Annotated in this window: 55 protein-coding genes and 1 pseudogene (1 of these 56 running past the window's edge); 24 read left to right on the top strand and 32 right to left on the bottom strand. The window is 66.3% G+C overall.

Annotated elements, in window-relative coordinates; translation table 11 throughout:
• The 4 genes in view from E1832_RS10420 to E1832_RS10405 are tightly spaced (at most 53 nt apart) and all read right to left on the bottom strand, a layout consistent with a single transcriptional unit that may run on beyond the window.
• Nucleotides 1-454: the 5' portion of a TRAP transporter small permease gene (locus tag E1832_RS10420; protein ID WP_133359691.1), read on the bottom strand. 104 nt of this gene lie to the left of the window's left edge; the window shows 454 of its 558 coding nt (coding positions 1-454); its start codon is at nt 452-454; its stop codon lies off the left edge, out of view.
• A 4-nt stretch (nt 455-458) separates the two neighbouring features.
• Nucleotides 459-1,439: a TRAP transporter substrate-binding protein gene (locus tag E1832_RS10415; protein ID WP_133359690.1), complete on the bottom strand. Its 981-nt coding sequence runs from the start codon at nt 1,437-1,439 to the stop codon at nt 459-461.
• Between the two features lie 53 nt (nt 1,440-1,492).
• Nucleotides 1,493-2,782 (bottom strand): TRAP transporter large permease, encoded by a 1,290-nt coding sequence (locus tag E1832_RS10410; protein ID WP_342635565.1) that lies wholly within the window; start codon nt 2,780-2,782, stop codon nt 1,493-1,495.
• Nucleotides 2,779-3,915 carry an NAD(P)/FAD-dependent oxidoreductase gene (locus tag E1832_RS10405; protein ID WP_133359689.1) on the bottom strand — a complete coding sequence of 379 codons (1,137 nt, stop codon included), beginning with the start codon at nt 3,913-3,915 and terminating at the stop codon, nt 2,779-2,781. Before E1832_RS10405 ends, E1832_RS10410 begins: the two co-directional genes overlap by 4 nt.
• A 127-nt stretch (nt 3,916-4,042) precedes the next feature.
• Here E1832_RS10405 and E1832_RS10400 point away from each other — a divergent pair, with 127 nt between their 5' ends.
• Nucleotides 4,043-4,636, top strand: coding sequence for a helix-turn-helix domain-containing protein (locus E1832_RS10400; protein ID WP_133359688.1), 594 nt, complete (start codon nt 4,043-4,045; stop codon nt 4,634-4,636).
• A 4-nt stretch (nt 4,637-4,640) separates the two neighbouring features.
• Here the strand turns inward: E1832_RS10400 and E1832_RS10395 are convergent, their stop codons facing one another.
• From E1832_RS10395 to coxB, 11 genes are all read right to left on the bottom strand, one after another.
• Nucleotides 4,641-6,056, bottom strand: coding sequence for an FAD-binding oxidoreductase (locus E1832_RS10395; RefSeq protein WP_133359687.1), 1,416 nt, complete (start codon nt 6,054-6,056; stop codon nt 4,641-4,643).
• A 41-nt stretch (nt 6,057-6,097) separates the two neighbouring features.
• Entirely contained in the window at nt 6,098-6,916 is an 819-nt protein-coding gene (locus E1832_RS10390; RefSeq protein ID WP_245513937.1) for an MBL fold metallo-hydrolase, read from the bottom strand.
• Between the two features lie 226 nt (nt 6,917-7,142).
• Nucleotides 7,143-7,727, bottom strand: a complete 585-nt coding sequence (locus E1832_RS10385; protein ID WP_133359685.1) for a GNAT family N-acetyltransferase — start codon at nt 7,725-7,727, stop codon at nt 7,143-7,145.
• 21 nt (nt 7,728-7,748) lie between these two features.
• A complete protein-coding gene (locus E1832_RS10380; protein ID WP_133359684.1) occupies nt 7,749-9,011 on the bottom strand; it encodes a M16 family metallopeptidase in 1,263 nt (420 codons plus the stop codon).
• Entirely contained in the window at nt 9,008-10,396 is a 1,389-nt protein-coding gene (gene thrC / locus E1832_RS10375; protein WP_133359683.1) for a threonine synthase, read from the bottom strand. Before thrC ends, E1832_RS10380 begins: the two co-directional genes overlap by 4 nt.
• On the bottom strand, nt 10,393-11,073 hold the full coding sequence (locus E1832_RS10370) for an SURF1 family protein (RefSeq protein ID WP_133359682.1): 681 nt from the start codon (nt 11,071-11,073) through the stop codon (nt 10,393-10,395). Before E1832_RS10370 ends, thrC begins: the two co-directional genes overlap by 4 nt.
• 95 nt (nt 11,074-11,168) lie before the next feature.
• Entirely contained in the window at nt 11,169-11,978 is an 810-nt protein-coding gene (locus E1832_RS10365; RefSeq protein ID WP_133359681.1) for a cytochrome c oxidase subunit 3, read from the bottom strand.
• A 22-nt stretch (nt 11,979-12,000) separates the two neighbouring features.
• Nucleotides 12,001-12,576: a cytochrome c oxidase assembly protein gene (locus tag E1832_RS10360; RefSeq protein ID WP_133359680.1), complete on the bottom strand. Its 576-nt coding sequence runs from the start codon at nt 12,574-12,576 to the stop codon at nt 12,001-12,003.
• Nucleotides 12,576-12,743: a hypothetical protein gene (locus E1832_RS22520; protein ID WP_165978854.1), complete on the bottom strand. Its 168-nt coding sequence runs from the start codon at nt 12,741-12,743 to the stop codon at nt 12,576-12,578. Before E1832_RS22520 ends, E1832_RS10360 begins: the two co-directional genes overlap by 1 nt.
• Nucleotide 12,744: 1 nt before the next feature.
• The gene (gene cyoE / locus E1832_RS10355; protein WP_133359679.1) at nt 12,745-13,686 is read right to left on the bottom strand and encodes a heme o synthase; all 942 of its coding nucleotides are present in this window, start codon (nt 13,684-13,686) and stop codon (nt 12,745-12,747) included.
• 46 nt (nt 13,687-13,732) lie between these two features.
• Nucleotides 13,733-14,620, bottom strand: a complete 888-nt coding sequence (coxB, locus tag E1832_RS10350) for a cytochrome c oxidase subunit II (RefSeq protein ID WP_133359678.1) — start codon at nt 14,618-14,620, stop codon at nt 13,733-13,735.
• Nucleotides 14,621-14,799: 179 nt separating this feature from the next.
• On the opposite strand from coxB, the gene tldD reads away from it, so the two are divergent.
• Nucleotides 14,800-16,221 (top strand): metalloprotease TldD, encoded by a 1,422-nt coding sequence (gene tldD / locus E1832_RS10345; protein ID WP_133359677.1) that lies wholly within the window; start codon nt 14,800-14,802, stop codon nt 16,219-16,221.
• Between the two features lie 156 nt (nt 16,222-16,377).
• Nucleotides 16,378-17,547 carry a DNA-processing protein DprA gene (gene dprA / locus E1832_RS10340; protein WP_133359676.1) on the top strand — a complete coding sequence of 390 codons (1,170 nt, stop codon included), beginning with the start codon at nt 16,378-16,380 and terminating at the stop codon, nt 17,545-17,547.
• Between the two features lie 14 nt (nt 17,548-17,561).
• Here the strand turns inward: dprA and E1832_RS10335 are convergent, their stop codons facing one another.
• Nucleotides 17,562-18,005, bottom strand: coding sequence for a hypothetical protein (locus tag E1832_RS10335; RefSeq protein ID WP_133359675.1), 444 nt, complete (start codon nt 18,003-18,005; stop codon nt 17,562-17,564).
• A gap of 152 nt (nt 18,006-18,157) precedes the next feature.
• Here E1832_RS10335 and topA point away from each other — a divergent pair, with 152 nt between their 5' ends.
• The 3 genes from topA (at nt 18,158) to E1832_RS10320 (ending at nt 22,409) form a co-directional block, all read left to right on the top strand.
• Nucleotides 18,158-20,734: a type I DNA topoisomerase gene (topA, locus tag E1832_RS10330; protein WP_133359674.1), complete on the top strand. Its 2,577-nt coding sequence runs from the start codon at nt 18,158-18,160 to the stop codon at nt 20,732-20,734.
• 343 nt (nt 20,735-21,077) lie between these two features.
• On the top strand, nt 21,078-21,782 hold the full coding sequence (locus tag E1832_RS10325) for a CoA transferase subunit A (protein WP_133359673.1): 705 nt from the start codon (nt 21,078-21,080) through the stop codon (nt 21,780-21,782).
• A gap of 3 nt (nt 21,783-21,785) precedes the next feature.
• Nucleotides 21,786-22,409, top strand: a complete 624-nt coding sequence (locus tag E1832_RS10320) for a CoA transferase subunit B (RefSeq protein ID WP_133359672.1) — start codon at nt 21,786-21,788, stop codon at nt 22,407-22,409.
• Nucleotides 22,410-22,483: 74 nt separating this feature from the next.
• Here the strand turns inward: E1832_RS10320 and E1832_RS10315 are convergent, their stop codons facing one another.
• On the bottom strand, nt 22,484-23,323 hold the full coding sequence (locus tag E1832_RS10315) for a lytic transglycosylase domain-containing protein (protein WP_133359671.1): 840 nt from the start codon (nt 23,321-23,323) through the stop codon (nt 22,484-22,486).
• Nucleotides 23,324-23,677: 354 nt separating this feature from the next.
• On the opposite strand from E1832_RS10315, the gene E1832_RS10310 reads away from it, so the two are divergent.
• The 13 genes from E1832_RS10310 (at nt 23,678) to E1832_RS10250 (ending at nt 35,861) form a co-directional block, all read left to right on the top strand.
• Nucleotides 23,678-23,860, top strand: a complete 183-nt coding sequence (locus tag E1832_RS10310) for a hypothetical protein (protein WP_133359670.1) — start codon at nt 23,678-23,680, stop codon at nt 23,858-23,860.
• Between the two features lie 247 nt (nt 23,861-24,107).
• Nucleotides 24,108-24,287 (top strand): hypothetical protein, encoded by a 180-nt coding sequence (locus E1832_RS10305; protein ID WP_133359669.1) that lies wholly within the window; start codon nt 24,108-24,110, stop codon nt 24,285-24,287.
• A gap of 140 nt (nt 24,288-24,427) precedes the next feature.
• Nucleotides 24,428-25,288, top strand: a complete 861-nt coding sequence (gene cpaB, locus E1832_RS10300) for a Flp pilus assembly protein CpaB (protein ID WP_133359668.1) — start codon at nt 24,428-24,430, stop codon at nt 25,286-25,288.
• 188 nt (nt 25,289-25,476) lie between these two features.
• Nucleotides 25,477-26,895, top strand: a complete 1,419-nt coding sequence (locus E1832_RS10295; RefSeq protein WP_133359667.1) for a type II and III secretion system protein family protein — start codon at nt 25,477-25,479, stop codon at nt 26,893-26,895.
• Nucleotides 26,896-26,911: 16 nt separating this feature from the next.
• The gene (locus E1832_RS10290; protein ID WP_133359666.1) at nt 26,912-27,571 is read left to right on the top strand and encodes an OmpA family protein; all 660 of its coding nucleotides are present in this window, start codon (nt 26,912-26,914) and stop codon (nt 27,569-27,571) included.
• Nucleotides 27,572-27,769: 198 nt separating this feature from the next.
• Nucleotides 27,770-29,014 carry a CpaE/TadZ family protein gene (locus E1832_RS10285; RefSeq protein ID WP_133359665.1) on the top strand — a complete coding sequence of 415 codons (1,245 nt, stop codon included), beginning with the start codon at nt 27,770-27,772 and terminating at the stop codon, nt 29,012-29,014.
• Between the two features lie 23 nt (nt 29,015-29,037).
• Nucleotides 29,038-30,492, top strand: coding sequence for a TadA family conjugal transfer-associated ATPase (locus E1832_RS10280; RefSeq protein ID WP_133359664.1), 1,455 nt, complete (start codon nt 29,038-29,040; stop codon nt 30,490-30,492).
• Nucleotides 30,492-31,460, top strand: a complete 969-nt coding sequence (locus tag E1832_RS10275) for a type II secretion system F family protein (protein ID WP_133359663.1) — start codon at nt 30,492-30,494, stop codon at nt 31,458-31,460. The genes E1832_RS10280 and E1832_RS10275 overlap by 1 nt, the downstream gene beginning before the upstream one ends.
• 9 nt (nt 31,461-31,469) lie before the next feature.
• The gene (locus E1832_RS10270) at nt 31,470-32,450 is read left to right on the top strand and encodes a type II secretion system F family protein (protein ID WP_133359662.1); all 981 of its coding nucleotides are present in this window, start codon (nt 31,470-31,472) and stop codon (nt 32,448-32,450) included.
• 4 nt (nt 32,451-32,454) lie between these two features.
• Nucleotides 32,455-33,045, top strand: a complete 591-nt coding sequence (locus E1832_RS10265; RefSeq protein WP_133359661.1) for a tetratricopeptide repeat protein — start codon at nt 32,455-32,457, stop codon at nt 33,043-33,045.
• 31 nt (nt 33,046-33,076) lie between these two features.
• Nucleotides 33,077-33,925, top strand: coding sequence for a tetratricopeptide repeat protein (locus E1832_RS10260; RefSeq protein WP_133359660.1), 849 nt, complete (start codon nt 33,077-33,079; stop codon nt 33,923-33,925).
• 4 nt (nt 33,926-33,929) lie between these two features.
• Nucleotides 33,930-34,424, top strand: a complete 495-nt coding sequence (locus E1832_RS10255; RefSeq protein WP_133359659.1) for a prepilin peptidase — start codon at nt 33,930-33,932, stop codon at nt 34,422-34,424.
• 129 nt (nt 34,425-34,553) lie between these two features.
• Nucleotides 34,554-35,861, top strand: coding sequence for a P-loop NTPase family protein (locus tag E1832_RS10250; RefSeq protein ID WP_133359658.1), 1,308 nt, complete (start codon nt 34,554-34,556; stop codon nt 35,859-35,861).
• Nucleotides 35,862-36,006: 145 nt separating this feature from the next.
• Here the strand turns inward: E1832_RS10250 and E1832_RS10245 are convergent, their stop codons facing one another.
• Nucleotides 36,007-37,521, bottom strand: a complete 1,515-nt coding sequence (locus E1832_RS10245) for an MDR family MFS transporter (RefSeq protein ID WP_133359657.1) — start codon at nt 37,519-37,521, stop codon at nt 36,007-36,009.
• A gap of 256 nt (nt 37,522-37,777) precedes the next feature.
• Here E1832_RS10245 and E1832_RS10240 point away from each other — a divergent pair, with 256 nt between their 5' ends.
• Complete coding sequence (locus E1832_RS10240) at nt 37,778-38,386, top strand: MarR family winged helix-turn-helix transcriptional regulator (protein WP_133359656.1); 609 nt, start codon at nt 37,778-37,780, stop codon at nt 38,384-38,386.
• Nucleotides 38,387-38,393: 7 nt separating this feature from the next.
• Nucleotides 38,394-39,227, top strand: coding sequence for an NAD(P)-dependent oxidoreductase (locus E1832_RS10235; protein WP_133359655.1), 834 nt, complete (start codon nt 38,394-38,396; stop codon nt 39,225-39,227).
• Nucleotides 39,228-39,301: 74 nt separating this feature from the next.
• Here the strand turns inward: E1832_RS10235 and E1832_RS10230 are convergent, their stop codons facing one another.
• Both E1832_RS10230 and E1832_RS10225 read right to left on the bottom strand, forming a co-directional pair.
• Complete coding sequence (locus E1832_RS10230; protein ID WP_133359654.1) at nt 39,302-39,643, bottom strand: hypothetical protein; 342 nt, start codon at nt 39,641-39,643, stop codon at nt 39,302-39,304.
• Between the two features lie 171 nt (nt 39,644-39,814).
• On the bottom strand, nt 39,815-40,297 hold the full coding sequence (locus tag E1832_RS10225) for a DUF4405 domain-containing protein (protein WP_133359653.1): 483 nt from the start codon (nt 40,295-40,297) through the stop codon (nt 39,815-39,817).
• A 134-nt stretch (nt 40,298-40,431) separates the two neighbouring features.
• Here E1832_RS10225 and E1832_RS10220 point away from each other — a divergent pair, with 134 nt between their 5' ends.
• Nucleotides 40,432-42,852 carry a ligase-associated DNA damage response DEXH box helicase gene (locus tag E1832_RS10220; RefSeq protein WP_133359652.1) on the top strand — a complete coding sequence of 807 codons (2,421 nt, stop codon included), beginning with the start codon at nt 40,432-40,434 and terminating at the stop codon, nt 42,850-42,852.
• Between the two features lie 384 nt (nt 42,853-43,236).
• The gene (gene pdeM / locus E1832_RS10215) at nt 43,237-43,899 is read left to right on the top strand and encodes a ligase-associated DNA damage response endonuclease PdeM (protein WP_133359760.1); all 663 of its coding nucleotides are present in this window, start codon (nt 43,237-43,239) and stop codon (nt 43,897-43,899) included.
• A gap of 4 nt (nt 43,900-43,903) precedes the next feature.
• On the opposite strand, the gene E1832_RS10210 is transcribed toward pdeM, so the two are convergent.
• Nucleotides 43,904-44,740, bottom strand: a complete 837-nt coding sequence (locus tag E1832_RS10210) for a LytTR family DNA-binding domain-containing protein (protein WP_133359651.1) — start codon at nt 44,738-44,740, stop codon at nt 43,904-43,906.
• Nucleotides 44,741-44,919: 179 nt separating this feature from the next.
• On the opposite strand from E1832_RS10210, the gene E1832_RS10205 reads away from it, so the two are divergent.
• On the top strand, nt 44,920-45,339 hold the full coding sequence (locus E1832_RS10205) for a PaaI family thioesterase (RefSeq protein WP_133359650.1): 420 nt from the start codon (nt 44,920-44,922) through the stop codon (nt 45,337-45,339).
• 1 nt (nt 45,340) lies between these two features.
• Here the strand turns inward: E1832_RS10205 and folD are convergent, their stop codons facing one another.
• The 11 genes and pseudogenes from folD to E1832_RS10150 form a co-directional block, all read right to left on the bottom strand.
• Nucleotides 45,341-46,258, bottom strand: a complete 918-nt coding sequence (gene folD / locus E1832_RS10200; RefSeq protein WP_133359649.1) for a bifunctional methylenetetrahydrofolate dehydrogenase/methenyltetrahydrofolate cyclohydrolase FolD — start codon at nt 46,256-46,258, stop codon at nt 45,341-45,343.
• A gap of 17 nt (nt 46,259-46,275) precedes the next feature.
• The gene (locus tag E1832_RS10195; protein ID WP_133359648.1) at nt 46,276-46,824 is read right to left on the bottom strand and encodes an invasion associated locus B family protein; all 549 of its coding nucleotides are present in this window, start codon (nt 46,822-46,824) and stop codon (nt 46,276-46,278) included.
• The gene (locus E1832_RS10190) at nt 46,824-48,500 is read right to left on the bottom strand and encodes a formate--tetrahydrofolate ligase (protein ID WP_133359647.1); all 1,677 of its coding nucleotides are present in this window, start codon (nt 48,498-48,500) and stop codon (nt 46,824-46,826) included. The genes E1832_RS10195 and E1832_RS10190 overlap by 1 nt, the downstream gene beginning before the upstream one ends.
• Before the next feature lie 167 nt (nt 48,501-48,667).
• Complete coding sequence (locus E1832_RS10185; RefSeq protein WP_133359646.1) at nt 48,668-49,243, bottom strand: MOSC domain-containing protein; 576 nt, start codon at nt 49,241-49,243, stop codon at nt 48,668-48,670.
• 39 nt (nt 49,244-49,282) lie between these two features.
• Entirely contained in the window at nt 49,283-50,065 is a 783-nt protein-coding gene (locus E1832_RS10180; RefSeq protein ID WP_133359645.1) for a methyltransferase domain-containing protein, read from the bottom strand.
• Nucleotides 50,066-50,187: 122 nt separating this feature from the next.
• On the bottom strand, nt 50,188-52,104 hold the full coding sequence (gene ftsH / locus E1832_RS10175) for an ATP-dependent zinc metalloprotease FtsH (protein ID WP_133359644.1): 1,917 nt from the start codon (nt 52,102-52,104) through the stop codon (nt 50,188-50,190).
• A 76-nt stretch (nt 52,105-52,180) separates the two neighbouring features.
• Entirely contained in the window at nt 52,181-53,434 is a 1,254-nt protein-coding gene (tilS, locus tag E1832_RS10170) for a tRNA lysidine(34) synthetase TilS (protein WP_133359643.1), read from the bottom strand.
• Nucleotides 53,431-54,267, bottom strand: a complete 837-nt coding sequence (ybgF, locus tag E1832_RS10165; RefSeq protein WP_133359759.1) for a tol-pal system protein YbgF — start codon at nt 54,265-54,267, stop codon at nt 53,431-53,433. The genes tilS and ybgF overlap by 4 nt, the downstream gene beginning before the upstream one ends.
• 16 nt (nt 54,268-54,283) lie before the next feature.
• A complete protein-coding gene (pal, locus tag E1832_RS10160) occupies nt 54,284-54,787 on the bottom strand; it encodes a peptidoglycan-associated lipoprotein Pal (RefSeq protein WP_133359642.1) in 504 nt (167 codons plus the stop codon).
• Nucleotides 54,788-54,857: 70 nt separating this feature from the next.
• The gene (gene tolB / locus E1832_RS10155) at nt 54,858-56,180 is read right to left on the bottom strand and encodes a Tol-Pal system beta propeller repeat protein TolB (RefSeq protein WP_133359641.1); all 1,323 of its coding nucleotides are present in this window, start codon (nt 56,178-56,180) and stop codon (nt 54,858-54,860) included.
• Nucleotides 56,177-56,609: pseudogene (locus E1832_RS10150) on the bottom strand (energy transducer TonB); the annotation flags it as partial. The pseudogene E1832_RS10150 and the gene tolB, both read right to left, overlap by 4 nt.

The raw sequence follows: 56,609 nt of genomic DNA, 5'->3' as shown, positions 1-56,609 counted from the left end.
AGGCGAGCGGTACGGCGCCGGTGAACCAGATCATCGGAATGTCCAGCATCTCGGCCTGCCGACCCAGGCTGCGGCCGAGAAAGCCGCGCGCCATGTCCATCCGCGCGTTGAACAGCGAATACCAGATCACCGGGGCGGCAAAGGCGATAACACCCGCCGCCCGGATCAGCGCCAGAGCCATGCCCGGCGTGCCGCGGATGGTCTGCATGTTGGGAAAGAGCGTCGGATCCGAGGCGGCACGGAAGGCGCAGGAGGCCCCCAGCATGCCGGCCCAGACCATGGCGCGGCGGGCCAGTTCCTCGGTCCAGATCGGCGGGGCGTTCAGTACATAGCGCGCCAGCACCTGCCAGCCGGCGGCGAAAACCATGGCCAGCACCGCCAGCACCGCCCCCCAGAGGGCGATGCTGTTGAGCGTTGCCGACAGCCGGTCGAGGATGCGGGCCATGGGTTTCATCGGCTCAGTTGCCCTTGGCCGCTTCCCAGGCCGCGATCTGGTCCTGGCTCAGCAGGCCGCTTTCGTAGGCGGGGGCGGAGGCGGCGCGGAATTCGTTGCGCGCGGCCTGGTCCAGCTTGACCACGGCGACGCCGGCCTCTTCCAGCTTGCCCAGGACGGCGTCCTGGGTGCCGAGCCAAGCGCGGTTGGCCGCGGTGGCGGCGGCGGCGGCGGCGTCAACCGTGGCGCGATCCGCGTCGCTCAGGCCCTGATACCAGTCCTCGGATACGATGGTGATGCGCAGCGAGGGGGCGACACGGGCATCGGTGAAATGCTTGAGAAAATCGGTATGCCCGAACAGCAGCGGCACGAAGGCCGGGTTCATGTAGCCGTCGGCGACGCCGGTTTGCAGCGCGTTGGGAACCTCGGCCCAGCTGACGATCGTGCCGGCGGCGCCCCAGGCCTCGTAAAGTTCAATCTGGCTTTCGTCCAGCGCGCGCATCCGCAGCCCCGCCATGTCGGCGACCGAGTTCACCGGCTTTTTGGTGTTGAAGATGCCGGTGGCCTGGCCGACCGTGTTGACGGCGATCACCCGCACGCCCTCGGGCGCGGTGGCCGCGTTGATCCGGGCCAGCATGCCGCCGGCGTTCAGCGCGCGGTCGACCTCTTCCATGTCGGCAAAGAAATAGGGCAGGCGCAGACCATAGATCAGCTTGTCGATGGAGCCGACGATGTTGAGCGGCGACATCGAGACCTCCAGCAGACCCTGGCTGACCTGATCGAACAGCTCGTCATCGCCGCCGAGCGCGCCGCGCTGGAATTCCTCGGACGCCATCCCATGCTCGTTGAGATAGCTGGAGAAGGTATGCGCCCAGACATAGGTGCCCGAACCGTTGAGATCCGGCGGGCTGTCTAGGGCGATCTTGATCTGGGCCGAGGCCGCATTTGCGCCCAGCGCGAGCGTCGCGGCGAGCAGTCCGCCGGTCAGGAATTTCGAGAGTTTCATGTCAGGTCCTCCTATTGGGTTTTTGGTATTTTCTTTTGGGTATTAATGTCGTCTCAGGGTCCGATGCCCAGCCCGAAGGCGTGTGGCAGCCAAAGGCTGAGCCCCGGCAGTTTCACCAGCAGTGCCAGCACGGCGATCTGGGTCAACACAAACGGGAGCACGGCGCGCGCCAGCTTCCAGTAGCTCACGCCAGTCACCGTCGAGACCACCAGAAGGCAGCCTCCCATCGGCGGCGAGACCAGCCCGATACAAAGGTTGAAACACAGCACGATGCCAAGGTGCACCGGGTCCGCGCCCTGCGCCAGTGCGACCGGGGCCAGCAGCGGCACCAGCAGTGCCAGCGCCACGGGAATGTCGAGCACCATGCCGGCGAGCAGGAAGATCACGTTCATTGCCAGCATGTAGCCGGCGGGGCCGAGACCCAGCCGCGCGACCATGTCCGAGATCGCCTCGGGCACGCGTTCAAGCGCCCCCAGATGGCCCAGCGCCGAGACGGCGCAGATGATGATGAAGATCGAGCCGGACAGGATGGCGGTGCGGCGCAGCGCCTCCAGCACCTCGCCGCCCGAGATCCCGGCATAGAACCAGCCCGCCCCCAGCGCGGCAAAGACGGCGACGGCGGCGGCCTCGGTGGGCGTCATCCAGCCGAAGACGATGCCGCCGAGGATGATGATCGGCAGCGACATCGCAGGCAACGAATGGATCAGCGTCGGCAGAATGGGCGGCATGTCCTCCTTCTCCACCCGTGGGTGGTTCTGGCGCACGGCAAAGGCGCCGTTGACCACCAGCAGGGCCGCGGCCAGCACCAGTCCGGGTATGATCCCGGCGAGAAACAGCGCGGTGACCGAGGTGCCCATCAATGCGCCGTAGAAGATCAGGATGATCGAGGGCGGTACGATGGGGCCGATGATCGAGGAGGCGGCGGTGACCGCACTGGCGTAAGTCAGGCTGTAGCCCCGCCGCGTCATCTCGGGCACCAGCGTGTTGGAGAGGGCGGCAGCATCGGCCACGGCCGAGCCGGAGATGCCGGCGAAGAACACCGAGGTGAGGATATTGACATGCCCCAGCCCGCCGCGCACCCGGCCCACCAGCGCCATCGAAAGGTTGATCAGCGCACCGGTGATGCCGCCCCGGTTCATCAGCTCGCCCGCGAGGATGAAAAGCGGCATCGCCATCAGCGCGAAGACATCGATCTTGGAAAAGATCTGCTGCGGCAGGATCGCAAGGTAGCGGGAATTGTCGGTGACGATGAAGGCCAGCACCGCCGCACCGCCGATCACATAGGCAATGGCCAGCCCCGAGGCCAGGAAGGCCGCAGCGGCGAGGCCGACCCAGACCATCATGCCGCCAGCTCCGTCCGGGCGGGAGAGAGCAGGTCCGGCGTGACCCCCTCGGCCTCGATGTCCCCGGGCAGCGGCTCGCCCAGCGCCAGCGCGGCGGCGGCGCGGGCCATCGCCGGGGCGGTCTGGATACCGTACCCGCCCTGCCCCGCCAGCCAGAAAAAACCGGCCGCCGCGGGGTCGTAGCCGACCGCGGGGCCGCCATCGGGCAGAAAGCTGCGCAGACCGGCCCATTTGTGTTCGATGCTGCGCACCTGAAGGTCGAAGGCGGTCTCGATCCGGTCGACACAGATCGCCACGTCGAGTTCTTCGGGCTGGGCGTCGCAGGGGGGCGAGGGGGTTTCGTCGGCAGGCGACAGCAGCAGCTTGCCGGCGTCAGGCTTGAGATAGAAATCCTCGGCCACGTCTACCACCATCGGCCAGGCGTCCGGCACCACGCCGGCGGGCGGCGCGACCAGCAGCGCGGTTCGGCGCAGCGGGCGCAGGCCCAATGGGCGCAGACCCGCCATTTCGGCCACCACATCGGCCCAGGCCCCGGCGGCATTTATCACGACGGGCGCGCGCAGGGTACCTGCCGGGGTCTCCACGGCCCAATCGCGGCCCTCGCGCGCGATGCCCAGAACCTCGGCTTTCAGATGCAGCGCGCCGTCGCGGGCGCGGAAGGATTTCAGGTAATGCTGGTGCAATCCGTGCACCTCAATATCCGCAGCGGAGCCGTCGAGCAGCGCCGCAGCGGCATAGCCGGGGCGAAGCAGCGGCACCAGATCGCGGGCCTCGGCGCCGGACAGGGGCATGACCGCCTCGCCCAGTTCGCCGTGCAACGCGTCGAGGTCGGCGGCCTGATCGGAGCGCCCGACGAAGAGCGCGCCGCGCGGGCGGATCAGGCCGGGCGGCGGGTTACCGGGCCCCTCGCCGCGATAAAAGGCATGGCTGGCGCGCGACAGCGCCCGGATCACCGGCGGGCCATAGGCCACGGTGAACAGCGCGGCGGAGCGCCCGGTGGTGTGATAGCCGGGCTGGGGTTCACGTTCGAGCAGCACCACGCGGCCCGTACGCGCCAGTTCGGCAGCCACCGAGGCGCCGGCCATGCCCGCTCCGATCACGATAAAATCGGCCGTCCCGCCACCCTGCGCCATACACCCTGTCCCTGTTGCCGTCGAGTTGTCGGAAAAAGCGTAACATCGATTTTCCAATTGGAAAACAGATTTTTTCCTATCGGAAAATTTCTTGGCGTCACAGGGATTTGCGTCTAGACTGACCATTATGACAGACGTGAAACACGCCCCGAATCCGCGCGCCGATTTTGGCCGCCGCCTGCGCCAATTACGCCGCGACCGGGGATGGACCCTGGCCGAGGTCGCGGACCGTTCGGGGCTGGCGATCTCTACGATTTCCAAGGCCGAGCGCGGGGTGATCTCGCTGACCTATGACCGGCTGTCGCAGCTGGCGCGCGGGCTGGAGGTGGACCTTGCCGCCTTTTTCAACGCCGAGGGGCAGAGTTTCGAGCCGGGCAGTTTCGCTGTGGCGCGCAAGGGCGATTTCAAGCGGCAGGAAACCCCGAACTACGTCTACGAAATGCTGTTCCCGGATCTGTGGAACAAGGCGATGACGCCGATGATGGGCTCGCTCAAGGCGCGCGAGTTCATGGATTTCGAGGATTTCGTGCGCCATCCGGGACAGGAATTCCTGGTGGTGCTGGAGGGCGCGGTGACGGTCTTTGCCGAGGGGCGCGAGCCGGTGCATCTGGAGGCCGGCGACAGCCTCTATTTCGACAGCGCGGTGGGGCACCTCTATGCCTCCGACAGCGACCAGGACGCGCGGATTCTGGTGGTCTGCGTGCCCGGGGCGGGGACCTGAGCGGTCAGGCCCGGAGAACCGCGCCGGGGTTCATGATGCCCAGAGGATCGAGCGCGGCCTTGATCGCGCGCATGGCGTCGAGTTTCACCGGGTCGCCGTAGCGTTCCAGATCCTCGACCTTGAGCCGTCCGATGCCATGTTCGGCACTGACCGAGCCGCCCATGGAATGCACCAGATCATGCACCGCGTATTTGACCGCGTCGCGCTGGTTGACATGATCCGCTTTGCTGCGGCCGGGCGCGGGAAAGACGTTATAGTGCAGGTTGCCGTCGCCCAGGTGGCCGAAACAGTTGACGCGGAAATCGCCCAGACCGGCGACGATCCTGTCGCCCTCGGCGATGAATTCGGGAATGCGGCTGATCGGCACCGAGATGTCATGGCTGGAGACCGCGCCGATGCGGCGGTTGGCCGCCGGGATCTGTTCGCGCACCGCCCAGAATGCCGCGCGTTGCCCTTCGGACTGTGCGATGAGCCCGCCCGAGGTGAGGTCGCGCTCCAGCGCCGCTTCGAACAACCCGGCCAGCGCCTCCTCAGGGTCGAGCCCGCGGGAAAGGCCCAGCTCGATCAGCACGCACCAGTCGGGCGGGGTGGCGAAGGGCTGGCGGATGTCCGGCAGCTCATCGGCGAGAAAGCGCAGCCCCTGCCCTGCGATCAGTTCGAAGGCGCTGACCCCCTCGCCCAGCCGGTCGCGCGCCAGCGACAACAGGTCGATCGCCGCCTGCGGGTCCGGCACCACGAAAAGCGCGGTGCCCTCGCCCGCCGGGCGCGAAAACAGCTTGAGCGTGGCGGCGGTGATGATGCCCAGCGTCCCCTCGGCCCCGATCAGCAGATCGCGCAGGTCATAACCTGTGTTGTCCTTTCTCAGCCGCGACAGCCCGTGCCAGATACGCCCGTCGGGCAGTACCGCCTCGAGCCCCAGGCACAGATCGCGCGCATTGCCGTAGCGCAGCACGCCGGTGCCGCCGGCGTTGGTCGAGAGGTTCCCCCCGATCCGCGCGGTGCCCTCGGCGGCCAGCGACAGGGGAAACAGGCGCCCGGCCTCCGCCGCCGCCGCCTGCACCTCGGCCAGAATCGCGCCGGCCTCGGCGATCAGCACGTTCTCGGTCGGATAGACGCCCCGGATCGCCGCCACCCGCTCCAGCGAAACGATGAGCGGCGCGGGGCCGTCAGACATGATCTGGCCGCCGACCAACCCGGTGCCGCCGCCATAGGGCAACACCGGCACCCGGACCTCGGCCGCCGCGCGCACCAGCGCCGCGACCTCATCGACATTGCGCGGCAGGGCGAGCAGGCCGCATTGCCCCGACCAGCGGCCGCGCGGCTCTTCGAGATAGCGGGGCTCGGCGGGGCGGAACACCGCCTCGGGCAGCGTCTGGCGCAGCCGGGCTGCGAAGGTGTCATCGGCGGGGTTCAGTGTCATGGCCTAGTCCTGCCCAAACGCCGGCCCTTGCGCAAGCGCGATCAGTCGATCAGATAGCGCGGCTTCAGCACGACGACGGTGGGGCGGGACGGCAGATCGCGCAGCGACAGGGTGAGCGAGGAGGTCCCCGGCCGCTCCACCGCGAAGCTGCCGGCGATATCCTCAAGAAAGCGGTTCAGGCTGTAGCCGCTGAACCAGTGCATCGGGATCACCACCGAGGAGCGCAGCCGCTCGATCACCCGCACCATCTCGGGCAGCGGCAGCGTCAGGCCGCCGTCGACCGGCGCCATCACCACGTCGAGCCGTCCGAGGGCGGCGAACTGTTCGTCGGTCGGGATGTGATGCAGATGGCCCAGATGTCCGATGCAGAGCCCGGCCGCCTCGAACACGAAGATCGAGTTGCCGCGCGCCTCGGCCCCGGTGAAGGCAGAGCGGATATCGGTCGAGACGTTGCGCACCAGCATCTCGCCCAGATCGAGGTGATGTTCGATCCCCTCACCGTAGTTGCCCCAGCCCTTGAGCACATGGGGGATCGCCGGATCGGGGGTGGCGGTCCAATGGGTGTCATGGGCGTGGTTCATCGTCACCACGTCGGGGACCAGGCCGGCGGTGCCGAGAAAACCGGTGTAGTCGGTGACCGCGTTCAGCCCGCCCGGCGTCTGGATCAGGAAACTGGCATGGGCGATGTAATGCAGGCGCACCGAATGCTCGGGCAGCGGATCGCGCCAGGACGCCTTGGACAGATAGGCAATTCCCGGCGCGGCATCGGCGATGGCGATGCAATGGCTCGGGCGGCGGTCCTGCGCCCAGGCCGCCCCGGCCAGACAGACGAAAAGCAACGAGATGAAGACCCGTGCCACCGGCCCCTCCCTTTCGGAATGCGTTGTTGCTGGGGATGGTAGCGCGTGGGTCGGGAAGGTCCAGCAAACGCGGTCTATCCGCCGCTCTCCGTCCGCTCTGCCGGGGGAGCGGATCAGGGAGCGGGCACCGCGAGAGAGGGGGCAAGGGGGAACAGACGTCGGGCGCCCTGGGGGCTCCGCCCGTTCGCGCCTGAAACGCTCCACCGGAGCGTTTCCGAGACAGCGCTTACCCCGCGTCGGTCTTGCCGCGGCGGTCGCTGCGCAGCGAGGCATAGAGCACATGGGTGCGCCAGCGCCCATCGATTTGCAGATAGCTCTGCGCGACACCCTCGTATTTGAATCCGGCGCTTTCCAGCAGCCCGCGCGAGGCGGCGTTTTCCGGCAGGCAGGCGGCCTCGATGCGGGACAGGTCGAGCCGGGTAAAGGCGTGGTGGACCACCGCGGCGATCGCCTCGCGCATGTAGCCCTGGCGGGCAAAGGGTTCGCCGGTCCAGTATCCCAGCACGCCCGACTGCGCCGGGCCGCGGCGGATGTTGTCCAGCGTGATCGCCCCCAGCAGCACCTCGTCGGCGCGGCGGAACAGGAACAGCGGCAGCGCCGAGCCATTGGCGACCGACCGCTGCGCCCAGTAGACCCGGTTGGTGAAGGCCTTGCGCGAGAGGTGGTCGGCGGCCCAAGAGGGCTCCCACGGGATGAGATAATCGCGGCTTTGCTGTCGCAGCGCGCTCCAAGGGCGAAAATCCGCATGCACCGGCGGACGCAGCGTGAGACGCTCGGTCTCGATCCTCAGCTTGCGTTTGGCCAGAAGCATCGTCGCTGTTCCCGGGGCGCGTCAGGCGGCGCGCCGCTCCTGCAATTGGGCAAGGCTGGGGGCGGATTTGACCGGACCGTAAAGGGCCATGGCCGCAGGCGCGGTGGCGGCCATCTGCTCGGCGAAACTGCGCAGATCCTGCATGCCGACGGCGTCGATACGGGCGACGGTATCCTCCAGGGGGGGCACCGTTTCCCAGATCTGCACCAGCCGGGCCAGACGTTCGGCGCGGTTCGAGGGGCTTTCCAGCCCCATCAGCATGCCGGCCTTCATCTGGGCGCGGGCGCGGGCGACCTCTTCCTCGGTCATGTCGGTGACGGCGCGCTTCATCTCGTCGATGGTGATGCCGGCAAGCTCGGCCACCTGACCGGCGGAGGTGCCGGCATAGATGGTGGTGGTGCCGGTATCGGCATAGGCGCCGGCCTGGGCGAAGATCGTATAACAAAGACCCCGCTTTTCGCGGATCTCCTGGAACAGGCGCGAGGACATGCCGCCGCCCAGCACCGAGGCATAGATCTGCGCGGTATAGATCGCGTCGTCGCGGTAGCCCGGACTTTCCAACGCCAGGGCGAAATGGGCCTGTTCAAGTTTCTTCGCCTTGCGGAATTCGCCGCCGGTGAACCGGCCCGGCTCGGCGGTGCTGGACGGGCCCGGCTCGAGATGGCCGAACAGCCGCTCGGCCAGGCGCACCAGCGCGTCGTGATCGACCGCGCCGGCGGCCGACAGGATCATCTGGCCGGGGCGGTAATGCTCGCCCACAAAGGTGGACAGATCCGCACGGGAAAACGCGCTGACCCGCTCGCTGGGGCCGAGGATGGTGCGGCCCAGCGGCTGGTCGCGATAGCTCGCTTCCTGCAACCAGTCGAAGATCACATCATCGGGGGTGTCGTTGGCCTGGCCGATCTCCTGCAGGATGACACCGCGCTCGACCTCGATTTCGCGGGGGTCGAACACCGGGTTCAGCAGGATGTCGGCGATCACGTCCATCGCCAGCGGCACGTCGGCCTCGAGCACCCGGGCGTAATAGGCGGTAACCTCGCGGCTGGTATAGGCATTGATATAGCCGCCGACATCCTCGATCGCCTCGGCGATCTGCAGCGCGCTGCGGGTCTGGGTGCCCTTGAAGGCCATATGCTCCAGGAAATGCGCGATGCCGTTCTGTTCGGCCCGTTCATGCCGTCCGCCGGCGCTGACCCAGATGCCGATGGCGGCCGATTGCAGGCCAGGCATGCGTTCTGTGACGATTCGAAATCCGTTGGCCAGTTGAGCTTGCTGCAAAGTCACGCGGTAATTTGTCCCTTGATATGGGTTTCGATGGCGACGAGATCGTTGTCGATCCGGCACACTCGTTCCGGCCTGTCATACAGATCCGCCATGCGCGGGGGAAGAGGGGGCCGCAGGCCGCTTGCCTTCTCCACCGCATCAGGGAACTTGGCCGGATGGGCGGTGGCCAGCGTGATCATCGGCACCGATGTGTCGCGGGTTTCCTCGGCCACCTTCACGCCTACGGCGGAATGGGGGCAAAGCAACTCCCCGCTGGACTTAAGCGTTGCTGCGATGGTTGCAAGGGTCTCCTCTTCCGAGGCGCGCCCCGAGGAGAAGCTTTCGCGCAGGGCCTCCATCGCGCCCTGACTGACATTGAAGCCGCCGGTCGACAACTCGTCCATCAGCTGCGCCACGGCGTTTCCGTCCTGACCGTAGGCATAGAACAGCGCGCGTTCAAAATTGGAGCTGACCTGAATGTCCATCGAGGGGCTGATCGACGGAATCGTCTCGCCCTTGAAATACCCCTGCCCGGTCAGGCACCGGTGCAGGATGTCGTTCTGGTTGGTGGCCACCACCAGCCGGTCGATCGGCAGGCCCATCCTCTTGGCGATGTAGCCTGCGAAAATGTCGCCGAAATTGCCGGTGGGCACGGTGAAGCTGACCTTGCGCCCGGGCGCGCCCAGCGACACGGCGGAGGAGAAGTAATAGACCACCTGCGCCAGCACACGGGCGAAGTTGATCGAGTTGACACCGGCCAGCCTCACGCCGTCGCGGAACGCGAAGTCGTTGAACATGTCCTTGAGGCGAGCCTGACAATCGTCGAAATCGCCGTCAAGGGCCAGCGCATGCACGTTGGCGTCCGCCGGCGTGGTCATCTGACGGCGCTGCACCTCGGACACGCGGCCATGCGGGAACAGGATGAAAACGTCGACCGCATCCAGTCCCCGGAACGCCTCGATCGCCGCCGACCCGGTATCGCCCGATGTGGCGCCGACGATGGTCACCCGCTCGCCGCGCCGCTTCAGCGCCACCTCGAAGAGCTGGCCGATCAGCTGCATGGCGAAATCCTTGAACGCCAGCGTCGGGCCGTGGAACAGCTCCAGCAGGAAATGCCCCGGCGCCAGCTGGACCAGCGGCGCGCGGGCGGCATGACCGAAGCCGGCATAGGCGCGGGCGATGATGTCGCGGAATTCGTCATCGGTGAAGCTGTCGCCGATGAAGGGGCGCATCACGCGAAAGGCGGTTTCCTCATAGCTGAGGCCGGCCAGCGCGGCGATGTCCGTTGCGCTCATCTGCGGGATGGTTTCGGGCACATAGAGCCCGCCGTCACGCGCCAGCCCGGTCAGCATCGCCTCTTCGAAGGTCAGCGCGGGCGCCTGGCCGCGGGTAGAGATGTATTTCATCGCTCGTCGCTCCGGGGTCGGGCGCGGGTGCGCCACAGGAAGTAGATTGTCATCAGGGCCCAGACCAGGGCCAGGCCGAACCATGTCACCGCATATTGCAGGTGATCGTTGGGAATGCCGGTGGTCGTCACCGGCAGCGGCGTGACGCCCGGGTCGGTCCGCGACCGCGCGATCAGCAGCAGCGGTTCGGTGTCGAGGGTGGCGGCCAGCGCGGGCACGTCGCGGGCGAACCAGATATTCTCGTCACGCTCCGGCTCGGGGGTGAAACCGTCGATCTCGTCGGGCCAGTGCAGGTTGCCGGTCACCTCCATCGCGCCGGTGCCGCGCGCGGCCCCCTTGTCCTCGGTCGGGACAAAGCCGCGGTCGATCAGGATGCGGCGGCCGGCCTCGGTCGTAAAGGGCGCGATGATGCGGTAGCCGGCGCCGAAATCGCGGGTAGAGACCAGCACATGCAGTTCCGTCGCGCCCATGGTTCCGCTGACGCCGACGGGCAGATAGCGGTCGCGCTCCGGATCGGGATCGGCGGGCAGCGCCACCGGATCGGCGCCGATGCGTGCCTCGATCTCGGCCAGCACAGCCTGTTTCCACGCCAGCCGCCGCACCTGCCAGGTGCCCAGCGACAGCAGGATCGCCATCCCGGCAAGGCCGAAGATCAGCAGGAACAGAAAGCGGCGCATGAAACGCTCCGATCGACACGAAAAAGCGCGCGGGCGGGCCGCGCGCTTTGCTTTAAATGCGAGAGGGGCGGTTTTTCAACCGCATTCCGCACCGGTCACAGCCCGGCGGTGCCCCAGATGTAGACGGCGAAGAACAGGAACAGCCAGACCACATCGACGAAGTGCCAGTACCAGGCGGCCGCCTCGAAGCCGACATGCTTCTCCGGGGTGAAGTCGCCTTTCATCGCGCGGATCAGACAGACGGTCAGGAAAATCGTCCCGATGATCACATGCGCGCCATGAAAACCGGTGGCCATGAAGAAGTTCGAATAGAACTCGTCACCGCCGAATTCCCAGCCCGAATGCAGCAGGTGCGCATATTCATAGGCCTGCAGCCCGGTAAAGGCGACGCCCAGCACGATCGAGATGGCCAGGCCCTGCACCAGCGCCTTGCGGTCGTTGTCATGAACCAGCGCGTGGTGCGCCCAGGTCACCGCACAGCCCGACAGCAGCAGCACGACGGTGTTGATCAGCGGCAGGTGGAACGGATCGACCGGAAAGATCTCCGGCTTCACGTATTCGGTGCCGAAATACTCGTTCATCGGGTAGATCGCGTGTTTGAAGAACGACCAGAACCAGGCGAAGAAGAACATCACCTCGGACATGATGAACAGCATGAAGCCATAACGCAGCCCGATCCGAACGACCGGCGTGTGATCGCCGACGCGGCTTTCCGCCACGACCTCGGACCACCAGGCGTACATGGTGTAGAGCACCATCGCGAGCCCGATCAGGAACATGAACGGGGTGACGTCATGCATCCAGAGCACGGCGCCGAACAGCATGACAAACCCGCCCACCGCGCCGAACAGCGGCCAGATCGATGGGCTGAGAATGTGGTAATCGTGATTTTTTGCGTGTGCCATTAAGTGTCCCTCACCTCTCGGCCTAGTTCAGATTGGTGTCTGCCTTCTGATCGAGGGCGGCATATCCCTCGGGCAGATCGATTTCATAGAACGTGTACGACAGCGTGATCGTATGCACGTATTTCGCCTCCGGGTCGTCGACGATCTCGGGATCGACGTAAAAGGTCACCGGCATCTCCACCCGCTCGCCCGGCTGCAGGATCTGCTCGGTAAAGCAGAAACAGGCGATCTTGGTGAAATATCCGCCGGCCGAATAGGGCGCGACGTTGTAGCTTGCCTGACCGGCGATGGGCCGGTCGGTCGGATTGTACGCCTCGTAAAAGGCCAGACCGGTTTCCCCGATGCGCAGCTCGATCTCCTGCTGCATCGGTTTGAAATCCCAGGGCATGCCCCGTTCCTTGGACCCGTCGAAGCGGATCTTGACGGTCTGCTCCAGGATCGTGTCCGATCCGGTCTCGGCCACATTGGTGGCGCCGCCGAAGCCGGTGACCTTGCAGAACCAGTTGTAGGCGGGCACCGCCGCCCAGGCCAGCGCGCCCATGGTGATCACGACGGCGACCAGCTGGATCACGGTTTTCTTCTGGTTCGACGCAGCCATCACTTCTGCCCCGCCAGGTTGGCAGGCCGCATGGTGAAGTCGCCGCTGGTGACCTTGGCGATGGTCAGCCCGAACACGATGGCGACAAACCCCGCCAGCACCAGGCCGACGCCCAGATTGCGGCCAAAGCGGCGTTTGTGCAGCTCGTGCGTTGCCTTGATACTCATCTTACCAGCCTCCCAGACCAAAGGGTTTCAATACGGCCTCGACCAGGATCGCGCCGAAGTGGAGGAAGAGATAGAGTAGCGAGAGCCGGAAAAAAGACCGCTCCACAAGGAAGTTGTCGGCCTCGGAGGCGTCCTCGTCGCGGCGGCTGATGCGCCAGGCGCCGCGCAGGAACAGCGCGTTCAGCACCAGCGAGACCGCCAGATAGACCGGGCCGCCGATGCCGGAGAAGGCCGCACCGACCGCGAGCATCGCCAGCAACACCGTATAGACCAGGATATGGGTCCGGGTCGCGCGGCGGCCGTGGGTCACGGTCAGCATCGGCACGCCGGCATCGTCGTAGTCCGAGCGCATGAACAGCGCCAGCGCCCAGAAATGCGGCGGCGTCCACATGAAGGTCAGCGCGAACATCAGCCAGGGCTCGATCGCCATGTCGCCGGTCGCCGCGATCCAGCCGATGACCGGTGGAAAGGCCCCCGCGGCGCCGCCGATGACGATGTTCTGCGGCGTCGCCCGCTTAAGCCACATGGTATAGATCACCACATAGAAGAAGATGGTGAAGGCCAGGAAGGCGCCGGCGAAGATATTGGCGGCCAGCGCCAGCATGATCACCGCGAACCCCGACAGCGCCAGCCCGAGGTTCAGCGCCTCGCCCGGCTCGATCTTGCCGGCCGGGATCGGACGGCCGCGGGTGCGTTTCATCACCCGGTCGATATCGGCGTCCCACCACATGTTCAGCGCGCCCGAGGCGCCGCCGCCGATGGCGATGAACAGGATGGCGCAAAAGGCGATCATCGGATGCACCGGCACCGGTGCGGCCACCAGGCCGACCAGCGCGGTGAACACGACCAGCGACATCACCCGCGGCTTGAGCAGGGCGAAATAATCGCGGAACCCGGCCTCGTCATCGCGGATCGTGCTGGCGTTGATGCTTGCGTCGCTCATTCAGGGTCTCCGGAGCGGACGGGCCCGCGGCCCGCCCCTGTCCTTGTCACTTCGATGCGACCTGGAAGCTTTTCGGCGTGCCGGCGTCGGCATATTCCTCGATCGCGCCTTTCAGCCACTCTTCGTAGGCCGCTTCGCTGACCACCTTGACGGTGATCGGCATATAGGCGTGATCCTTGCCGCAGAGCTCCGAACACTGGCCGAAATAGATGCCTTCCCGCTCGGCCTTGAACCACAGCTGCGCCAGGCGGCCGGGGACGGCGTCCTGCTTCACGCCAAAGGCGGGCACGGTCCAGGAGTGGATCACGTCGGCACCGGTCACGTTCATGACGATGGTCTTGCCCACGGGCACCACCACGGCGGTGTCCGTGGCCAGCAGGAACTCGTCACGGCTGTAGCCGGCCTCGACAAGGCTTTCCTCGACCTCGGGGGTCAGGACATAGTTGCCGCCGGTGGCGGGCTGGCCGATCATGTAGCTGTCAAAGGCAAAGCCCGCATCCACATATTCATAGCCCCAGTACCACTGATAGCCGGTCACCTTGATGGTGATGTCGGCCTCGGGGATTTCCTGCTGCTTGAACAGCACCGGCAGCGAGAAGGCGCCGATGAAGACCAGGATGATGATCGGCACAACGGTCCAGGCGATTTCGATCGGGGTGTTATGGGTGAAGCTGGCCGGGGTGGGGTTCACACGGCGGTTGTAGCGCAGGATGATCCAGCCGATCAGGGCGATCACGAAAACGCAGATCGCCGTGATAATGATGAGAATCAAATGGTCCAGCGATTGCAGATCGCGGGCCAGCTCGGTCGCCGGCGGTTGAAAGCCCATTTTGCCCTGGGTCGGCTTCCCGACGATTTCGAGGGCCTCCTGCGCATGGGCCGGAAGGCTGGTGAGGGCTGCAAAAAGCCCAGAAAGCATCAAAGCATTCTTCATGTCGTGTCCCGATCGGTTGATCCCGTTTTTCTCCCTGGACAGCGGGTCGGCGCGTATACTTCGACACACACCCGTTGTCTTTGACGTCGGTAAAAACCATATTCCGCGCAACAGATAAAGCGAAATGCTTGCGTCAAAGGGACGCTTTTTTGATCTATGTCAAATTGTGAGGCTGGCCCATGCCATCAGAAACCTACCGCCCGTTCGCATCGGCCCTGCCCGAGGACGAGGCGCTCTCGATCCTGAAATCGGCCACCGACGGGGCCGATGACGGCGAGATATTCGTCGAGCGGCGCAAATCCGAGGCGCTTGTGTTCGACGACGGCAGGCTGCGCACGGCCAGCTATGACGCCTCGGAGGGATTCGGGCTGCGCGCGGTACGCGGCGAGGTGGCCGGCTATGCCCATTCCACCGATGTCTCGATCCCCGCGCTGCGCCGCGCAGCCGAGACCGCGCGGCTGGCGGTCGGAGATGGTGGCGGCACGCTGGCGCCGCCGCCACCGTCCACCAACCGGCATCTTTATACAGACGAGGATCCGATCGGCGGCACCCCCTTTCCGGTCAAGATCGAGACCCTGCGCGAGATCGACGCCTTTTCCCGCGATCTGGACCCGCGGGTGGTGCAGGTCTCGGCGACGCTGGCGGCCTCGCTGCAGGAGGTGGCGATTCTGCGCCCCGACGGGGTGCAGGTGCGCGATGTGCGGCCGATGACCCGGGTCAATGTCTCGGTCATCGTCGAACAGAACGGGCGGCGCGAGACCGGCACCGCGGGCGGCGGCGGCCGCGTCGGCCTCGACGGGCTGATCGACCCGGCCGACTGGCAGGCCAAGGCGCGCGAGGCGCTGCGGATCGCGCTGGTGAACCTCGACGCCATCCCCGCCCCTGCCGGGGTCATGGAGGTGGCGCTGGGGCCGGGCTGGCCCGGCATCCTGCTGCACGAGGCGATCGGCCACGGGCTCGAGGGCGACTTCAACCGAAAGGGCAGCTCGGCCTTTGCCGGGCTGATGGGCAAGCAGGTCGCCGCGCGCGGCGTGACCGTGCTGGACGACGGCACCATACCCGACCGGCGCGGCTCGATCACCGTGGATGACGAGGGCACGCCCTCGCGCCGCAACGTACTGATCGAGGACGGCATCCTTGTCGGCTACATGCAGGACCGGCAGAACGCCCGGCTGATGGGGGTAGATCCGACCGGCAACGGGCGGCGGCAAAGCTATGCCCATGCGCCGATGCCGCGGATGACCAACACCTACATGCTGGGCGGCGAGGCCGATCCCGCGGCGCTGGTCGCCGACATCAAGGACGGCATCTGGGCGGTGGGATTCGGCGGCGGCCAAGTGGACATCACCAACGGCAAGTTCGTGTTCTCCTGCACCGAGGCGTACCGGGTGCAGAACGGCAAGGTGGGCGCCCCGGTCAAGGGCGCGACGCTGATCGGCGACGGGCCGACGTCGCTCCAGCATATCCGGGCCCTGGGCAACGACATGGCGCTGGATCCGGGCATGGGCAATTGCGGCAAGGACGGCCAATGGGTGCCGGTGGGCGTGGGCCAGCCCACGGTTCTGATGGACCGTCTTACGGTGGGCGGCTCGGCGGCGTGAGCCGCCGCCTCCGGGCCGCACCAACGCCGGGACCAAGGCTGGGACCAGAGTGAAATCGGGCGATTTTGCGGCGCAACTGCCACATTTTCGCCACGATTCACCGCCTGTTAACTGTGCGCCCCCTACAAACGTCTCCGTAAGCAGGCGGAGCGTTGGATGACCGAAGCGCAGCAATCTTCCACCCACCCACCACTCCCACCCACCTCGGAAGGTGACCGGTTCGATTGGCTCCGTCTGCTTCGCTCCTACCGGGTGGGAACCTCGACATTCTACCGGATGATGGGTGAACACGGCAGCGCCCGGCGCGCGCTCGAGGCGCTGCCGGAACTCGCTCGCGCCGCCGGTCTGGATCGCTATACCCCCTGCCCCGCCGCGCGCATCGAGGCCGAGTTGACCGCCGCCCGCGCCGCCGGGGCGCAGCTGATCTGCATTGGCGAGGCGGCCTATCCGGCGGCGCTGGCGCGGATTGGCGACGCCCCGCCGATGCTCTGGGCGGTGGGCGATCCGGCGCTGCTCGACCGCCCGTCGGTGGCACTGGTCGGCGCGCGCAATGCCTCCTCTCTCGGCACCCGGATGGCGCGGGCGCTGGCGCGCGAGCTTGGCCACCAGGGCTATGTCGTCGCCTCCGGGCTGGCGCGCGGGGTGGACGCGGCGGCGCATCTGGCCGCGCTCGATACCGGCACCATTGCGGTGCTGGCGGGCGGTGTCGACGTGATCTACCCGCCGGAAAACGCCGGTCTGGCCGCCGACATAGTCCGGCGCGGGCTGCTGTTGTCCGAGCAGCCGATGGGCGTGGCGCCGCAGGCGCGGCATTTCCCGCGCCGCAACCGGATCATTTCCGGGCTGGCCCGCGCGGTGGTGGTGGTCGAGGCCGCCGCCCGTTCGGGCAGCCTGATCACCGCCCGCGATGCGCTGGATCAGGGACGCGAGGTGCTGGCGGTGCCCGGCCACCCGTTCGACGCCCGCGCGGCCGGCTGCAACATGCTGATCCGCGACGGCGCGGTGCTGGTGCGCGGCGGCGCCGATGTCATCGCCGCGCTGCCGCCCGAGGCAACCGAGGCCGCCGGGACCGCCCCGGCACAGCCGGAATTGCGCGATCGCATCCCCACTCCCCCCACTCCGCCGCCCGACAAACGCAGCCTGCGCGAGACCGCGCAGCTCCACCAGAAGATCCTGTCGCGGCTCGGCCCCTCGCCGCTGGCCGAGGATCAGCTGATCCGCGATCTGGCTGCGCCTGCCGGCCAGGTGGCCCCGGCGCTGGTCGATCTGGAACTGGAGGGCAAGATTACGCGTCAGGCCGGCGGGCTGGTGTCACGGTCGCCCTGAACCGCCCTGCGGCGCTACATCCCCTGACAGGCCTCGGGGATCACCCGGCGCCAGATGGCGCAGATCGGACCGTAGGCGTACCAGACGTCCGAGGCGCCCATCGCCCAATGAACCGCCACCCAGGTCTGACCCGACCTGACATAGAGAGCCTGCATCGTCGCGCCGCCCTCCATCCCCTCGGGATGCAGCTCACCGCGCGCATATCCGGGGCTCCGCCAGAGTGATATCTCGCCGCCGCCGGGGCGTTGAGGAGAGACCGAGGCGAAGGCCAGATCGCCACTGACCCGCAGATCGTGGACCACGAACTGCACCGGCGCGCCCAGCAGCCATTCCGCATGCGGGCGCAGCGCGTCCATCAGCGCCGCGCGCAGGGCGGTGCCCCGCTGCGGCTCCTGCCAGCCCTGCGCCGAAAGCGGCCCGGCCAGCAGCAAAACCATTACGAGTGCGGCGCGCAGCATTGCCCATTTTCCCTTGGTAAATGACGGAATCGCCTGTGCTCCGCCCGGGTTATCCTGTGCCGAAACGGCGCGGATTGACAATCTGCTCTTGCACCCCACATGGTGGCCCGCCATAGAAAACGCCGATTTAGTCGCGAGAGGTTTTCCCCTAAATGCCCGTAGTTGTTGTCGAATCCCCAGCCAAAGCAAAAACGATCAACAAATATCTCGGCCCCAACTACACCGTTCTGGCGTCCTACGGGCATGTGCGCGACCTGCCGCCCAAGGACGGATCGGTCGACCCCGAGCACGATTTCGACATGAAATGGGAAATCGCCGCCGACAGCCGAAAACATGTCAAGGCGATCGCGGATGCCCTGAAAGAAGACAACGCGCTGATCCTCGCCACCGACCCCGACCGCGAGGGCGAGGCGATCAGCTGGCACCTGCAGGAGGCGTTGACCAAGCGCAAATCGATCAAGAAGGACACGGCGGTGTCGCGGGTCACTTTCAACGCCATCACCAAGGACGCGGTGACCGAGGCGATGAAGCATCCGCGCGATGTCGATGCGCCGCTGGTCGAGGCCTATCTGGCGCGCCGCGCGCTGGATTACCTGGTCGGCTTCAACCTCTCCCCCGTGCTCTGGCGCAAGCTGCCCGGCGCCAAGTCGGCCGGTCGTGTGCAATCGGTCTGCCTGCGGCTGATCGTCGAGCGCGAGATGGAGATCGAGGCCTTCAATCCGCGTGAATACTGGTCGGTCAAGGCGGTGCTTGTTACCCCGCGCGGTCAGGAGTTCGAGGCCCGGTTGACGATTTTGGCGGGCCGGAAGCTCGACAAATACGACATCGAGAACGGCACCCAGGCGGAGCTGGCGGTACAGGCGATCAGCAGCCGCGATCTGAGCGTGGCCAGCGTCGAGGCCAAACCGGCGAGCCGCAATCCCTCGCCGCCGTTCATGACCTCGACCCTGCAGCAGGAGGCCAGCCGCAAGTTCGGCATGGGCGCGCGCCAGACGATGAGCGCGGCGCAGCGGCTTTATGAGGCGGGCTATATCACCTATATGCGGACCGATGGCATCGACATGGCGCCCGAGGCGGTCACCGCGGCGCGCGAGGCGATCACGGACCGCTATGGCGCCGAATACGTTCCCGGCAGCCCACGCATCTACAAGAACAAGGCCAAGAACGCACAGGAGGCGCACGAGTGCATCCGCCCCACCGAGATGACCCGCGACGCCGAGGCGCTGAAGGTCACGGAGGCGGATCAGCGCAAGCTTTACGACCTGATCTGGAAGCGGACGCTCGCCAGCCAGATGGAGGCTGCCCGGCTGGAGCGCACCACGGTCGAGATCGCCAGCGCAGACGGCCAGGTCGGGCTGCGCGCCACCGGACAGGTGCTTCTGTTCGACGGCTTTCTGCGGGTCTATGAAGAAGGGCGCGACGACGTTACCGACGAGGACGACAAGCGCCTGCCGCAGATCATGCAGGGCGAGCCGGCGGAAAAGCGCGGCGTGACGCCCGAGCAGCATTTCACCCAGCCGCCGCCGCGCTATACCGAAGCGACGCTGGTCAAGAAGATGGAAGAGCTGGGCATCGGCCGCCCCTCGACCTACGCCAGCATCGTTACCACGATCCAGGACCGCGGCTATGTCCGCAAGGACAAGAACCGCCTGATCCCCGAGGACAAGGGGCGGCTGGTGATCGCCTTTTTGCAGAACTATTTCCGCAAGTACGTGGGGTATGACTTCACCGCCCAGCTTGAGGACGAACTGGACCACGTCAGCGCCGGCGAGGCCGACTACAAGGATGTGCTGGCGCGGTTCTGGCGCGATTTCTCCGCCGCGATCGCCGAGACATCGGAGCTGCGGATCACCGATGTTCTGGAAAAGATCAACGAGGTGCTGGAGCCGCATCTGTTCCCGCCGACGGAGGACGGCGGCGACCCGCGCCTGTGCCCCAACTGCGGCAAGGGCCGGCTGAGCATGCGCACCGCGCGCTCCGGCGGCGCCTTCATCGGCTGTTCGAACTATCCCGAGTGCCGCTATACCCGTCCCTTCGGCCCGCCGGGGATGGAGGGCGACGAGATCGGCCCGGACGGCAAGCTGCTGGGCTATGACAACGATGAGGCGATCAGCCTGCGCAAGGGGCGCTTCGGCCCCTATGTGCAGCGCGGCGAAGCCACCGAAGAGGTGCCGAAACCGCCGCGCGCTTCGATCCCCAAAGGGTGGGAGCTGGACCAGGTCGATCTGGACAAGGCACTGATGCTGCTGAACCTGCCGCGCGAGATCGGTCCGCACCCCGAGGATGGCGAGATGATCGAGGCCGCGATCGGCCGCTACGGGCCTTACGTGAAACACGGCAAGACCTATGCCAACCTCAAGGAGGTGGACGACGTCTTTACCATCGGCATCAACCGCGCGGTGGACGAACTGGCCAAGAAGGCCGCGCGCGGCGGGCGCGGCGCGGCGGCGAAACCGCTGAAGGAGCTGGGCGAACATCCCACCGAGACCGGCCCGGTGAACGTGATGGAGGGCCGCTACGGGCCATATGTCAAATGGGGCAAGGTCAACGCCACCCTGCCCAAGGAGACCGAGCCGGCGGACCTGACGATGGAACAGGCGGTCGCGTTGATCGCCGAGAAGACGGCCAAGAAAAAGCCGGCCCGCAAGGCCCCGGCAAAGAAAACCGCCACCAAAAAGACCATCGCCAAAAAGACGGCGGCACCGAAGAAACCGGCGGCGGGCGAATAACAGACCCTGCGCCGGAAATGCTGCGGATTGCGCGTCGCCTTGGCGGCGCGTTTTCCTTTTGGGGGCGGCGCGGGGGCTCTTGAGTCATCTCCGACACCGGCCCCTGGCGCGGCGGGCGACGGGCGCCGGGCGCCGGGCGAATTCACGCCGTGCTCCGGGCCAGGGGACAGCAAGCCCACGCGCCCCCTGCCCCCCCGTATTTCTACGTATTGGCCCGATGGGCCTGCCTGGGCTAAAGCCACGCCAAGCGGGCACGCGAACGGGGGAGGTCCGGGGGCGGATCATTGACTCTTGCGCCGCCCCCCGGCAGTGATTGCCGCAACCTGGGTTTGAGGAGTGATCCATGAATAAAATATACCCCAACGCCGCCGCGGCGCTCGACGGTGTCCTGTTCGACGGCATGCTGATCGCCGCGGGTGGTTTCGGCCTCTGCGGCATTCCCGAACTGCTGATCGCCGCGATCCGCGACGCGGGGACCAGGGATCTGACTGTCGCCTCGAACAATGCCGGTGTCGACGACTTCGGGCTGGGCGTGCTGCTGCAGACCAAGCAGGTCAAAAGAATGATGTCCTCCTACGTGGGCGAGAACGCCGAATTCATGCGCCAGTACCTGTCCGGTGAGCTGGAGCTGGAATTCAACCCGCAGGGCACCCTGGCCGAGCGCATGCGCGCCGGTGGCGCCGGCATCCCCGGGTTCTACACCAAGACAGGGGTCGGCACGGTGATCGCCGAGGGCAAGGAGGTCAAGGAATTCGACGGCCAAGAGTACATCCTTGAGCGCGGGATCTTTGCCGATCTCTCCATCGTCAAGGCATGGAAGGCCGACACCACCGGCAACCTGGTGTTCCGCAAGACCGCCCGCAACTTCAACCCGCCGGCGGCGATGTGCGGCAAGATCTGCGTCGTCGAGGTCGAGGAGATCGTCGAACCCGGCGAGCTGGACCCCGACACCATCCACCTGCCCGGCGTCTATGTGCACCGCATCGTCCAGGGCGAGCACGAAAAGCGTATCGAACAGCGCACCACCCGCAAGCGTGAGGAGGCTTGATCCATGGCATGGGACCGCAACCAAATGGCCGAGCGCGCCGCGCAGGAACTGGAAGACGGCATGTATGTGAACCTCGGCATCGGCATTCCGACGCTGGTGGCGAACTATGTCGGTGACAAGGACATCACGCTTCAATCGGAAAACGGCATGCTGGGCATGGGCCCCTTCCCCTATGAGGGCGAAGAGGATCCCGACCTGATCAACGCCGGCAAGCAGACCATCACCGAGTTGCCGCGCACCGCCTATTTCGACAGCGCCACCTCCTTCGGGATGATCCGCGGCGGCAAGATCGCCGCGGCGATCCTCGGCGCGATGGAAGTCAGCGAAAGGGGCGATCTGGCCAACTGGATGATCCCCGGCAAGCTGGTCAAGGGCATGGGCGGCGCCATGGACCTGGTCGCGGGTGTCGGCCGCGTGATCGTGGTGATGGACCACACCAACAAGGCCGGCGAAAGCAAGGTGCTGAAGGAATGCACGCTGCCGCTGACCGGCAAGGGCGTGGTCGACCGCATCATCACCAACCTCGGTGTGCTGGACGTGGATCACAAGGGGCTGCACATCGTCGAGTTGGCCCCGGGCGTGACCCATGAGGAGATGGTCGCCTCGACCGAGGCCACCATCGTGTGAGCCCTTTCGCCCCGGCCGCCGCGCCGGGGCGTTTTCTTTCGGCCCGCGCACACGGCCGCGGCCCGCGCCGCCGCTCAGTTCAGCGCGGCAAAGACGCACCCGTCCGAGATCAGCTCGGGCGGCGTCAGGCACAGCCCGCGCGCCACCTGGAACGCTGCCAAAACCTTGGGCACATAGTCGCGGGTCTCGGCATAGGGCGGCACCCCGGCGTGATCGCGCACTGCGCCCGCGCCCGCGTTGTAACCGGCCAGCACCAGGATCGGGTCGTTGCCGAATTTTTCCATCAGCCAGTCGAGGTATTTGACGCCGCCGGCGATGTTCTCTTCCGGGGCGAGGCTGTCGGCCACACCGAAGCGGGTGGCGGTGTCGGGCATCAGCTGCATCAGCCCCTGCGCGCCGGCGCCGCTGACCGCATCCGGCCGGCCGCCCGATTCCACCGCGATCACCGCCAGCACCAGCGCCGGGGAAACCCGGGTGCCCACCGTCGCCTTGAGGATCGGGATGCCGCGGGCGCGGGCGATCTCCTGCAACGCCTGCAGACGCGGGGCCGCAACCTTTTGCGCGCCGCTCAGCAAGTGCAGCGCCTCCTGCAGCCGCCCCGGGCTGGACTGCGCCAGGTCGGGCGAGACCGCCTCCCAGAACCAGCTGTAGCGGCCGGGCGCGGCCCCGGCATCAGGCGCGGTCTGCGGCGTGGGTGCGGCGTTTTCCGCGGCCGCCGCCGGCGCGGCGCGCAGGGCCGCCGCCTGCTCCTCCGGGTCGATCTGCACGGTGATCCGGCGCATGGCGCCGGCGCCCGGCGGCCGGACCCGCTTGGCCTGGAAATCCGGAAAAGCCGTCGGCGCTTCCGCCTCGACCCGGGCGGCGAGCCCCCCCAATGCAAGGGTCGCCGCCGCAGCGATGACTCGGAGCCGCATCTGCTCGCCTCGTGACTCTCGTTGTTTGTCCGGGAGTCTCGGGCAAAACCGCCGCCGGGGCCAGAAATTCCGGGCGAATTTTGTCATTTTTGCCCAATTTGGTTCCGATTTGCATCGGCACGGCCAGGCGGACCCGGGCAGGCCTGAATGATCTTCTTATGTTTTCAGTGCATTAAGAGGTAAATAATATCTTAACTACGCTGCACCGAAAAATCCGCCTTTTGGCCCAATTCCTGCCACGACCCTCAGGCTATATGGGCCCATACCACGACGGACGGGGCCGATGAGAGAGCAAGGTTCCATACGACGACGAGGTTAAAGATTAAAACGCGAGATCCTTTGGAGGGACCAACCATGATCAAACTTTTCAAGAAATTCCGCGAGAGCGAAGCCGGTGCTGTGACTGTCGACTGGGTTGTGCTGACCGCCGCGGTCGTCGCCCTGGCCGGCGCCGCCTATACCTCGATCAAAGGCGGCACCGACAAGCTGACCACCTCGACCAGCAGCTACATCGAAGGCAAGGCGCCGACAGACTGATAGGCGCTTCGGCGACTTCACGTGCGAATGCCGTGCTCCGCCTCGGGGCACGGCGTTTTTGTTGACGAGTAAGGACGCCCCCGGCATCGGGGCCATGCGACTTGGATCACGGGTTCCGCCCGCGATTCTCGCGCCGTCCAGCCGGTGGCGCCTCCGGCACCGATTGCCGGCGCAAGTTCCGGCGGCGCGCCGGGAACAGGCGGCAGGCCACCGATGGCACGTTGCCGCCCCATAGGAGTAAGCCATCATGAGGAAGCGCATCGTCAGTTTCCGCAAGGACGAAAGCGGCGCCATCACCGTGGACTGGGTGGTTCTGACTGCCTTGGTCGCCGGTCTGGCCGCTGCGGTCATTATCACGATGAACGAAGTCACGAACGGTCTGGGCTCCTCGGTCGGCGAGACACTGTCCACCACCGATTTCGAGTGATCCGGGAAGGGCCGGAAAATGGCCGCGGGCGGGGCAAGCCGTCTCCCCGATTTTGCCACATTCCCTGACTAGAATGTAACCAGACGACAGAGCGCCCGCCCGGCTGCGACCGGACCGGGCCATCGGTGAAAGGTTTTGTCATGCGCGCAGTTTTCGGTCTCGTTCTGGTCCTTGGCGTCGCCCTGGCGGGCGGTGCGGTGATGATGGCCAGGAACTATATCGCTGATTACCAGCAGGCGCTGGAACAGGAACGTGCCACACGCGAAAAGGTGGTTCCCACCGCCGATGTCTATGTCGCCACCGGCCCGCTGCGCTATGGCGAGCAACTGACAAAGGACAGCGTGCGCAAGGTACGCTGGCCGCAGAACGCGATCCCCGAAGGCGCCTTTACCGAGCTGGAATCGCTTATCCCGGATGATCCCGACAAGTCCCGCGTGGTTCTGCGCGCGATGGAAAAGGACGAGGCGATTCTGGCGGTCAAGGTGACCAAGCCGGGCCAGGGGGCCGGGCTGACGTCTCAGCTGGAGCGCGGCATGCGCGCCTTTGCGATCCGCGTCGACGTGGCCTCGGGCGTGTCAGGCTTCCTGCGGCCGGGCGACCGGGTCGACGTCTACTGGACCGGCTCGATCAGCGACACGGTGGTCGGCGCGCGCGGCGAGGTGACCCGCCTGATCGAATCCGGCGTTCAGCTGATCGCGGTGGACCAGACCACCAGTGAAGACGTGGAAAGCACCACAATCGCACGCACGGTCACCGTCTCGGTGCGCCCCGAACAGGTCGCGGCGCTGGCCCAGGCCCAGACCACAGGACGGCTGTCTCTGGCTCTGGTCGGAATCGAGGACGACGATGCCATCGTCGATCCCATCGAGGTGGACCAGCGCGCCCTGCTCGGCCTGGAGGACGAGGTGCCGGCGCCGATCACCCAAAAGCCCGAGGTCTGCACCATCCGCACCCGTCGGGGCTCCGAGGTGGTGGACATTCCGATCCCTTGCACGAACTGAAACCGGCCCTTTTCCAACGGATCGGGCGGCCCGAATCTCTGGGCCGCCCCCTTCTGTTGCGTCTTATCCACATAAAGCAGCGGGTGGAAATCATTGATTCTTGAAAAAAATTCCCGTATGCCGCAGACTGCATCGAAGGATCGGGCGGCAAGACCCGGGACCGAGGCGTGATCGGAGAGGCAGGTCACATGGCATTGAACCATTGGATGAAGGCCGCCCTGGTGGGGCTGGCGCTGGGCTGTTTGCCCGCCGCCGTTGCTCCGGTGCAGGCCGAGATACTGCGGGTCGTCAAAAAGGGCACCGCGTCGACCCTGGACGTTCCGATGAACCGCGCCGTGGTGGTCGAGAGTGACGTCCCCTTTTCCGAACTGAGTATCGCCAATCCCGGCATCGCCGACATCTCCTCGCTGTCGGACAGCACGATTTATGTGCTGGGCAAGTCACCCGGCATGACCACGCTGACCCTGCTCGACGCAGGCGGACGGCTGATCACCAATGTCGAGGTCAAGGTCGCGGCCGACGTCACAGAATTCAAGGAGCGGCTGCGCCAGATCCTGCCCGGCGAAAAGATCGAGGTGCGCACCGCCAATGACGGCATCGTCCTGTCGGGCACGGTGTCGAGCGCGCAGCGCCTGCAACGGGCGCTGGACCTGGCCGAACGTTATGCGCCCGAACGTGTCTCCAACCTGATGAGCGTCGGCGGCGTGCAGCAGGTGATGCTCAAGGTCCGCTTTGCCGAGATGCAGCGTAACGTCTCGAAATCTCTGAGTTCTTCTCTCGGGATCACCGGCGGCAGCAATTTCGGCGTCACCGGCGGCACCGGCACGCTGGGCAACCAGACCTCGCTGTCCAATTCCCTGGCCGGCAACATTCCGACCGCGAACGACAATGCCGGGGCGGTGGTGTTCGGCTTCAACGCCGGCGCCTTCCAGGTCAATCTGCTGCTTGAGGCGCTGGAACAGAAGGGTGTCGTGCGCACGCTGGCCGAGCCCAACCTCTCGGCCCTCTCCGGGCAGGAGGCGAAATTCCTCGCCGGCGGCGAGTACCCGATCCCGGTGGCGCAGCAGGACGGCGTTTATACAGTCGAATTCAAACCCTTCGGGATCGAGCTGGCCTTTGTCCCGCGGGTGGTAGACGGCGATCTGATCAATCTGGAGCTCAAGGCTGCGGTCTCGGCGATCGACACCGCCAACAGCATCTCCGTCAACGGCTTTGACATCAGCGCCTTTTCGCGCCGCGAAACCTCGACCACGGTGGAGATGCGCGACGGCGAAAGCTTTGCCATCGCCGGGCTGATCCAGGACAACTTCCTGGACAATGCCGCGCAACTGCCCTGGCTGGGCGATGTGCCGGTTCTGGGCACGCTGTTCCGCAGCTCGGACTACCAGCGCAGCCAGACCGAACTTGTGATCATCGTCACCGCGCATCTGGTGACCCCGACCAGGGGCGAGGCGCTTGCGCTGCCCACCGACCGGGTCAAGCCGCCCACCGAAAGCGATCTGTTCCTGTTCGGGCGCACCGGATCGACCGAACGGTTGCCGCGCGGCGCCGCCAGCGAAGTCGCCAAGCAGGACTTCAGCGGCTCCTATGGATATGTGATGGATTGAGCGGGAGAAGACCGGCATGAACAAGCTGATCGCAGGTCTCGGACTGACGCTGGCGCTGGGCGCCTGCGGCCAGACCTGGGGCCCGGTGCCAAACAGTTTCCTGCGCGAAGCGGGCGCACAGACCGATACCGGCCTGTTCGGTAACGCCACCATGCACAACACCATGATCATGAACGGCGAATTGGATTACGTCGTCAGCCTCGCCAACCGCTTTGCCGAGGAGGTGCCCAGCACCATCACGTTCGCCTTTGACAGCGCTCAGCTCGACGCCGCCGCGCGGGCGGTGCTGGACCGCCAGGCCGACTGGATCCGCCAGTTCCCCGAGGTCCGCTTCCGCGTCTATGGCCACACAGATGCGGTCGGCTCGACCGCCTATAACCGCCAGCTGGGCCAGCGCCGCGCCAATGCGGCGGTCGCCTATCTATCCAGCCGCGGCATCAGCCGGGCGCGGCTCGAGGCGGTGGTTTCCTACGGCGAAACCCAGCCGCTGATCGTGACCCAGGGCCGCGAGCGGCGCAATCGCCGCACGGTGACCGAGGTTTCGGGCTTTCTCAAACGCCATCCCACTGTTCTGGATGGGAAATATGCCCAAGTGGTCTACCGCGAATATGTCGCAAGCGCGGTCCCGGCCACGACTCTTTCCGACACCAATTCATTGCTGAGTTCCGGACAATAAGGCAGGGCTCCGAGGGATCGTCCACTGACTCCCTACAATTGGAGTTTTTTGGCCCAAATCTCGCCCAGATTGTCGCCGACATTGCCGAGCATGGGATTTGTGCGACTTGACCGAGTCGCCTGCCGCGGCCTCGGGCGATGACCACCACGATCCGCCCGAACGCATGGCCCGGCAGACACCGAATGAGGGATTGAGGCAATGGGCAGCGCTCAAGTGCAAACGGAATTCGCTCCAATCGTCGCCTGCACGATCAGCCGGGACGTTCAGAATTTCGATCTTCTGATCGAGGACATGGAGGCCGCCCTGGGCGAGAACTGGGGCGACCTGGGATTTGCCGAGGCCCTGGCCTTTTTCGGGCAACCCGAGGCTGACTCGCTGGAATTTGTCGCCCTGGCGATCGACCGCGAGGACGAGGACAACCTGGTCCTGCTCGACGAGATCATCAATCAGGCCAAGACGCGCGGGATCAACGTCATCCTGATCGCCGAGGACGTTACCCCGGCCTCGCTGCACCAGCTTCTGCGCAGGGGCGCGGACGAGTTTGTACCCTATCCCCTGCCCGAGAAGGAATTGCAGGAGGCGATTGACCGGCTCAAGCTCCGGAACGCCGTCCCCGCCACCATGCAGCAGACTCAGACGCAAACCCAGCTCAGCGCCGGGTCCGAGAAAGAGGGCGCGGTGATCGTCGTTCACGGGCTGGCCGGCGGCAGCGGGTCCACCACGATGGCCGTCAACCTCGCCTGGGAGCTGGCGAATGTCGATGCCAAGGATGGCCCCGGCGTCTGCCTGATCGACCTCGATCTGCAGTTTGGCTCGATTGCCACCTATCTCGATCTGCCGCGCCGCGAGGTCGTCTTTGACATGCTGTCCGATACCCAGGGCATGGATGACGACATTTTCGCCCAGGCGCTGCAGACCTACGAGGACAAACTACAGGTGCTGACCGCGCCCGCCGACATGGTGCCGCTGGACCTGATCACGCCCGAGGACGTGCAGCGCGTGATCGACATGGCGCGGCGCCATTTCGACTATGTCGTGATCGACATGCCCAAGACCGTGATCCAATGGTCGGAAACCACCTTGCAGGCGGCGCATGTCTATTTCGCCATGATCGAGCTGGACATGCGCTCGGCGCAGAACACGCTGCGGCTGAAACGCGCCCTGCAATCCGAGGATCTGCCGTTCAACAAGCTGCGCTTCGCACTGAACCGGGCACCCAAGTTCACCGATCTTTCCGGTAAAAGCCGGGTCCGCCGCATGGCCGAGTCGCTGGGAATTTCCATCGACCTGCAAATGCCGGACGGCGGCAAACCGATCACCCAGGCCTGCGACCATGGCCAGCCGCTGGCGATGTCCTGCGGCAAGAACCCGCTCCGCCGGGAAATCACAAAACTGGCCCAGTCGCTTCACGATCTGGGCCGGGAAGAGGCCGAGGCGGCCTGAGTTTTACAAGGGGGCAGTTAAACGTGTTTTCCAAGTTCCGCAAAGATGCCACCGAAGGCGCCGCGTCCGGGCCGGCCGTAACCCAATTGAAAACGCGCGCGCCCAAGGCCGAGCCGGCAGCACAGCCTGTTTCCCGGCTGCGCAAGCCGATGCCCACCGCAGCCGCCACCGCGGCCCCCGAGGACCGCGACCGCAAGCGCAAGGAGCGGCTGGGCGAGATCAAACTGGAGCTGCACCGGGCGCTGCTGGAAAATCTCAACCTCTCCGCGCTCGAACATGCCTCCGAGGCCGATTTGCGCAACGAGATCAGTTCGATCGCCAGCGAGCACCTGGAAGAGAAGAATATCGTTCTCAACCGCGAGGACCGGCAAACGCTCAACAAAGAGCTGTACGACGAGGTGACCGGGCTGGGTCCGCTCGAAACGCTGCTGCGGGACGACACGGTCAGCGATATCCTCGTCAACGGTCCGCGTCAGGTGTTCATCGAACGCAACGGCAAGCTGCAGCTCAGCGACGTCACCTTCAAGGATGAAAAGCATCTGCTGCGGATCATCGACAAGATCGTTTCGGCGGTGGGCCGGCGCGTCGATGAATCAAACCCCTATGTCGACGCCCGCCTGTCCGACGGCTCGCGCTTCAACGCGATGGTGCCGCCGATCGCCGTGGACGGGTCGCTGGTGTCGATCCGGAAATTCAAGAAGGACAAGCTGGCGATCGACGATCTTGTGGGGTTCGGCGCCTTCACCGAAGAGATGGCCGCCTATCTCCAGGCCGCGGTCGCAACCCGGCTGAACATCATCGTCTCGGGCGGAACCGGCTCGGGCAAGACCACGACGCTCAACGCGCTTTCGAGCTTCATCGGCAATTCCGAGCGCATCCTGACCATCGAGGACACGGCGGAACTGCAACTCCAGCAGATCCACGTGGGCCGGATGGAAAGCCGTCCGCCCAATGTCGAAGGCAAGGGTGAGGTCACCGCGCGCGACTGCCTCAAGAACGCGCTCAGGATGCGGCCCGACCGCATCATCGTCGGCGAGACCCGCGGCGACGAGGTGATCGACATGTTGCAGGCGATGAACACCGGCCACGACGGGTCGATGACCACGATCCACGCCAACTCGGCCCGCGACGCGGTCAGCCGGATGGAAAACATGATCGCCATGGCCGGGATCGAGATGCCGATCAAGGCGCTGCGCAGCCAGATCGCCAGCGCCGTCAACCTGGTGGTGCAGGCCAGCCGGCTGCAGGACGGTTCGCGCCGCATGACCTCGATCACCGAGATCACCGGCATGGAGGGCGACGTGATCTCGATGCAGGAGATCTTCCGCTTTCAGCGCGTCGGCATCGGCCCGAACAACAAGATCATCGGCCATTTCACCGCAACCGGCGTGCGCAGCCATTTCTCGGAACGGTTTCGCATGTGGGGCTATGATCTGCCGGCCTCGATCTATGAACCCACCACGATGGAGATGTCGTAATGCAGATGGGCGCAGAGGTCATCATCTATGGCCTGATCTTCATCGCGGTTCTGGCCCTTGTCGAAGGGCTCTACCTGGTGTCCTTCGGCAAGTCGATCAGCCTCAACAGCAAGGTCAACCGCCGGCTCGACATGCTCGACAAGGGCGCCGGGCGCGAACAGGTTCTGGAACAGCTGCGCAAGGAGATGCGCCAGCACCTGAAATCACAGTCGATCCCGCTCTATTCGCTGATCGCGGACAAGGCGCAGAAGGCGGCCATTGCCTTCACCCCGCGCCAGCTTGTCCTGATCATGGCCGGGGTGGCCGGGCTGAGCTTTCTGGTTCTGTCCGTCGGAACCGAGACGACCCCGCTGATCCGCGGCGTGGCCTCGGCGGCGATCGGCGTCGGCGGGGTCTATTTCTGGATCAACCGCAAGGCCAAGAAGCGCATGTCGATGATCGAGGAGCAATTGCCCGACGCGATCGAACTGATGGTGCGCAGCCTGCGGGTGGGGCATCCGTTCTCGTCGGCGATCCAGATCGTGGCGAAAGAGGTCGAAGATCCGCTGGCCACCGAATTCGGCATCATCGCCGACGAGGCCGCCTATGGCCGCGACGTGAGCGAGGCGCTGAAGGAAATGGCCGAGCGGCTGGACATGCAGGACATGCGGTTCCTCGCCGTTGCGGTGACCATCCAGCAACAATCCGGCGGCAACCTGGCCGAGGTTCTGGCCGGTCTGTCCAAGGTGATCCGCGCCCGGTTCCGCCTGTTCCGCCGGGTCAAGGCGATCACCGCCGAGGCACAGTGGTCGGGCAAGTTCCTGTCGGCCTTTCCCCTGCTCTGCCTGATGGGAATCCTGCTCCAGGATCCCGGTTATTACGACGAGGTGATCGATCACCCCTGGTTCATACCCGCCTGTTTCGTCGTTGGCATCCTGCTGGGCGCCAACCTGATCGTGATGCGGGTTCTGACCAATATCAAAGTGTGAGGGCCAGCCATGAGCCTGTTTGACAGAATAAACGATTTCCTGACCGGGCAACTGGGCGAATTCGGGCCGCTGATCGTGGTCGGTGTGCTTGGGATGTTCATGATCCTGCTGGCGGTTCCGCTGCTGCTGAACCAGCCCGAAGATCCGCTGAAAAAGCTGAAGCGCGACACCGAAAAGGCCGCCGCGCCGCCCGCGAAGAAAAAACAGCTTCGTCAGCGCGGGCGCAACGAAAAGCTGGACCGTTTCGCCACCTTCCTCGAACCGCAGGACGCCGAGGAACTCTCGGCCATGCAGCTCAAGCTGCGCCAGGCCGGATACCAGTCCAAGGATGCGGTGCGCTATTTCCACTTCGCCCAGTTCGCGCTGGGAATTCTGGGGCTTCTGCTCGGGTTTTTGTACGTTCTGTCGCTGGGCGGCGGCGAGACGCTGACCACCCAGAAACTGGTCATGTTTGTGATCGGACCGGGCGGGGCGGGGTATCTGCTGCCGAAATACTGGATCACCCGCCGCGTCGAAGAGCGCAAGGAACAGATTACCGGCGGCTTTCCCGATGCACTGGACATGATGCTGGTCTGCGTCGAGGCTGGCCAGTCGCTGGATCAGTCGATCGTTCGGGTCGCCAAGGAGCTGCACGCCTCCTGCCCGTCGCTGGCAGACGAGTTCGAGATCGTCGCCTATGAGATGAAGGCCGGCAAGGACAAGGACCGGGTGCTGCGCGACATGGCCACGCGCTGCGGGGTGCAGGATGTCTCCTCTTTCGTGACCGTGATGATCCAGTCGGCCGCCTTCGGCACCTCGATCGCCGAGGCCCTGCGCGTCTATGCCAGCGAGATGCGTGACAAGCGGGTGATGCGCGCCGAAGAAGCGGCAAACAAGTTGCCAACCAAAATGACGCTTGCCACAATGATGCTGACGGTTCCGCCGCTGCTGATCATCCTGGTCGGCCCTTCGGTCAACGGCATCATGGACCTGGGCAACATGAGCAACTGACACCATGACACCGATCGGTGTGACACGGGCCGCACCACTGTTCAGACTGATCACGGCCATCGCGGCGACCGCCGCGGTGGCCGCCTGTTCGCCCAAGCCCATCGCCGGACCCGAAGGCGGCCCCTATGCGCCGGGCGTCGACCTGCGCGCGGTCCCCGAGGACAACATCGCGATCGCCCACCGCCTGATGACGGCGGGAGAGTACGAACTGGCGCTGGAGGCCTTTACCCGCGCCGCGCTGGACCAGGGCATGACCCCCGACGTGCTGACCGGACTCGGCTCGGCCAATCTGGGGCTGGGCCGACTGGGCCAGGCCGAGACCATGCTGCGCCGCGCGGTCGAGGCGGCGCCGGACTGGCCCGAGGCCTGGAACAATCTGGGCGTCGTGCTGATGGAGCGCGGCAAGCACGCGGAGGCAAGCGAAATTTTCCGACGCGCCTATGCGATGGACAATGGCGAAAGTGACGCAATCCGGGACAATCTGCGCTTAGCCCTCGCAAAATCGGAAAATCCTGCTAATAATGATGAGCAAAAGCAAGACTTCAAACTGGTGCGGCGGGGCAGAAGCGAGTTCCTGATCCGCAAGACACCATGACCGAGGCGAGAGCAGTACAAGGACGCACACCATGCGCCACCTCTTTCTGATTCCGGGCTGTCTGGCAGCCGGGCTGGCGCTGTCGGCCTGCGCAGAGAAAAGCGGCGACACCGTCGAACGGGCCTTTCAGGACGTCAACGTGGTCGACGAAACCAACCTCAATGATGTGATGTTGACCGTCGCCGATCCAAACGAGGCGGTCGATTATTTCAGCCGTGCGGTCAAGACCAAGCCGGAAAAGACCGAGTTGCAGCGCGGGCTGGCCAAATCGCTGGTGCGCGCCAAGCGCAACACCGAGGCGGTGGCGGCCTGGTCCAAGGTGCTGGGGATGGCGGAGGCCACCGACGAGGACAAGGTCGATCTTGCTGACGCGCTGATCCGCAACGGCGAATGGGACCGGGCGAAAAAGACGCTCGACACCGTGCCGCCGACCCATGAGACCTTCAAACGCTACCGGCTGGAGGCGATGGTCGCCGATGCCAGCCGCGAATGGTCGCGCGCGGACAGTTTCTATGAAACCGCCGTGGGTCTGACCACGCGGCCCTCCGGCGTGCTGAACAACTGGGGCTATTCCAAGCTGACCCGCGGCGATTTCTCTGATGCCGAGCGGCTGTTCGGCGATGCCATCCGGCAGGATCCCACCCTGTTCACCGCCAAGAACAATCTGGTTCTGGCCCGCGGCGCACAGCGCAACTACAGCCTGCCGGTGATCCCGATGGATCAGACCGAACGGGCGCAGCTATTGCACACGCTGGCGCTGTCGGCCGTCAAACAGGGCGATGTGACCACCGGCAAGACCCTGTTGCGTGAGGCGATCAGCACCCATCCGCAGCATTTCGAAGAGGCGGTCCGCTCGCTCCGCGCGCTCGAGACCGGCTGAACCGATGACCATCGCCAGCACGGCGGCGCTGTGGTTCCTGCCCTTCGTCCTGCCGATCTGCCTCTACGTCTGTTTCACCGACCTGCGCGAGATGCGCATCACCAACCAGGCGGTTCTGGCGCTGGCGGTGGTGTTCGTGATCGTCGGGCTGATCGCCCTGCCGCTGCCGGTCTACGGTATGCGGCTGGTGCAACTGCTGGCGGTACTGCTGCTCGGCTTCATCCTGACCGTGGCGGGCGCAATGGGCGCGGGCGACGCGAAATTCGCCGCCGTCGCCGCCCCGTTCATCGCTCCGGGCGACCTGCGGCTGCTGCTGGCGCTGTTCGCCGCCAATCTGCTCGCCGCCTTCGTCACTCACCGGCTGATCAAATACACCCCCCTGCGCCGCATCGCGCCCGACTGGAAAAGCTGGCACTCGGGCTGGAAATTTCCGATGGGGCTGTCGCTGGGCGGCACCCTCGCGCTGTATCTGATCCTCGGCGCCGCCTACGGTATCTGAGCCGCGCGCGGAGGGGTGCCCCGTCTTTGCCCATCTGATGCCACAATGCGCGGGCATTCTGCCCCCGAGGGGCCGGATCGACGGCCCCGCACCACATCAGACCGGACCGGGACCTCGAAGGCCACGATCATGAACATGCAGACCAGCCCGGCGCTTGCGCCGCCCACCCCCCGCAGCCTCGACGAGCTGCAGCTGCCCACCGTGATGATGCGGGACATCCTTCTCAAGACCATGTTCCGCAAGACCACCGAGACCGCCAGCGAGACAGCCCAGGCGCTGTGCCTGCCGATCCCGGTCACGCAGGAGCTGCTGGACATGGCGCGCGGTCAGCGCCTGCTCGAGGCGACCGGCACGCTGAACGCCAATTCCGGCGGCGAGATGGGCTATCAGCTGACCGAGGCGGGCAAGGCGCGCGCGCTCGATGCGCTGGCGCAGTCGGAATATTTCGGCGCGATGCCGGTACCGCTGAAGATCTACGGGGAACAGGTCAGGCGGCAGTCGATCCGCAACATCCAGGTGACGCGCGATCAGCTGACCAAGGCGATGGGGCATCTGGTCCTGCCCGACAGCCTGCTCGATCATCTGGGCCCGGCGGTCAGCGCGGGACGCTCGATCCTGATGTACGGGCCGCCCGGCAACGGGAAATCCTCGATCTCCAACGGCATCCGCAGCGCATTGGGCGACCGCATCTATGTGCCGCGCGCAATCGAATATTCCGGCCAGGTGATCACCATGTACGACCCGATCGTACATAACGCCATCCAACAGACCCCCGACGACCCACACAGCCTGCGCCGGGCCAAACGGTTCGACGAACGCTATGTGATGTGCGAACGGCCCACGGTGGTGACCGGAGGCGAGCTGTCGCTCGACATGCTGGATCTGGTCTATAATCCCACCGCGCGCACCTATCAGGCGCCGCTGCAGCTAAAATCGACGGGGGGGATCTTCATCGTCGACGACCTCGGCCGTCAGGCGGAATCGCCGCAGGCGCTGATCAACCGCTGGATCGTTCCGCTGGAGGAGAACAAGGACATCCTCGGCCTGCAATCGGGCGAGAAGTTCGAGGTGCCCTTCGATACGCTGGTGATCTTCTCGACCAACTTCCACCCGAACGAGATTTTCGACAAGGCGGCCCTGCGCCGGATCTTCTTCAAGATCCTGATCGACGGGCCCAGCCAGGAGGATTTCCTGAGAATCTTCGCACTGGTCGCGCGCAAGAAGGGAATGCCGCTGGACGAGTCCACGCTGCTCTACCTGCTGAAGGAAAAATACCCGGTGATCGACAATGTTTATGCCAATTACCAGCCGGTCTTCCTGATCGACCAGATGATCTCGATCTGCGAGTTCGAGGGCGTTCCCTATCAGATGACGCCGGAGCTGATCGACCGCGCCTGGGACAACATGTTCGTGCGCGAGGCACATATCGTGAAGTGACCGGGGCATGACCCGCCCCCTCGAAGCAACCCTCCGAACTTTGCCCCCTGCACGGAACAAGCCCACAGGGCGCCGCGCAAGCGCCGGACCGTCCCTGCGGTCTGGCGCGCGCGGCTTGCTCTGTTGATCGACCGGCTCTAAGCCGTCACTCCGCCGCCGTGCGCACCGGCTCCGCCGGCTTGGGCGCGCTATGATGCGACACCAGAGCATCCTCCAGCGGCCTCTCGCGCATCAACAGCGCCGCGGCGCTGGCCAACACCCCCAGCAAGGCGGAGCTCCAGAACACCGGATGCAGAGCCCCGGCAATGGCGGCGACGACCTCTGCCCGCTCTGCCGGGCCAAGCGCGGCCAGCGCCGCGCCGGTCAGCCGGCCACCCTGGCCGACCCCCTCGATCCCCAGCGAGGAGAGCCGGGCGGTCAGCCCGGTCGAGAACATCGCGCCGAACACTGCGGTGCCGATCGACCCGCCGATCAGTCGGAACATGTTGGCGCTGGCGGTGCCGACGCCGACGGTCTCGCGCGGCACCGCGTTCTGGATCGCGGTCACGCTCACGCTCATCACCGGGCCGATACCGATACCGGCGATAAAGACATAAAGCACGATCAGCCCGTTCGGCGTCGCCGCGCCGATGGTCGCCATGCCCGCCATCCCCACCGCCAGGAGCAGTGTCGACCAGACCGGCAGCATCCTGTACCGCCCGGTACGCGCCATCACGCGCCCGGCCAGCGCCGAGGCGCCCACCAGCCCCAGCATCATCGGCGTCAGGAACATCCCCGACGGCGACGGCGCCACGCCCTTGACCACCTGCATGAACATCGGAACGAAGGTGATGGTGCCGAACATCGCACCGCCGACGATCAGCCCGACCAGATTGGAGACGACGAAATTGTTGATGCGGAACAGCTCCAGCGGCAGGATCGGCTCCTTCGCCACGCGTTCGGTCAGGATGAAGCCCGTCAGCGACAGCGCCAGCACCGCGCCCAGCACCGCCATGCCGGGGCTGGTCCAGGCCAGGCTGACGCCGCCGGCGGAAAAGATCAGCACCGCGCTGGACAGCGTTGCCGTCAGCAGAACCGCGCCCAGATAGTCGATCGAGGGCCGCGCCTGCGGCGGCCGCGCCTCCAGCGCCAGGCTGAGCACGGCAAAGGCCGCCAGCCCGATCGGCAGATTGATCCAGAAGATCCATTGCCAGGTCAGATGCTGCACGATGAAGCCGCCGGCCAACGGTCCAACCACGGTCGAGACCCCGAACACCGCCCCCAGCGCGCCCTGCACCCTGCCCCGTTCGCGTGGCGACAGCACATCGGCGACCGAGGCCATCGCCACCACGATCAGCCCGCCTCCGCCCAGCCCCTGGATGAAACGGCCTGCCACCAGCGCCCACATGCTGGGCGCCAGCGCGCTCACGACCGCGCCGGCCAGGAACACGCCGATCCCCGCCTGCAAGACCACACGCCGCCCGAACAGATCGCCCATCTTGCCCATCACCGGCGCGCCCACCGTGGCGGCCAGAAGATAGGCGGTGATCACCCAGGTGATATGATCGAGCCCGCCCAGCTGCCCCACGATGATCGGCAGCGCGGTCGAAACGCTGGTCTGGCCCAGCGAGGCCAGGAACAGCACCGTCGCCGCCGCCAGGATCGCCAGACGTACGCGCATAGCGTCACCCGGATCTTCTGTCGCAGGTTTGTCGGAATCGGAGGGGGGAGAGGTCGTCACGCGGAATCAACCCTGAAAAGGAGTGCCAAAAAAGACGGCGGCCCGCAGAGAAAGCCACAACAAAGCTGCAGGCCGCCAGTAGGGGAGTTCACTTGTCTCATGCATTTATGTGCCCATAACATTTACATGTCAATAGCATGTAATTGACAATTGCGCCCTTTCAGGCCACAGAGGTGCACGGCAAGAGGATGGTGGCATGGCTTCGCGCGATGACGAGATGCGGGACTTTCTGTACCGGGCCGGGATCGAGTCCGGCGCGGTGGATTCGGCACTGGAAATCGACGCGGTGATGCAGCAATGGCGCCGGCGCTTTCGCAAGCGCGAGCTGGGCGCCAGCGCGCTGCGCGATCTGAAACTGGACGACCGGCTGGATCTGGCCCAGCTCGACGTTCTGATCGCGATCTGGGCCCCCTCGAAGGAGTTTACCTGCAAGGCCGGACAGGAAACCATGGTCGCCACCGTGGCCGAGCGGCTGGCGATTGACCCGTCGCGCGCCTCGCGCCTGATCAGCGACCTGATCGCCCGGGGCCTGGCCCGCCGCGCGGTCAGCCAGCAGGACGCACGCCGCACCATCGTCGAACTGACCGAGGGCGGCAAGGCCATCGTGCGCGCGGTCAGACGCTACAAGTTCCTTTTGATGGGGGATTTCCTCTCGGGCTGGACCCCGGAGGAGCGCGCCACCTTCCTGCCGCTGCTCGACCGGTTCTCCAAATGGACGGATGAGGCGCCGAACATGGCCTCGGATCATTTTGTCGAGGAAATCGCCGCACTGGTGGCCGCGCTGCCGCCGGTGGACGGGGGCTGAGGCGGCGATGCGGGGCGCGACGCGCGATACGGCCCTGACCGGGATCGGTGTGGCCGGCTGCGGCCGGATGGGGGCGCCGATGCTGGCCGCCCTGCGGGCAGCGGGAATCGATGCGCGCGGCTTCGACGTCCGGTCGCCGTCCGAATTCGGCGCGCTGGCTCCGGCGATGACCGACGATCGGGTGGAATTCGCGCACGGGCTGCACAGCCTGATCACCGTCGTCCGCGACATCCCGCAAACTGAGGATGTGTTGTTCGGCGCCCAGAATTTCCTCGCCGCGCCGGGGCTGGCCCGGGTGATCCTCTGCTCCACCCTCTCGCCGCGCTATGTGCGCGCGTTGCGCGCACGGGTGCCGGATCATATCACGCTGATCGACGCGCCGATGTCGGGTGCCCGGATCGCGGCGCAAGAGGCGCGGCTGTCCTTCATGCTGGGCGGCGACGCGGCCGATCTGGATGCGGCACAGCCGCTGTTCGACGCGATGGGCGCGCATTTCCACCGGATGGGCGGGTACGGCGCCGGGATGCAGGCCAAGGTCCTCAACAACCTGCTGGCGGCGGCCAATACGGCGATGACCCGGCTGGTGCTGGACTGGGCCGACGCCGCCGGGGTGGACGAGGACAAGCTGCTGGCGCTGATCGATACCTCCTCGGGGCAGAACTGGTTCGCCTCCGGCTTCGACCGGATCGAGTTCGCCCGCGACGGCTGGGGCCCGGACAATACCATCGGCATCCTGACAAAGGACGTCGACAGCGCGCTCGATGCCGCGCCCGACGGCGCCGACACCACCCTGCCCGACACCATCAAGGCCGCGATCCGGGCGCTGACGCCGCGGCGCTGATCTTTTTCTGGTCGGGGCTCCGCCCGTTCGCGGCGGAGGCAGCGCCGCAGAGGAGCACCCCCCACCCCCTCGTGCTACATCTCATTCACACCGGTCGCGTCCATGAAACCCCAACCGTCGGGCCGATACCCCAGGAACAGGCCGATTTCCGCTATCGGCCTTTCATGTGCCCAGATCGCGTTCAGCGATACGGTCACACCGTGAACCGGAACCGTCACATCTCCCACATCTTCGTTGGCAACGGCGGCGTAGCCCGCTGCATGCAGCGCCCTGATCAGGGCATCGGCAGGTTCGGCTCTTACTCCCGGGATCAGGAAAAAGTCGAAATCCGCAACCGGCGGAAGGTCTCTCTTCGCAGCAAGATCATCAAGAACCCACGCCGTTTCACTGCGCTGCCGTTCAAAATCGTGACCCAAGACGCCCCCCCCGAAATGCCGAATCGCCGCGTTTGCATTCCGGGTTTATGGTGCAGGCCTCTTGCCTGATTGGCAACCAATCACGGCGTGTCCGGCGCTTGAGGTGGTTTCAACCGCAGCACTCATTGGATAGGGAAACCCCGGAGACAAATGGCCCCCGGGGATCCATCGTCAGCTTCCGAAAATCACGCCGAGGATCTCGCTCTGACGCCCGCGGTCGCCACCGGCGGCCTCGGTCAGGGTCTGGCCCGGCTGCACGGTGAAGCCACCTTCGGACAGGCGGTTCAGGGCGGCTTCCAGCGGCGCGCCGGACATCTCGACCAGGGTTTCGATCCGGGCATTGCCCGCCGCCTGCAGCATCAGTCGCCGGCCATCGTTGCCTTCCCCGCCCAGCGGCAGGAAGGACAGCGCAAGAACGGCGGCGAAGGCGCCGATGGCGACCCGGCCGACCGGCTTGCGGAAATGCAGGGTGAAGGCCCGGGAGTTCACCACCAGATGCGCCGCGACGGCGGCCACCATGGCCCAGCCCAGCCATTCATGCCCGACCTTGTTCAGCCCGCTGTCGAGGTGGAAAAACATCAAGATGCCGGTCACCGCCATCAACAGGAACGACCCGATGGTCAGCGGCGTGGCCCATTGGCGCAAGGTCTTCATTTTATCACTCCAATCTCTGTCTCTCCTCCCTTATTCCTTCCCGCCGCACCCCGCTGGTTCCGTCGCCGCCATCGCGGATTTTTGGCGCGGCGGTCCTATGGCCAGCCGGGATCGAATGCAGTAGCCCTTGATCCATGAGCCCCCTGCCCCGCGCCATAACCGATTGGTTCGCAGCCAAAGGCTGGTCGCCGCACCCGCATCAGCAGGCGATGCTGGCGCGCGCGGGCGATCCCGCCACGCTGCTGATCGCGCCCACGGGGGGCGGCAAGACCATGGCCGGGTTCCTGCCGACCCTGGCCGAGCTGGGGGAAACACCGCCCGAGGGGCTGCACACGCTTTATGTCTCACCGCTCAAGGCGCTGGCCGCCGACATCAAGCGCAACCTGCGCACCCCGGTGGAGGAGATCGGGCTGCCGATCCGGATCGAGGATCGCACCGGCGACACCTCGGCCACGCGGAAGAAGCGGCAGCGCGCCGACCCGCCGCACATCCTGCTGACCACACCGGAGAGTCTGGCGCTGCTGACCTCCTACGAGGATGCGGGCCGTACATTTTCCGGGCTGAAACGGGTGGTCGTCGATGAAATCCACGCGCTGGCCGAGTCGAAGCGCGGCGATCAGCTGATGCTCGCCCTGGCTCGGCTGGAAACCCTCTGCCCCGGGCTGCGCCGCGTCGGCCTTTCGGCGACGGTGGAGGATCCGGGCGCGATGGCGCGGCTGCTGGCCCGCCACCCCGACCGCTGCGAGATCGTGCTGGCCGATCCCGGCCCCGACCCGGATATCGCCATGCTGCAGACCGAGGAGCTGCCGCCCTGGTCCGGCGGCGGGGCGGCTTATGCGATCCCCGCGGTGTTGGCACAGATCCGGCGGCACCGCACCACGCTGATCTTTCACAACACCCGCGCCCAGGCCGAGATTTTCTTTCACAACCTCTGGCTCGCCAATGACGACGCCCTGCCGATCGGCATCCATCACGGCAGCCTCGACCGGGGCCAGCGCGAACGTGTGGAGGCGGCGATGGTGCGCGGCGATCTGCGCGCGGTGGTCTGCACCGGCAGCCTCGATCTCGGCATCGACTGGGGCGACGTGGATCTGGTGGTGCAGGTCGGCGCGCCGAAGAACGTCAAGCGGCTGGTGCAGCGGATCGGACGGGCCAACCACCGCTACAACGCGCCGTCAAAGGCGCTTCTGGTGCCGGCCAACCGCTTCGAGGTGGTGGAATGCGTGGCGGCGCTGGAGGCGGTGCGCGCCCATGCGCTCGACGGCGATCCGCGCGGACCGGGGCCGCTGGATGTGCTGTGCCAGCAGATCCTGATCGCCGCCTGTTCGGGGCCGTTCGCGGCCGATGCGCTTTATGACGAGATGCGCTGCGCCGGGCCCTATACGGAACTCGCCCGCGAGGATTTCGATGATTGTCTGGCCTTCTGCGCCACCGGCGGATACGCGCTGCGCGCCTATGACAAGTGGCAGCGGTTGCAGCAGCGGCCAGACGGGCTGTGGCAGCTGCGCGATCCGCGCAGCGCCCAGCGGATCCGCATGAACATCGGCACCATTCAGGACACCGACACGCTGAAGGTGCGGATGCGCGGGCGCGGCGGCAGGGCGTTGGGAGAGGTGGAGGAGGGGTTTGCCGCCTCGCTCACCCAGGGCGATACCTTCCTGATCGGCGGGCAGATCGTACGCTATGAGGGGCTGCGCGAGATGACGGTCGAGGTCAGCCGGGACGCGGGACGCAAGCCCAGGGTCGCCACCTTCATGGGCACGAAATTCGCCACCTCCACCCAGCTCAGCGCGCGGATTCTGGAGATGTTCGCACAAGAAAACTGGCCGCAACTGCCGCGCCATACCGCTGACTGGCTGGCGCTGCAACGGCGGGTGTCGCACCTGCCGCAGGCCGGGCGGCTGCTGATCGAGAGCTTTGCGCACGACGGGCAGGCGCATACCTGCGTCTACGGCTTTGCCGGGCGCAATGCGCAGCAGACGCTGGGACTCTTGTTGACCAAGCGGATGGAAGAGCTGGCGCTGGCGCCGCTGGGCTTTGTCGCCAGTGACTACGCGACGCTGATCTGGGGGCTGGAGCCGCTGGCCGATCCCGCGCCGCTGTTCGATCCTGCCGCCCTGCGCGACGGGCTTGAGGGGTGGCTGGCCGGCAACGCGGTGATGAAGCGGACCTTTCGCGCCTCTGCCACCATCGCCGGGCTGATCGAGCGCAACATTCCCGCCTCGGCCCGCAAGACCGGGCGGCAGGCCACGTTTTCCTCGGACATCCTCTATGACACGCTGGTGAAATACGACCCTGGGCATCTGATGCTGCGCATCACCCGGGCAGAGGCGGAGCGCGGGCTGGTCGATTTCGGCCGCATCGAGGAGATGCTGCGCCGGGTGGGCGACCGGATCGACCATGTGACGCTGGAGCGGATCACGCCCTTGGCGGCGCCGCTGCTGCTGGAGATCGGCAGGGTGCCGGTGGCCGGCCAGGCGGAAGAGCGGCTGATGGCGGAGGAGGCCGCGCGGCTGATGCAGGTGTCGGGGCTGGAGGGGCTGTCGGGGCGTTAGGTTGAGAAGTCCCTGCATTCGCGGGGATGGCGGCGGACACACCGAGCAAGCCGCGCAAGCGCCGGACCGTGGGCTGGCGCAGCCACGGCCGTTCGGCGCGCTTTATCCCAGCCAGAAGCGGACTGCATTCGAACGGCGCGCACCCGTCAACACAGCGCCAGACCGCCGGGACGGTCCGGCGCTTGCGCGGCGCCCTTCGGGCTTGTTCCGCGCAGGGGGATTGGCTCAGCGGTGCGCTCGGGCCGGTGTCGCGGGTTTGCTGGTTGGCGCTCCACCCCCGCCCGCGGCCGGGCAGCGCCCTCCGATGCACTTGCGAGTTGATGGGAGAGACGGGCCACCCAATCCCCCTTGCCTTTTCCCGCGGCGCCCGGCATGGAACGGAGCATGAACGGCCATAATTTCACCCTCGCCGGCGTGTCGCTGGTGGCTCTGGGGACCGGCGCGCTGTGGTGGCCGGACAAGGAATTTCTCTGCGTCTCCGACCTGCATCTGGGAAAATCCGAGCGGATCGCGCGGCGCGGCGGCGGCACCCTGCCGCCCTATGACACCCGCGACACGCTGACCCGGCTGGCGGCCGATCTGGCGCGCAGCCGGGCGCGCACCGTTGTCTGCCTGGGTGACAGTTTCGACGATCTCGACGCCGCCCATGCCCTGCCTGAGGAAGAGCGGCTGTGGATCGCCAGGTTGCAGGCCGGGCGGCGCTGGGTCTGGGTCGAGGGCAATCACGATCCCGGGCCGGTGGACCTGGGCGGTACGCTGCTGGCCGAACTGCCGGTGGCGCCGCTGAGCTTTCGCCATATCGCGCGGCCCGGCGCCAGCGGCGAAGTGTCGGGACACTATCACCCCAAGGCGACGATCCGCAGCCGCGGGCGGGTGGTGACGCGGCCGGCCTTTCTGCTCGACCGCGACCGGGTGATCCTGCCCGCCTATGGCACCTATACCGGCGGGCTGTGCTGCGACGACAACGCCTTGTCCACGCTGATGCGCCCCGAGGCGCTGGCGCTGCTGACCGGGCAACAGATCCATGCGATCCCGATGCCGCGCTGAGCGCTCAGAGCAGGCCGGCCTGTTCCAGCTTCGGGCGATAAGTGCGACTGACCGGAACCAGATCGCCGTTGGTGAGACGCAGCAGGACACGGGTGCCGTCGCGTTCGACGCCGTCGACCGCATCGCGCCGCACCCAATGCGAGCGGTGGGTGCAAAAACCCTCGACCGGGTCCATCTCGTCGATAGCATCGGCAAAACGCATGCGCAGACGATACACCGTGCCGGGCGCGATGACGTCCACGAAGTGATCCTCGACCGTCAGCCGAAGGATCGGACCCTGAAATGAATCCGGAAGGCGCCGCTTCAGCCGGGGTTGCGGCGGCGTTTCGGCATCAGCCTCAGCTTCAGGGTCGGGTTCAGGAACGGGATCGGGCGGCGCGACGGCCCCCCAGCGCGCCATGTCGGAATGCAGACCGGGAATCATTCGGGGCAGAACCCGGCGCCCGGATGTGACACCGAGTGATATGATCGCCACATACTGCCCGAAATACAGCGCATCCGACAGGTTGGAAAAATCCATCTTGAGGAAATAGCGGGTGAGCCCGATCAGAACCGGGGTAAAGAACACGGTCATCAGCACGACCACGACCAGATCCCGCCACTGCCGGTGGCCCGGGCCGATCAGGCGCCGCGCCGCGCGCGCAAAGGCATTGGCCATCAGCGCCGAGAGGATCACCACCAGCGTCCAATAGGCCAGCCGGCGTCCAAACCCGAGACTGTAGGTGCCGAAAGGCCCGGTATAGGCGGCGAAAAAGGAGAACAGAGACCAGATAGCCGCCTCACCCCGTGAAAACGGCGAGAGAAAACGTCTCCGGATAAGTCGGTTCGAAAAAAACGTCAATCGACCGCCATTCAAATGATATCTATTGAATTGACCTTAAATATCTATCAGGCCAGATAATATCCTGTTTTGTCACAAACTTCCGTGACGTCAAGCCGTGCCACCCGAATGCGCCGGGTGTGGCGGTCAGGTTTTCCCGGAGGCCACGCCCTCCGCAACAGACTAAGGAGGCACCGGGCATGAAGCTGCACAACCGGATCGCTGAAAGCTTTTCCCGCCAGACGATGATGCAGACCCTGGAGGCACGGCTCGACAGCGTCGCGGCGGGGCAGGTGGTGGTCTCGGCCCCCATCCTGCCGGGCAGCCGGCAACAGCACGGCGTCGCCCATGCGGCGCTGACATTCGCACTGGGCGACACTGCGGCCGGTTATACCGCGCTGAGCGTCATGCCGGAGGACAGCGAGGTGATGACCGCAGAGATCAAGATCAACCTGCTGGCCCCGGGGCGGGGCGAGAGGTTGCGCGCCACTGGCCGGGTGATCAAGGCCGGCCGGCGTCTGGTGGTGGTCTCGGCCGATGTACACGCGCTCGACGGCGACACCGAGACGCTGGTGGCCGTGCTGACCGGGACCATGGTGCCGGTGCCGTCCGGGTCCTAGATCAGACGGTCAGCCCCTCGGGCTCGGCCAGCCCGTTGGCGCGGCAGCAGGCGGTCAGCGTGTTGGCCAGAAGGCAGGCGATGGTCATCGGCCCCACTCCGCCGGGCACCGGGGTGATGGCGCCAGCCACCTCGGCGCAGCTGTCGAAGTGACAATCGCCGACCAACCGAGTCCTGACGCTGCCATCCTCGTTGGTGCCCTTTTCGGGCGCGTCGATGCGGTTGATGCCCACGTCGATCACGGTCGCGCCGGGCCTGATCCAGTCGCCGGTCACCATTTCCGGCCGGCCGACGGCGGCGACGACGATATCGGCGCGGCGGGTCACCTCCTGAATATCCTTGGTGCGGCTGTGCGCGATGGTCACGGTGCAGCTGTCGCCCAGCAGCAGCTGCGCCATCGGCTTGCCGACGATGTTCGACCGCCCGATCACCACCGCGTTCAGCCCCGACAGGCTGCCCAAATGGTCGCGCAGCATCATCAGGCAGCCCAGCGGTGTGCAGGGCACCATCGCCTTCTGCCCGGTGGCCAGCAGCCCGACGTTGGAGATGTGAAAGCCGTCCACATCCTTGGCGGGATCGATGGCGTTGATCACCAGCGCCTCGTCCAGATGGGCAGGCAGCGGCAATTGCACCAGGATGCCATGCACCGCCGGATCGGTGTTGAGCCGGTCGATCAGCGCCAGCAGATCGGCCTCGGAGGTGTCGGCCTCGAGCCTGTGCTCGTAGGAATTCATCCCCACTTCGACGGTCATCTTGCCCTTGGAGCGGACATAGACCTGGCTGGCCGGATCCTCGCCCACCAGCACCACCGCCAGACCCGGGGTGATGCCGCGATCTGCGGTCAGCCGGGCCACCTGCCCGGCGACCTTGCCGCGCACGCTGGCGGCAAAGGCCTTGCCGTCGATGATCTGTGCCGTCATGTCATGTCCTCGTCCGATTATTCCTGCCGCGCCAGAACCCGCGCCTCGATCGCGTTCATCGCCGCCGTCACCCCGCGCAGCGGAAAGCTGGCCCGCCCGTCCCCCTCGCCCAAAGGCGCATAGGTGACGGTCACGCGATTGCCCGCCTTCATACGCGCGACCAGATCGAGCGCAAGGTCGGGATCGCGGATCGTGACCGTGTCGGAGGCATTGGGAGAGAGCATATCGCCCGCGGTCCAGGCCCCCTGCGGCACCGCGACCGCGACCCCGTCAAAGCTGAGGGTCAGTTCGGTCAGCCCCTGCGCGGGCATGTTGCGGTCCATCACCTCGATCGCCCAGTCGGGCGAGTTGTCGATCCGCTGCGCCGCCAGCCGCAGGTCGAAATAGGCGTCCGAGCCGGGATCGGTGCCGGTCTGCACCACCCGGCAAGGACCGGCGCCCGCCTCGTCGCAGACCGCCAGCCAGTCGCCGTGATAGGCCCTCAGCTCACCGTACTCATGCAGGAACCAGTCTTGCGCGCCGGCGGGCGCCGCCAGAAGCAGCCCCGCCAGAACATATCGCATCATCAGAACAGCCCCTCGATCTGGCCCAGATCGTTCAGCATGATCGCCTCGGCAGAGGGCACCCGCGGCAGGCCCGGCATGGTCATGATCTCGCCGCAGATCACCACGACGAAACCGGCCCCGGCGCTCAGGCGCACCTCGCGCACCGGGACGCTGTGGCCGGTGGGTGCGCCGCGGCGGGTCGGATCGGTGGTAAAGCTGTACTGGGTCTTGGCCATGCATATCGGCAGGTTGCCATAGCCGGCCTCTTCCCATTCCTTCAGCTGGTTGCGCACTTTCTGATCGGCCAGCACCTCATCGGCGCGGTAGATCCGCTTGGCGATGCGCTCGATCTTGTCGAACAGCGGCAGATCGTCCTTGTAGAGTGGCGCGAACTGGCTGGCGCCGCTGTCGGCGATCTCGGCGACCCGGGTGGCCAGCTCGATCGTCCCCTTCGAGCCCTCGGCCCAGTGCTTGCACAGGATCGCCTCGGAGCCCTGGGTTTCGACATAATCGCCGACCGCCTGCACCTCGGCCTCGCTGTCGCCGGCGAAATGGTTGATCGCCACCACCACCGGCACGCCGAAGGATTTCAGGTTGGCGATATGGCGGCCGAGGTTGGCGCAGCCCTCCTGCACGGCGGCGACATTCTCGGCCCCCAGATCGGCCTTGGCGACGCCGCCGTTCATCTTCATCGCCCGCACGGTAGCGACCAGCACCACGCAGTCGGGCGCGAGCCCGGCCTTGCGGCATTTGATGTTCATGAACTTCTCGGCGCCCAGGTCGGCGCCGAAACCGGCCTCGGTCACCACGTAATCGGCGGTCTTGAGCGCGGTGGTGGTGGCGATCACGCTGTTGCAGCCATGCGCGATATTGGCGAAGGGACCGCCGTGGACAAAGGCGGGGTTGTTCTCCAGCGTCTGAACCAGGTTGGGCTGCATCGCGTCCTTGAGCAGCACGGTCATCGCGCCGTCGGCCTTGATGTCCCGGGCATAGATCGGGGTTTTGTCGCGGCGGTAGGCGACGATGATGTCGCCCAGACGTTTCTGCAGATCCGTCAGCGAGGTGGCGAGGCAAAGGATCGCCATCACCTCGGAGGCGACGGTGATGTCGAACCCGGTCTGGCGCGGGAAACCGTTGGTGACGCCGCCCAGGCTGGTGACGATATCGCGCAGCGCGCGGTCGTTCATGTCCATCACCCGGCGCCAGACCACCCGGCGCTCGTCGATCTGCAGCTCGTTGCCCCAGTAGATGTGGTTGTCGATCATCGCCGCCAGCAGGTTGTGGGCGCTGGTGATGGCGTGGAAGTCGCCGGTGAAATGCAGGTTCATCTCTTCCATCGGGACCACCTGGGCATAGCCGCCGCCGGCGGCGCCGCCCTTCATCCCGAAGCAGGGGCCGAGGCTGGCCTCGCGGATACAGATCGCGGCCTTTTTGCCGATCGCGTTCAGCCCGTCGCCGAGGCCCACGGTGGTGGTGGTCTTGCCCTCGCCTGCGGGCGTCGGGTTGATCGCGGTGACCAGGATCAGCTTGCCGGTCTTGTTGCCCTGTACGCTGTCGATAAAGCGCTGGCTGACCTTGGCCTTGTCATGGCCATAGGGCAGCAGATCGTCGGACGTCATGCCCAGCTTTGCGCCGATCTCCTGAATGGGTTTCTTGTTCGCCTCGCGGGCGATCTGGATGTCGGATTTGAAGCTCATCGGCGCGGTCCCCCAAAATGTCCCTCCGGCCCGGCACTCGGCGCCGAGTCGTGCCACCGATACCGCGCGACGGCCGCGAGGTTAATGGATTTTCCGACCTTTTCGCGTCTTGAAACGGCGAAAGCCCGTTCTTCGATACAAACCGGACACCGCGCGACGGCAGAGCGTCAGGGGTTCCAGGGTCGTTGCGACGGAATGAACAGGCGCAGCCGGTCGCCCAGGGCCAGCGGGCCGGGCCGCTCGACCCAGGCGGTGACGCCCCGCCGCCCCTCGGCCGCCGGTTTGAACGCCGCGCCCTTGCCCGGGTGGACCGCCTCGATCTCGCGCCCCGGCAGGACGCAGGGCAGGTTCTCCATATCCACGGTCAGGGTGGTGCCACCGGTCGATTGCAGCCGCGAGGACGGCGGCAGATGGGTGAAATCGGGAATGCCGCGCAGCACGATCGAGGCGCCCAGCAGCGCGGGGTCGAGGCTATCCTCGCCCATCGTGGCGGCGATGCCGGCCAGCTCCTCTTCCGACAGGATCGTGAGCTGACGCACGTTGCGGATCTCGGTGTCGCGCGGATAGAGGTTCAGCACCCGCGAACAGGAGGGGCGGTTTTCCCCTTCGTGCCGCCCACCGGAGACGCCGTTGAAGCCCAGCTCCAACCGCTCCACCGGCCGCGACCGCAGCGTGCCGCCCGCCGGGACATGGCCCAGCCAGACCACCTCGCCCTCGTGTTCCGTCAGTTTCAATGTGGCCATGCCGCCTCCGTCTTCGGTCCGGCGGCAGGCCCGCCGGGATCAGTCCCCGGGAACCTGCACCAGAAAGAACAGACGCCGAAAGGGGAAAAGCACCGAACCGTCCGGCATCGGCGGATAGGCCAGGCTCACGGCGGCATCGTAGTGGCGGATGAGCTCTGCTGCCTCTGCCGGCGAAAGCGCCCCAAGCACCGGGCGGGCGAAGGTCGAACTGGTGAACAGCCGCACCGGGTGCCCCTCCGGCGCTGGCGCGAGTTGTTGAAAATACTCGGTCTCCCACAGCGCGACCTCGCCCAGCGGCGACAGGATGCGGACATAATCGGTCGGTTCCAGAATGCCCGACGCGCTGGCGGGATCGAACCGGCCGGGGAAATGCTGTGCCGCCAGATCGTGCCACAGCCGGTGCGAGGGCGCGCCGTTCTGATGCGGCATCTGCACCGCCAGAACGCCGCCCGGCGCCAGATGCCCGACGAGGCGGGGCAGCAGCGTCTGATGATCGGGCAGCCAGTGCAGCAGCGCGTTGGAAAAGATCAGCGCCAGCGACTCGTGCGGCGCCCAAGCCGCCGCGTCGGCCTCGACCAGCACATCGAACCGGCCGGTTGCGCCGGCCTTCTCAAGCATCGCGGGCGAGCTGTCGACGCCGATCAGCGCCCGTTCCGGAAACCGCCCCCTGAGCAGCGCGCCCGCCACCCCGGCGCCACATCCCAAATCGCAGAGCGCACCGGGCGGCAGCGCCCCGATGCGCGCGGCAAGGTCGATGGCCGGTTGCAGGCGGACATCGCCGAACCTGGCGTAAAGGTCTGGGTTCCAGTCTGGCCGGGGCATTTCACGTCCTTCCAAGTCGGTCGATCAAGCTTGGTATACATATGTATACATTCCAGGATCAACCCAAAAAGAAACGGCCGGAGTTGCCCCCGGCCGCCAGTTCTTGCCTCCGCGCCCGGCAGTTACGCGCTGGGCTCGGGCTCCATCCCGCCTTCGGGTGGGGTTTTCTTGGGCTTGGTCTTGGGGATCGCGGTGACGCTGGGCGCGCTGCCCTGATCGGCGTCGCCGGCGCCGCTGTCATCCAGATGCGGCGGCTCGCCCTTCATCACGCGCTTGATCTCTTCGCCGGTCAGGGTCTCGTACTCCAGCAGCCCCTCGGCCAGACGTTCCCAATCCTTTTTCTTTTCGTTCAGGATCTGGGCCGCACGTTCATAACCGGCCTGAATGAAACGGCGCACCTCCTCCTCGATCATCTCCTTGGTATGGGCCGAGACCGAGAATCCGCCGGTGCTGCCGCTGTATCCTTCGTGCGCCTCGGCATAGTCGATATTGCCGACCTTGTCGGACATGCCCCAGCGCAACACCATGGCGCGGGCAAGCTGGCTGGCCTGCTGAATATCGCCGGCGGGACCGTTGGACACATGCTCCTCGCCATACTTGAGGATCTCGGCCGCCTTGCCCGCCATGGTCATGGCCAGCTTTTGCTCGCACTCGTCCTTGTGCCAGTTCAGCCGGTCCATCTCGGGCAGGCTGACCACCATGCCCAGCGCGCCGCCGCGCGGAATGATCGTGGCCTTGTAGACCGGATCGCACATCGGCAGGCTCAGACCCACGACCGCATGGCCGGCCTCGTGATACGCGGTCTTTTCCTTCTGATCGGCGGTCAGCACCATGCTGCGCCGTTCGGCCCCCATCATCACCTTGTCCTTGGCGCTCTCGAAATCTTCCATGGTGACAAAGCGCCGGCCGATGCGCGCGGCCATCAGGGCGGCTTCGTTCACCAGGTTGGCCAGATCGGCACCGGAAAATCCCGGTGTGCCGCGGGCGATGATGCGCAGGTCCACATCGGGGCCCAGCGGGGTCTTGCGGGCATGCACGCCCAGGATCTTTTCACGGCCCTTGATATCGGGGTTGCCCACCGTCACCTGGCGGTCGAACCGTCCCGGACGCAGCAGCGCGGGGTCCAGAACATCCTTGCGGTTGGTGGCGGCGATGATGATCACCCCCTCGTTGGCCTCGAACCCGTCCATCTCGACCAGCAGCTGGTTGAGCGTCTGTTCCCGCTCATCGTTGCCGCCGCCATAGCCGGCGCCGCGATGACGACCGACGGCGTCGATCTCGTCGATGAAGACGATGCAAGGCGCGTTCTTTTTCGCCTGTTCGAACATGTCGCGCACCCGGCTGGCGCCGACACCGACGAACATTTCCACGAAGTCGGAACCGGAAATGGTAAAGAAGGGCACCCCAGCCTCGCCCGCGATGGCGCGCGCCAGCAGCGTCTTACCGGTGCCCGGAGGGCCGACCAGCAGCGCGCCTTTGGGGATCTTGCCGCCCAGACGCGAGAATTTCTGCGGGTTGCGCAGAAACTCCACGATCTCCTCCAGCTCTTCCTTGGCCTCGTCGATGCCGGCCACGTCGTCAAAGGTGACGCGCCCCTGTTTCTCGGTCAGCATCTTGGCCTTGGACTTGCCAAAGCCCATCGCGCCGCCTTTGCCGCCGCCCTGCATCCGGTTCATGAAATAGATCCAGACGCCGATCAGCAGCACGAAGGGCAGCAGGGTGATCAGGAACGACTGGAAACCCGATTGCTCCTGTTTCTCGGCCCTGATGGGGACGTTGTTGGCGATCAGAAGATCGGTGATCTGCGCGTCTTCCGGCTTGATCGTGACGTAGTCCTGCCCGTCGGTGCCGCGAAAGCGGACCTGTTCGCCGTCCAGGGTGACCTGGCTGACCTCTTCGTTCTTCACCGCGCTGACGAAGTCGGAAAAGGTGATCTCGCGGCTCTGCAATGTGCTGCCGCTCCCGCTGAACAGGTTGAACAGCGCCAGGATCAGCAGGAACAGAACGACCCAGAAGGCGATATTTCGTGCGTTGCCCAAGGAAACTCTCCTAAATGCGCGGCCGCCTCAGGGCGACCGTGTGTCATCAGGTAAAATAGAGATCATTGGGTCAGGTTCAATGCGATAAAAGGGTTGCGGGAAAGGCGGGGCCATCCTCCGCCGGTTCCGCGCGCCATCCGGCCGCCCGCCCGGCCAGCGGCGCGGCGATCAGATCGCCCTCTCGCCAGACCGCCGGAGAGGCCTCCAGCGCGGCACGGGGCGCCCCGGTGGCGGCCCGCTCCGGGCAGTGGGCCAGCCCCGCCGCGCCCAGTGCGCGGATCTCGCAGCCCTGCGCCCCGGGGCCGCTCAGCCGCCAGCGCCGGTCCCAGATCCCGCCCGGCGCGACGCGGATGTCGTGCAGCGCGTTGACCTCGCGGCAGATCCAGATCTCGCCGCGATGCTCAAGGACGCGGCAGCCGGCCAGCGTGGCGCCCTGTCCCCGGTGCAGATCCGCCAGCAGCGCCGCGACCGGTCGGCGGCGCGGCGGATAGCCGCCGCCGCCGACCCAGGCCAGCGCGCCGACCAGCAGGCGGCGCGCAATCTCGTCCGGCATCAGCCGCAGGGCGCGCGGATCGAGCACGACGCAGCCTGCCGCGACGCGGGCGGCGGTGCGGGCGGCCTCGAAGGCGGCCCAGCCCAGCGCCTCTTCCGCCCGGACCATGTTGCGCGCGACATGGGTAAGCGCCGCAGGCGTCACCCCCAGATCGGCCAGACCGGAGAGGGCCTCGCGCGCGCGCACGCGGGTGAACTTGGTGTCGAGGTTGGAGGGGTCTTCGGACCATTCCAGCCCATTGCGGCGCAGATAGGCGCGCAGATCGTCGCGCCCGATCCCCAGCAGCGGGCGCAGGATCATCACCGCGCCGCGCAACCTCCGGGGCGGAATCCCGGCCAGGCCGGTGACCCCCGCCGCGCGCCCCAGCCGCATCAGCAGGGTTTCGGCCTGATCGTCGGCGGTATGGGCCACCGCCAGCGCGCCGATCCCCTGCCCCAGCGCCCAGTCGGACAACAGATCATAGCGCGCGGTGCGGGCAGCGTCTTGAAGATTGCCCTGCCCGTCCCACCCCCGCCAGCGCAGGATGGCATGCGGCACACCCAATGCGGCGGCCTGCCGCGCGGCCGCCGCTGCCTCCTGCGCGGCGTCCGCCCGCAGCCCATGATCGACGGTCGCCGCCGCCAGCCGCACCTGCCTCGGCTCGAACGCGCGGCTCAGAATATGAAGAAGTGCGACGGAATCGCCGCCCCCGGACAGCGCGATGGCGAGCCTGGCCGGCGGCTGCGGTCCGAACCACGCCCGCACCGCGGCCAGAATATCGGCGTCAGATGCGCTCAAGAACAGCCCAGGTCGGCCATTTCCTGCCGCGCCAGCGCCACCGCCCCGGCGGCGGGAAAGCGCGCGCCGACCTCGCCCAGTGTGACACAGGCCTGGTCGATCTGGCCCAGACGGCCCAGCGCGGCGCCCAGTTCATACAGCGCCTCGGGCGCGGTCGGGCCGGAATCATCGCTGGTAAAGGCCGAGAGAAAGGCGCGCGCCGCCTCGCGGGTATCGCCCATCCCATCCAGCGCCCGTCCCTGCCCCAGAAGCGCCCGCGGCGCGAGAGGCGAGCCCGGGTAGGCCCCGTTGAAGGCCGCGAACAACTGGGCGGCGCGGGGATAGTCGGCCCCTTGCAGCGCGGCGTTGGCGGCGTCGAAATCGGCCTGTTCGCCCATCGCCAGCTCGCTGCCGGCATCGGATGGCTGCGCCGGCACCGCTGCACTGGCAGGCGCGCCGGCCGCGCCGCCGGTATCGCCGCCCAGCGTCGTGGTCTCGCCCAGTTTGCTCACATCGCCGCCCTCCAGCTCGACCAGCCGAAACTCGAGATCGCCGATCCGGTTGGTGCCGTCCTCGACGATGCGGCCGATGCGATGGTCAAGCTCTTCGGTCTGGGCGGTCAGGCGCTGCAACTCGCTCTCGATGGCGCCGACGCGCTCCAGCACGCTGCCGCCGCCCACCGCCACCTGCGGCGCGCCGGTGGTCGACAGCTCGCGTCTGAGCCTCTGGATCTCGACATAGAGCACGCTCAGCTCCTGCCGGATGTCGGCCAGCGTCTCGGCCTGCTGCGCCGCCAACGGCACCGCGCGCAGTGACATCAGCCCCCCGAAGGCCAGCAGGATCAGAACGCGCATCATCTCGCCGCTCCCCCTACCCGGTCAGACCGCCGGCCAGCACGGTGACGGCGCGGCGGTTCTTGGCATAGCAGCTCTCGGCGCTGCAAATCTCCAGCGGGCGTTCCTTGCCGTAGCTGACGGTCTTAAGACGGCTGCCCGCCACCCCACGCGACACCAGGAATTCGCGCACCGCATTGGCCCGCCGCGCGCCCAGCGCGAGGTTGTATTCACGGGTGCCCTGTTCGTCGGCGTGGCCTTCGATCACGGCGCTGTAGTCGGGGTTTGAGGTCAGCCAGTCGGCCTGCGCCGTCAGCACCACGCGCGCGGCGTCGTCCAGTGTCGACTGATCCACCGAAAACAGGATGCGGTCGCCGATCGCCTGCTGGAAATAGGCTATCGAGGTCGGATCCGACGGAAGCCCCGCGGCGCCGCCCGGCCCGCCCAGAGCGACCGAGTTCGTATCGTCAAGATAAGAGTTCGAACAGCCCGCGACCGCCGCGACGCTGCAGGCCAGAACCAGGGTACGAAGGGATTTCATGCCAATTGCCTCTCAGTATGTTTTTCTATGGTTGTTCTACCATATCCGCCATGGGTTGTGAACGCGCGGCTCAGTTCTGCAACGGCGACCAGGACGGGTCCGAGGCGCCGCCGGGCGTGCGCACCGGCCTGAGGTTCCGCCCGGTGATATCGACGGTATATAGCGTCGCCTCGCCGCGCGCGCCCTTTGTTTCACGGGTGAACATGATCACCCGGCCGTTCGGCGCCCAGGTCGGCCCCTCGTCGAGGAACGAGGCGGTCAGCAGCCGCTCCTCGCTGCCGTCGGTGCGCATCACGCCGATGTGAAACCGCCCCTTGTTCTGTTTGGTAAAGGCGATCAGGTCGCCGCGCGGCGACCACACCGGGGTGCCATAGCGCCCCTGGCCAAAGCTGATCCGCTTCGCCTGCCCCCCCGAGGCCGCCATGATATACAGCTGCTGGGTGCCCGAACGATCGCTTTCGAACACGATCCGGCTGCCGTCGGGGGAATAGCTGGGCGCGGTCTCGATCGACGGCGAGGAGGTCAGGCGCAGGGTCTGCCCGTTGGTGATATCCATGGTGTAGATATCGGTGTTGCCGCCCTGCTCCAGCGAGAACACCACCGTGTTGCCGTCCGGGGCGAAGCGGGGGGCGAAACTCATGGTGCCCTCCTGCGTCTCCAGGACCTGGCGCTGCACCCGGCCCACGTCGAGCACATAGATGCGCGGAAATCCGGTCTCGAAACTGGTATAGAGCACCCGGTCACCCGTGGGCGAGAACCGCGGCGCCAGCACGATCGCGGCACTGTCGGTCAGATACTGCACATTGGCGCCGTCGTAATCCATGATCGCCAGCCGCTTCTTGCGGTCGTTCTTGGGCCCGCTTTCGGAAACGAAGACCACCCGGCTGTCGAAATAGCCGCCCTCGCCAGTGATCCGGCTATAGACCGCGTCGGCCACCTTGTGCGCCATCCGGCGCCAGCCTTCGACAGAGCCGGCGAATTGCAGCCCGTTGCCCAGCTCGGCCCCCGAGAACACGTCCCAGACCCGGAACCGCACCGTCACCCGGCCGCCCGAGGAGGATACCGCGCCGGTCACCAGCGCCTGGGCATTTATCGCCTTCCAGTCGGCGAACTGGACCGGCGCATCGAAATCGCCGACCCGGCCGATATGCGCCTCGGCCGGGATTTCCCGGAACAGACCGGTGCCGGAGAGGTCGGCGGCGATCACCCGGGCGATCTGCGCGGCCACCTCGCCAGCGGCCGGGCTGTCGGGGACGAAATCGGGCACCGCGAAGGGCATCGGCTCGATCACCCCCTCGGTGATCTCGATCCGCAGCGGGCCGCTGTCCTGCGCCAGGGCGGAATGGGCGACAACCGCCCATCCCAGAAGGAAGCTCAGCAGAAATCTCTTCATTTGATCCGCATCCTCTCGGGATTGAATGTCATCTCAATATCGCGCCAGCGATCGTACTTCGCCGCCGGCAGGCTAAATCCTGTCGCGCCGCAGCGGATGATCGCCCGGCGCGCCGCCTCAAACGCCTGTTTCGCCGCGCCCTCGCCGCCACCCGAATAGGACATCATGCGGATCGTCTCCATCTGCGGTTTGCCATCCTGACTTAACGATACGGCGACAACCACCGTGGTGGCCAGCGCCTCGGACGAGAGCGAGCCGACATTCCAGCACGACGACACCGCCACGCGCAGCGCCTCTTTCTCTCCCGCGCTCAGCGGCGGGCCGGTGGGGGCGGCGGTGGGGGCGGCCTCGCGCGCACCGCCCAGCGCCTCGGCCAGGGCGGCGGCGACGGCGTCCTCGGTCGGGGCGGCGGACGCGGCCGGTGCGGGG

The sequence above is a fragment of the Antarcticimicrobium luteum genome (assembly GCF_004358185.1).
Classification (GTDB): domain Bacteria; phylum Pseudomonadota; class Alphaproteobacteria; order Rhodobacterales; family Rhodobacteraceae; genus Antarcticimicrobium; species Antarcticimicrobium luteum.
This window is presented reverse-complemented; position numbering and strand designations above follow the sequence as displayed.

Excerpts from the sequence above, each read along its gene's own strand:
- E1832_RS10415 (WP_133359690.1), bottom strand. The coding sequence starts at position 1,439 with ATGAAACTCTCGAAATTCCTGACCGGCGGACTGCTCGCCGCGACGCTC.
- E1832_RS10410 (WP_342635565.1), bottom strand. The coding sequence starts at position 2,782 with ATGATGGTCTGGGTCGGCCTCGCCGCTGCGGCCTTCCTGGCCTCGGGG.
- E1832_RS10405 (WP_133359689.1), bottom strand. The coding sequence starts at position 3,915 with ATGGCGCAGGGTGGCGGGACGGCCGATTTTATCGTGATCGGAGCGGGC.
- E1832_RS10400 (WP_133359688.1), top strand. The coding sequence starts at position 4,043 with ATGACAGACGTGAAACACGCCCCGAATCCGCGCGCCGATTTTGGCCGC.
- E1832_RS10395 (WP_133359687.1), bottom strand. The coding sequence starts at position 6,056 with ATGACACTGAACCCCGCCGATGACACCTTCGCAGCCCGGCTGCGCCAG.
- E1832_RS10385 (WP_133359685.1), bottom strand. The coding sequence starts at position 7,727 with ATGCTTCTGGCCAAACGCAAGCTGAGGATCGAGACCGAGCGTCTCACG.
- thrC (WP_133359683.1), bottom strand. The coding sequence starts at position 10,396 with ATGAAATACATCTCTACCCGCGGCCAGGCGCCCGCGCTGACCTTCGAA.
- E1832_RS10370 (WP_133359682.1), bottom strand. The coding sequence starts at position 11,073 with ATGCGCCGCTTTCTGTTCCTGCTGATCTTCGGCCTTGCCGGGATGGCG.
- E1832_RS10365 (WP_133359681.1), bottom strand. The coding sequence starts at position 11,978 with ATGGCACACGCAAAAAATCACGATTACCACATTCTCAGCCCATCGATC.
- E1832_RS10360 (WP_133359680.1), bottom strand. The coding sequence starts at position 12,576 with ATGGCTGCGTCGAACCAGAAGAAAACCGTGATCCAGCTGGTCGCCGTC.
- E1832_RS22520 (WP_165978854.1), bottom strand. The coding sequence starts at position 12,743 with ATGAGTATCAAGGCAACGCACGAGCTGCACAAACGCCGCTTTGGCCGC.
- cyoE (WP_133359679.1), bottom strand. The coding sequence starts at position 13,686 with ATGAGCGACGCAAGCATCAACGCCAGCACGATCCGCGATGACGAGGCC.
- coxB (WP_133359678.1), bottom strand. The coding sequence starts at position 14,620 with ATGAAGAATGCTTTGATGCTTTCTGGGCTTTTTGCAGCCCTCACCAGC.
- tldD (WP_133359677.1), top strand. The coding sequence starts at position 14,800 with ATGCCATCAGAAACCTACCGCCCGTTCGCATCGGCCCTGCCCGAGGAC.
- dprA (WP_133359676.1), top strand. The coding sequence starts at position 16,378 with ATGACCGAAGCGCAGCAATCTTCCACCCACCCACCACTCCCACCCACC.
- E1832_RS10335 (WP_133359675.1), bottom strand. The coding sequence starts at position 18,005 with ATGCTGCGCGCCGCACTCGTAATGGTTTTGCTGCTGGCCGGGCCGCTT.
- topA (WP_133359674.1), top strand. The coding sequence starts at position 18,158 with ATGCCCGTAGTTGTTGTCGAATCCCCAGCCAAAGCAAAAACGATCAAC.
- E1832_RS10325 (WP_133359673.1), top strand. The coding sequence starts at position 21,078 with ATGAATAAAATATACCCCAACGCCGCCGCGGCGCTCGACGGTGTCCTG.
- E1832_RS10320 (WP_133359672.1), top strand. The coding sequence starts at position 21,786 with ATGGCATGGGACCGCAACCAAATGGCCGAGCGCGCCGCGCAGGAACTG.
- E1832_RS10315 (WP_133359671.1), bottom strand. The coding sequence starts at position 23,323 with ATGCGGCTCCGAGTCATCGCTGCGGCGGCGACCCTTGCATTGGGGGGG.
- E1832_RS10310 (WP_133359670.1), top strand. The coding sequence starts at position 23,678 with ATGATCAAACTTTTCAAGAAATTCCGCGAGAGCGAAGCCGGTGCTGTG.
- E1832_RS10305 (WP_133359669.1), top strand. The coding sequence starts at position 24,108 with ATGAGGAAGCGCATCGTCAGTTTCCGCAAGGACGAAAGCGGCGCCATC.
- cpaB (WP_133359668.1), top strand. The coding sequence starts at position 24,428 with ATGCGCGCAGTTTTCGGTCTCGTTCTGGTCCTTGGCGTCGCCCTGGCG.
- E1832_RS10295 (WP_133359667.1), top strand. The coding sequence starts at position 25,477 with ATGGCATTGAACCATTGGATGAAGGCCGCCCTGGTGGGGCTGGCGCTG.
- E1832_RS10290 (WP_133359666.1), top strand. The coding sequence starts at position 26,912 with ATGAACAAGCTGATCGCAGGTCTCGGACTGACGCTGGCGCTGGGCGCC.
- E1832_RS10285 (WP_133359665.1), top strand. The coding sequence starts at position 27,770 with ATGGGCAGCGCTCAAGTGCAAACGGAATTCGCTCCAATCGTCGCCTGC.
- E1832_RS10275 (WP_133359663.1), top strand. The coding sequence starts at position 30,492 with ATGCAGATGGGCGCAGAGGTCATCATCTATGGCCTGATCTTCATCGCG.
- E1832_RS10270 (WP_133359662.1), top strand. The coding sequence starts at position 31,470 with ATGAGCCTGTTTGACAGAATAAACGATTTCCTGACCGGGCAACTGGGC.
- E1832_RS10265 (WP_133359661.1), top strand. The coding sequence starts at position 32,455 with ATGACACCGATCGGTGTGACACGGGCCGCACCACTGTTCAGACTGATC.
- E1832_RS10260 (WP_133359660.1), top strand. The coding sequence starts at position 33,077 with ATGCGCCACCTCTTTCTGATTCCGGGCTGTCTGGCAGCCGGGCTGGCG.
- E1832_RS10255 (WP_133359659.1), top strand. The coding sequence starts at position 33,930 with ATGACCATCGCCAGCACGGCGGCGCTGTGGTTCCTGCCCTTCGTCCTG.
- E1832_RS10250 (WP_133359658.1), top strand. The coding sequence starts at position 34,554 with ATGAACATGCAGACCAGCCCGGCGCTTGCGCCGCCCACCCCCCGCAGC.
- E1832_RS10245 (WP_133359657.1), bottom strand. The coding sequence starts at position 37,521 with ATGCGCGTACGTCTGGCGATCCTGGCGGCGGCGACGGTGCTGTTCCTG.
- E1832_RS10240 (WP_133359656.1), top strand. The coding sequence starts at position 37,778 with ATGGCTTCGCGCGATGACGAGATGCGGGACTTTCTGTACCGGGCCGGG.
- E1832_RS10235 (WP_133359655.1), top strand. The coding sequence starts at position 38,394 with ATGCGGGGCGCGACGCGCGATACGGCCCTGACCGGGATCGGTGTGGCC.
- E1832_RS10225 (WP_133359653.1), bottom strand. The coding sequence starts at position 40,297 with ATGAAGACCTTGCGCCAATGGGCCACGCCGCTGACCATCGGGTCGTTC.
- E1832_RS10220 (WP_133359652.1), top strand. The coding sequence starts at position 40,432 with ATGAGCCCCCTGCCCCGCGCCATAACCGATTGGTTCGCAGCCAAAGGC.
- pdeM (WP_133359760.1), top strand. The coding sequence starts at position 43,237 with ATGAACGGCCATAATTTCACCCTCGCCGGCGTGTCGCTGGTGGCTCTG.
- E1832_RS10205 (WP_133359650.1), top strand. The coding sequence starts at position 44,920 with ATGAAGCTGCACAACCGGATCGCTGAAAGCTTTTCCCGCCAGACGATG.
- folD (WP_133359649.1), bottom strand. The coding sequence starts at position 46,258 with ATGACGGCACAGATCATCGACGGCAAGGCCTTTGCCGCCAGCGTGCGC.
- E1832_RS10195 (WP_133359648.1), bottom strand. The coding sequence starts at position 46,824 with ATGATGCGATATGTTCTGGCGGGGCTGCTTCTGGCGGCGCCCGCCGGC.
- E1832_RS10190 (WP_133359647.1), bottom strand. The coding sequence starts at position 48,500 with ATGAGCTTCAAATCCGACATCCAGATCGCCCGCGAGGCGAACAAGAAA.
- E1832_RS10185 (WP_133359646.1), bottom strand. The coding sequence starts at position 49,243 with ATGGCCACATTGAAACTGACGGAACACGAGGGCGAGGTGGTCTGGCTG.
- E1832_RS10180 (WP_133359645.1), bottom strand. The coding sequence starts at position 50,065 with ATGCCCCGGCCAGACTGGAACCCAGACCTTTACGCCAGGTTCGGCGAT.
- ybgF (WP_133359759.1), bottom strand. The coding sequence starts at position 54,267 with ATGCGCGTTCTGATCCTGCTGGCCTTCGGGGGGCTGATGTCACTGCGC.
- pal (WP_133359642.1), bottom strand. The coding sequence starts at position 54,787 with ATGAAATCCCTTCGTACCCTGGTTCTGGCCTGCAGCGTCGCGGCGGTC.
- tolB (WP_133359641.1), bottom strand. The coding sequence starts at position 56,180 with ATGAAGAGATTTCTGCTGAGCTTCCTTCTGGGATGGGCGGTTGTCGCC.